The 57,671-nt window shown below is 45.2% G+C and carries 48 protein-coding genes (1 of these 48 running past the window's edge); 27 read left to right on the top strand and 21 right to left on the bottom strand.

Going from position 1 to position 57,671, the window contains the following annotated elements:
- Nucleotides 1-175 precede the first annotated feature (175 nt).
- A complete protein-coding gene (locus tag K5Q92_RS07890; RefSeq protein WP_220768460.1) occupies nt 176-1,720 on the bottom strand; it encodes a methyl-accepting chemotaxis protein in 1,545 nt (514 codons plus the stop codon).
- A gap of 413 nt (nt 1,721-2,133) precedes the next feature.
- On the opposite strand from K5Q92_RS07890, the gene K5Q92_RS07895 reads away from it, so the two are divergent.
- Nucleotides 2,134-2,769 (top strand): DUF998 domain-containing protein, encoded by a 636-nt coding sequence (locus K5Q92_RS07895; protein WP_259649521.1) that lies wholly within the window; start codon nt 2,134-2,136, stop codon nt 2,767-2,769.
- 72 nt (nt 2,770-2,841) lie between these two features.
- On the opposite strand, the gene K5Q92_RS07900 is transcribed toward K5Q92_RS07895, so the two are convergent.
- Nucleotides 2,842-3,972, bottom strand: a complete 1,131-nt coding sequence (locus K5Q92_RS07900; protein ID WP_220768462.1) for an S-(hydroxymethyl)glutathione dehydrogenase/class III alcohol dehydrogenase — start codon at nt 3,970-3,972, stop codon at nt 2,842-2,844.
- Between the two features lie 620 nt (nt 3,973-4,592).
- On the opposite strand from K5Q92_RS07900, the gene K5Q92_RS07905 reads away from it, so the two are divergent.
- Nucleotides 4,593-5,801 carry an NAD(P)/FAD-dependent oxidoreductase gene (locus K5Q92_RS07905; protein ID WP_220768463.1) on the top strand — a complete coding sequence of 403 codons (1,209 nt, stop codon included), beginning with the start codon at nt 4,593-4,595 and terminating at the stop codon, nt 5,799-5,801.
- Between the two features lie 120 nt (nt 5,802-5,921).
- Here K5Q92_RS07905 and K5Q92_RS07910 read toward each other — a convergent pair whose 3' ends face one another.
- Nucleotides 5,922-6,779 (bottom strand): U32 family peptidase, encoded by an 858-nt coding sequence (locus K5Q92_RS07910; RefSeq protein ID WP_220768464.1) that lies wholly within the window; start codon nt 6,777-6,779, stop codon nt 5,922-5,924.
- 9 nt (nt 6,780-6,788) lie between these two features.
- Nucleotides 6,789-7,790 (bottom strand): peptidase U32 family protein, encoded by a 1,002-nt coding sequence (locus K5Q92_RS07915; protein ID WP_220768465.1) that lies wholly within the window; start codon nt 7,788-7,790, stop codon nt 6,789-6,791.
- 132 nt (nt 7,791-7,922) lie between these two features.
- Here K5Q92_RS07915 and K5Q92_RS07920 point away from each other — a divergent pair, with 132 nt between their 5' ends.
- Nucleotides 7,923-8,435, top strand: a complete 513-nt coding sequence (locus tag K5Q92_RS07920) for an SCP2 domain-containing protein (RefSeq protein WP_220768466.1) — start codon at nt 7,923-7,925, stop codon at nt 8,433-8,435.
- A 73-nt stretch (nt 8,436-8,508) separates the two neighbouring features.
- Here K5Q92_RS07920 and K5Q92_RS07925 read toward each other — a convergent pair whose 3' ends face one another.
- Together K5Q92_RS07925 and K5Q92_RS07930 are read right to left on the bottom strand one after the other, a co-directional pair.
- A complete protein-coding gene (locus K5Q92_RS07925; protein ID WP_220768529.1) occupies nt 8,509-10,236 on the bottom strand; it encodes an RluA family pseudouridine synthase in 1,728 nt (575 codons plus the stop codon).
- Between the two features lie 227 nt (nt 10,237-10,463).
- The gene (locus tag K5Q92_RS07930; protein WP_220768467.1) at nt 10,464-10,718 is read right to left on the bottom strand and encodes a YfhL family 4Fe-4S dicluster ferredoxin; all 255 of its coding nucleotides are present in this window, start codon (nt 10,716-10,718) and stop codon (nt 10,464-10,466) included.
- Between the two features lie 226 nt (nt 10,719-10,944).
- Between K5Q92_RS07930 and K5Q92_RS07935 the strand changes: the two genes are divergently transcribed.
- From K5Q92_RS07935 to K5Q92_RS07950, 4 genes are all read left to right on the top strand, one after another.
- Entirely contained in the window at nt 10,945-11,982 is a 1,038-nt protein-coding gene (locus K5Q92_RS07935; protein WP_259649522.1) for an AraC family transcriptional regulator, read from the top strand.
- Nucleotides 11,983-12,220: 238 nt separating this feature from the next.
- Nucleotides 12,221-13,600 (top strand): amidohydrolase family protein, encoded by a 1,380-nt coding sequence (locus K5Q92_RS07940; RefSeq protein ID WP_220768468.1) that lies wholly within the window; start codon nt 12,221-12,223, stop codon nt 13,598-13,600.
- A 145-nt stretch (nt 13,601-13,745) separates the two neighbouring features.
- Nucleotides 13,746-14,474: a DUF3299 domain-containing protein gene (locus K5Q92_RS07945; protein ID WP_220768469.1), complete on the top strand. Its 729-nt coding sequence runs from the start codon at nt 13,746-13,748 to the stop codon at nt 14,472-14,474.
- A 47-nt stretch (nt 14,475-14,521) separates the two neighbouring features.
- A complete protein-coding gene (locus K5Q92_RS07950) occupies nt 14,522-15,766 on the top strand; it encodes a carbohydrate porin (RefSeq protein ID WP_220768470.1) in 1,245 nt (414 codons plus the stop codon).
- Between the two features lie 118 nt (nt 15,767-15,884).
- On the opposite strand, the gene yegQ is transcribed toward K5Q92_RS07950, so the two are convergent.
- On the bottom strand, nt 15,885-17,252 hold the full coding sequence (gene yegQ, locus K5Q92_RS07955) for a tRNA 5-hydroxyuridine modification protein YegQ (protein WP_220768471.1): 1,368 nt from the start codon (nt 17,250-17,252) through the stop codon (nt 15,885-15,887).
- Nucleotides 17,253-17,541: 289 nt separating this feature from the next.
- On the opposite strand from yegQ, the gene K5Q92_RS07960 reads away from it, so the two are divergent.
- Nucleotides 17,542-18,384, top strand: a complete 843-nt coding sequence (locus K5Q92_RS07960; RefSeq protein ID WP_220768472.1) for an HDOD domain-containing protein — start codon at nt 17,542-17,544, stop codon at nt 18,382-18,384.
- Nucleotides 18,385-18,510: 126 nt separating this feature from the next.
- Nucleotides 18,511-19,986: a bifunctional diguanylate cyclase/phosphodiesterase gene (locus tag K5Q92_RS07965; protein ID WP_220768473.1), complete on the top strand. Its 1,476-nt coding sequence runs from the start codon at nt 18,511-18,513 to the stop codon at nt 19,984-19,986.
- 67 nt (nt 19,987-20,053) lie between these two features.
- On the opposite strand, the gene K5Q92_RS07970 is transcribed toward K5Q92_RS07965, so the two are convergent.
- Complete coding sequence (locus K5Q92_RS07970) at nt 20,054-20,530, bottom strand: thioesterase family protein (RefSeq protein ID WP_220768474.1); 477 nt, start codon at nt 20,528-20,530, stop codon at nt 20,054-20,056.
- Nucleotides 20,531-20,704: 174 nt separating this feature from the next.
- Here K5Q92_RS07970 and K5Q92_RS07975 point away from each other — a divergent pair, with 174 nt between their 5' ends.
- The 7 genes from K5Q92_RS07975 to K5Q92_RS08005 all read left to right on the top strand — a co-directional run bounded on the left by K5Q92_RS07975 (nt 20,705) and on the right by K5Q92_RS08005 (nt 30,514).
- Nucleotides 20,705-21,145, top strand: a complete 441-nt coding sequence (locus K5Q92_RS07975) for an OsmC family protein (RefSeq protein WP_220768475.1) — start codon at nt 20,705-20,707, stop codon at nt 21,143-21,145.
- Nucleotides 21,146-21,494: 349 nt separating this feature from the next.
- Nucleotides 21,495-24,536 carry an EAL domain-containing protein gene (locus tag K5Q92_RS07980; RefSeq protein WP_220768476.1) on the top strand — a complete coding sequence of 1,014 codons (3,042 nt, stop codon included), beginning with the start codon at nt 21,495-21,497 and terminating at the stop codon, nt 24,534-24,536.
- A 105-nt stretch (nt 24,537-24,641) separates the two neighbouring features.
- Nucleotides 24,642-25,979, top strand: a complete 1,338-nt coding sequence (locus K5Q92_RS07985) for a DEAD/DEAH box helicase (RefSeq protein ID WP_220768531.1) — start codon at nt 24,642-24,644, stop codon at nt 25,977-25,979.
- Between the two features lie 206 nt (nt 25,980-26,185).
- Nucleotides 26,186-26,533 carry a hypothetical protein gene (locus tag K5Q92_RS07990; protein WP_220768477.1) on the top strand — a complete coding sequence of 116 codons (348 nt, stop codon included), beginning with the start codon at nt 26,186-26,188 and terminating at the stop codon, nt 26,531-26,533.
- A gap of 159 nt (nt 26,534-26,692) precedes the next feature.
- Nucleotides 26,693-27,805 (top strand): GTP-binding protein, encoded by a 1,113-nt coding sequence (locus K5Q92_RS07995; protein WP_220768478.1) that lies wholly within the window; start codon nt 26,693-26,695, stop codon nt 27,803-27,805.
- Nucleotides 27,806-27,945: 140 nt separating this feature from the next.
- A complete protein-coding gene (locus K5Q92_RS08000) occupies nt 27,946-29,304 on the top strand; it encodes an MATE family efflux transporter (RefSeq protein ID WP_374758443.1) in 1,359 nt (452 codons plus the stop codon).
- A gap of 55 nt (nt 29,305-29,359) precedes the next feature.
- Nucleotides 29,360-30,514 carry an energy transducer TonB gene (locus tag K5Q92_RS08005; RefSeq protein ID WP_220768480.1) on the top strand — a complete coding sequence of 385 codons (1,155 nt, stop codon included), beginning with the start codon at nt 29,360-29,362 and terminating at the stop codon, nt 30,512-30,514.
- 99 nt (nt 30,515-30,613) lie between these two features.
- Here K5Q92_RS08005 and K5Q92_RS08010 read toward each other — a convergent pair whose 3' ends face one another.
- The 6 genes from K5Q92_RS08010 to nadK all read right to left on the bottom strand — a co-directional run bounded on the left by K5Q92_RS08010 (nt 30,614) and on the right by nadK (nt 39,815).
- Complete coding sequence (locus K5Q92_RS08010) at nt 30,614-31,183, bottom strand: LUD domain-containing protein (RefSeq protein ID WP_220768481.1); 570 nt, start codon at nt 31,181-31,183, stop codon at nt 30,614-30,616.
- 4 nt (nt 31,184-31,187) lie between these two features.
- The gene (locus tag K5Q92_RS08015; protein ID WP_220768482.1) at nt 31,188-32,561 is read right to left on the bottom strand and encodes a lactate utilization protein B; all 1,374 of its coding nucleotides are present in this window, start codon (nt 32,559-32,561) and stop codon (nt 31,188-31,190) included.
- A gap of 8 nt (nt 32,562-32,569) precedes the next feature.
- Nucleotides 32,570-33,313 (bottom strand): (Fe-S)-binding protein, encoded by a 744-nt coding sequence (locus K5Q92_RS08020; protein ID WP_220768483.1) that lies wholly within the window; start codon nt 33,311-33,313, stop codon nt 32,570-32,572.
- A gap of 389 nt (nt 33,314-33,702) precedes the next feature.
- A complete protein-coding gene (locus tag K5Q92_RS08025) occupies nt 33,703-36,522 on the bottom strand; it encodes an FAD-binding and (Fe-S)-binding domain-containing protein (protein WP_220768484.1) in 2,820 nt (939 codons plus the stop codon).
- 103 nt (nt 36,523-36,625) lie between these two features.
- Nucleotides 36,626-38,269 (bottom strand): L-lactate permease, encoded by a 1,644-nt coding sequence (locus tag K5Q92_RS08030; RefSeq protein WP_220768485.1) that lies wholly within the window; start codon nt 38,267-38,269, stop codon nt 36,626-36,628.
- A gap of 667 nt (nt 38,270-38,936) precedes the next feature.
- Nucleotides 38,937-39,815, bottom strand: coding sequence for an NAD(+) kinase (gene nadK, locus K5Q92_RS08035; protein ID WP_220768486.1), 879 nt, complete (start codon nt 39,813-39,815; stop codon nt 38,937-38,939).
- Nucleotides 39,816-39,915: 100 nt separating this feature from the next.
- Here nadK and grpE point away from each other — a divergent pair, with 100 nt between their 5' ends.
- Nucleotides 39,916-40,518, top strand: coding sequence for a nucleotide exchange factor GrpE (gene grpE / locus K5Q92_RS08040; RefSeq protein WP_220768487.1), 603 nt, complete (start codon nt 39,916-39,918; stop codon nt 40,516-40,518).
- Nucleotides 40,519-40,627: 109 nt separating this feature from the next.
- Here grpE and dxs read toward each other — a convergent pair whose 3' ends face one another.
- The 3 genes from dxs to xseB are packed head-to-tail and all read right to left on the bottom strand — an operon-like array spanning nt 40,628 to nt 43,637.
- The gene (dxs, locus tag K5Q92_RS08045) at nt 40,628-42,493 is read right to left on the bottom strand and encodes a 1-deoxy-D-xylulose-5-phosphate synthase (protein ID WP_220768488.1); all 1,866 of its coding nucleotides are present in this window, start codon (nt 42,491-42,493) and stop codon (nt 40,628-40,630) included.
- A 22-nt stretch (nt 42,494-42,515) separates the two neighbouring features.
- Complete coding sequence (gene ispA / locus K5Q92_RS08050) at nt 42,516-43,397, bottom strand: (2E,6E)-farnesyl diphosphate synthase (protein WP_220768489.1); 882 nt, start codon at nt 43,395-43,397, stop codon at nt 42,516-42,518.
- Nucleotides 43,398-43,637, bottom strand: coding sequence for an exodeoxyribonuclease VII small subunit (gene xseB / locus K5Q92_RS08055; protein ID WP_220768490.1), 240 nt, complete (start codon nt 43,635-43,637; stop codon nt 43,398-43,400).
- A 442-nt stretch (nt 43,638-44,079) separates the two neighbouring features.
- Here xseB and pomA point away from each other — a divergent pair, with 442 nt between their 5' ends.
- The 3 genes from pomA (at nt 44,080) to thiI (ending at nt 47,472) form a co-directional block, all read left to right on the top strand.
- Nucleotides 44,080-44,847 carry a flagellar motor protein PomA gene (gene pomA / locus K5Q92_RS08060; RefSeq protein ID WP_220768491.1) on the top strand — a complete coding sequence of 256 codons (768 nt, stop codon included), beginning with the start codon at nt 44,080-44,082 and terminating at the stop codon, nt 44,845-44,847.
- Nucleotides 44,848-44,851: 4 nt separating this feature from the next.
- Nucleotides 44,852-45,820 (top strand): flagellar motor protein MotB, encoded by a 969-nt coding sequence (locus tag K5Q92_RS08065; protein WP_220768492.1) that lies wholly within the window; start codon nt 44,852-44,854, stop codon nt 45,818-45,820.
- Nucleotides 45,821-46,017: 197 nt separating this feature from the next.
- Nucleotides 46,018-47,472 carry a tRNA uracil 4-sulfurtransferase ThiI gene (gene thiI, locus K5Q92_RS08070; RefSeq protein WP_220768493.1) on the top strand — a complete coding sequence of 485 codons (1,455 nt, stop codon included), beginning with the start codon at nt 46,018-46,020 and terminating at the stop codon, nt 47,470-47,472.
- A gap of 151 nt (nt 47,473-47,623) precedes the next feature.
- On the opposite strand, the gene K5Q92_RS08075 is transcribed toward thiI, so the two are convergent.
- Nucleotides 47,624-47,857, bottom strand: a complete 234-nt coding sequence (locus K5Q92_RS08075) for a hypothetical protein (protein WP_220768494.1) — start codon at nt 47,855-47,857, stop codon at nt 47,624-47,626.
- Nucleotides 47,858-48,038: 181 nt separating this feature from the next.
- On the opposite strand from K5Q92_RS08075, the gene K5Q92_RS08080 reads away from it, so the two are divergent.
- The 4 genes from K5Q92_RS08080 to rlmM all read left to right on the top strand — a co-directional run bounded on the left by K5Q92_RS08080 (nt 48,039) and on the right by rlmM (nt 51,452).
- Nucleotides 48,039-48,950, top strand: a complete 912-nt coding sequence (locus K5Q92_RS08080; RefSeq protein ID WP_202721792.1) for a transcriptional regulator GcvA — start codon at nt 48,039-48,041, stop codon at nt 48,948-48,950.
- On the top strand, nt 48,931-49,668 hold the full coding sequence (locus K5Q92_RS08085) for an alpha/beta fold hydrolase (RefSeq protein ID WP_220768495.1): 738 nt from the start codon (nt 48,931-48,933) through the stop codon (nt 49,666-49,668). Before K5Q92_RS08080 ends, K5Q92_RS08085 begins: the two co-directional genes overlap by 20 nt.
- A 76-nt stretch (nt 49,669-49,744) precedes the next feature.
- A complete protein-coding gene (locus K5Q92_RS08090) occupies nt 49,745-50,131 on the top strand; it encodes a DUF423 domain-containing protein (protein WP_220768496.1) in 387 nt (128 codons plus the stop codon).
- A gap of 238 nt (nt 50,132-50,369) precedes the next feature.
- Complete coding sequence (gene rlmM, locus K5Q92_RS08095; protein ID WP_220768497.1) at nt 50,370-51,452, top strand: 23S rRNA (cytidine(2498)-2'-O)-methyltransferase RlmM; 1,083 nt, start codon at nt 50,370-50,372, stop codon at nt 51,450-51,452.
- A 100-nt stretch (nt 51,453-51,552) separates the two neighbouring features.
- Here the strand turns inward: rlmM and K5Q92_RS08100 are convergent, their stop codons facing one another.
- Nucleotides 51,553-52,563 (bottom strand): isocitrate dehydrogenase, encoded by a 1,011-nt coding sequence (locus K5Q92_RS08100; RefSeq protein WP_220768498.1) that lies wholly within the window; start codon nt 52,561-52,563, stop codon nt 51,553-51,555.
- A gap of 252 nt (nt 52,564-52,815) precedes the next feature.
- On the opposite strand from K5Q92_RS08100, the gene K5Q92_RS08105 reads away from it, so the two are divergent.
- From K5Q92_RS08105 to K5Q92_RS08115, 3 genes are all read left to right on the top strand, one after another.
- A complete protein-coding gene (locus K5Q92_RS08105; protein ID WP_220768499.1) occupies nt 52,816-55,611 on the top strand; it encodes a S9 family peptidase in 2,796 nt (931 codons plus the stop codon).
- 150 nt (nt 55,612-55,761) lie between these two features.
- A complete protein-coding gene (locus K5Q92_RS08110; protein ID WP_220768500.1) occupies nt 55,762-56,400 on the top strand; it encodes a MarC family protein in 639 nt (212 codons plus the stop codon).
- 210 nt (nt 56,401-56,610) lie between these two features.
- The gene (locus tag K5Q92_RS08115) at nt 56,611-56,835 is read left to right on the top strand and encodes a hypothetical protein (protein WP_220768501.1); all 225 of its coding nucleotides are present in this window, start codon (nt 56,611-56,613) and stop codon (nt 56,833-56,835) included.
- Between the two features lie 107 nt (nt 56,836-56,942).
- Here the strand turns inward: K5Q92_RS08115 and K5Q92_RS08120 are convergent, their stop codons facing one another.
- Both K5Q92_RS08120 and xni read right to left on the bottom strand, forming a co-directional pair.
- On the bottom strand, nt 56,943-57,329 hold the full coding sequence (locus K5Q92_RS08120; RefSeq protein ID WP_220768502.1) for a DUF3192 domain-containing protein: 387 nt from the start codon (nt 57,327-57,329) through the stop codon (nt 56,943-56,945).
- Nucleotides 57,330-57,434: 105 nt separating this feature from the next.
- Nucleotides 57,435-57,671, bottom strand: the 3' portion of a protein-coding gene (xni, locus tag K5Q92_RS08125; RefSeq protein ID WP_220768503.1) for a flap endonuclease Xni. The gene runs 534 nt beyond the window's last position; the window shows 237 of its 771 coding nt (coding positions 535-771); the start codon falls outside the window, past its right edge; its stop codon occupies nt 57,435-57,437.

Consider the following 57,671-nt stretch of genomic DNA (forward strand, 5'->3'; position numbering starts at 1 on the left):
GCTCAATATGATTATTTATATTGTATCGGAAGTTTGCGAAAAAGCACAAAACTTTTTTTGGTTAAATCTTTTTTAAAACAGATGTTTATTAATGTTGCGCGCGAGTTGTTCGGTTGTGTGGTTTTTTAGCCGTCAACTTTATATCGTGACGGCTAAATGGGGTTTTAAAGAGGAATTAACTAAATGTTTTTCTCCAAGATTTTGCTTTTTCAGCATTACGCTTTAACTCTTTCACCGAGTCCTCTACCAAGTTTACTGCGCATAGATTTTCACTTGAGGCTTGGCTAATTTTGTTGATATTTTGATTAATTTCGGTCACCACTAAGGTTTGTTGCTCTGCCGCAACCGCGTTTTGAATAGCTAATTCTTGAATGTTTTTCATCGATTGGTAGATGGTATCTACTTTTTTAACGGAGATTTCGGCATCTTCACTGCATAATAATGCTTGAGACTTACTCTGCTCCATCTGCTTTGACCATAGAGTCAGCATAGAGAACATTTTATCGACACTCTTAGATATGCTGGTGGTCGATTGTTGTGTGCGACTCGACAGGGCACGGACTTCATCGGCGACTACGGCAAACCCCCGCCCTTGTTCACCTGCTCGGGCGGCTTCGATGGCGGCATTAAGCGCAAGTAAGTTGGTTTGCTCAGCAATTGAGTCTATTTCTGACATCGCACTTGCGACCCGTTCAGCCTCTTGATTGAGCAGCTGCGCATTGGCTGCCGCCTGAGTAACAGAATCAGATAGTTGGTGGATGTCGATGGCATTTTGTTGCATCTTTTCACGGCTGTCGTGGCAAAACTGATAGCTGTCTTGAATGCTGTCAGAGGTGGATTGCGTGTTCTTTGCGACTTCGCAGATGGTGCTACCCATCTCTTCGGTAGCACTCGCTATCTGTTCTATCTGTTGTTTCTCTATCTCTAAGCCCACGTGAGTTTGCTCTGTCGCCGCAATTAACTGGCTGGCAATATCTTCGATATGTTGGGCATTATCTTGAGAGCGTCCGAGTACCCCTTGGAGTTTGGCATCCTTCATCATCAATTGAAAATCCAACAGTGATGAGGTGTCGCGACCACAATAGATAAAGCGGCTAATAGAGTCATATTCTAACTTCATCTTCATCAGTTTTGCTGGTACACGAAAGGCTTCATCGTAGAAGATGGCAAGGTTGGCTCCCATTAGAATGATACCCGCAATAATAACCCCCCAGCCCCAGATTGCCCCAGCGATCAACAATCCAGTGCTAGCACAGACTGCCGAGAGCAGTCGCTTATTGGTTAAACTGATGGGGTCGTTAATCGACTTTCCTTGGCTGAGTCGCTGATAGATCTGGGCTGCTTTGCTGGTCAGTCGCTCACTGGCTGCGACTCGAACCGATTGATAACCGATGAGTTCGCCTTTCTCAAATAGTGGCGACACAAAGGCATCGACCCAATAGTATTTGCCATCTTTGCGGCGGTTTTTCACCACGCCACGCCAAGAAAGCCCCTGCTGTAATTTGCCCCACATCTCTTCGAAGGCCGCCTTAGGCATGTCGGGATGGCGCACAAGGTTGTGGTTATGGCCGATCAGCTCTGCCTGTTCAAAGCCAGAGATCTCAATAAACCTTTGGTTAACGTAGGTGATTACCCCGCGTTTGTCTGTGGTGGATATGAGTTGGTCGTTAGGGTTTAGCTTAACTTCTTGGTTAATCACGTTTGTTATTTTGTTTGTCATAATTATTCCATGTGACCGCAAAAGCATTGCGCAAGTGTCTCAATGCATTAACACAGCGGCATAGGATATAACATTAATACGGGTGTTTAAATTGTGAAGAAGGATTTTTAATGTCTGTTTATCATGAGGAATTTTGTTGACTGAATTTAGTTAAGGTTTTGGGTTTATTCTCTTTTTCTTCTATGTTTTTTAGATTGTTTTTAGCAAAAAACTTGAATTTCTATGGCGCAGATTATAAAAATAACACTTAGATTACATACTCCTGTTGTAACTGTTTGTTAAAACTCTGAGCTATGCCTCTTTACCATTAGCCGATTCGATATACATTAATATACGTTAATAAAGTGATTTAATAGGGAACTATGCTCGTCAAGAAATACAGTAAAGTTTCAAGGTTAGCATTCAGATTTGGCATGCTTGGTATTTTTGGACAAGTACTGGGGCTGGTGTTATCGGTGCTAATGTTTGAGCAGTTTGATGGTAAAAACTTTAGTTTTTTGAGCAATACGCTGAGCGAGTTGGGAAGCTATGGTCACTCCTATTTTGCGGTGATCGTAAATGGTGGGCTGTTTTTCGGTGGGCTTTGTGTGGTGCTGTTTTGCTTACTTAGTCTCCAGCTTAATGCCTCTCCTTGGAGCTATGCTTTTTATGTGAGCCTAGGATTAACCTATCTTGCTTTTGCCGCAACGGGACTGTTTCCTATTAATGTGTATCACCTGCATATTATCGCGATTAAATACTTCTTTATCTTTGGTTGCGTCAGTTTACTACTTTATGGTTTGCAGCAGCTGACCGTCACTGAGGCGCAAGGGACAGTTTTGACCTATATTTGTGCCTTGTTTGCCTTCGTTTTTATGACCTCTTTTCTATTACTGCCTTTACTTGAATTGGGCTTTACTGTGGGGGACAGCGCTTTTTACGATGAGATGCTAGCAAAGCCATCTAGAGCGGAGATCTGGTGGCCAGCCATCATGCAATGGGCTAGCCTAGTCACGTTTCTATTTTGGACGGCTTTAGTGATAAAAACTAAAGCCGTTGACCTTAGCTAGTGAAAAGGTAAGGAATATAAGAACGCTCTTAAACACAATAAGCGCCAGAGCGCTTATTGTGTTATTGATTATCTACTTATCAAAGTGAAGCACGGTGCGGATACTCTTACCCGCGTGCAATAGATCGAATGCATCGTTAACTTGATCGAGTCCCATAGTGTGGGTGATAAAGTCATCTAGCTTGAACTCACCCGCCATGTAACGTTCAACGTATTGCGGTAATTCAGAGCGGCCCTTGACGCCACCGAATGCACTACCTTTCCATACTCGACCCGTTACCAGCTGGAATGGACGAGTTGAGATCTCTTGTCCTGCTCCTGCAACGCCTATGATGACCGACTCTCCCCAACCTTTATGGCAACACTCAAGTGCGCTACGCATGACGTGGACGTTACCGATACACTCGAACGAGTAATCCACACCACCCTCTGTGAGCTCAACAATGACTTCTTGAATGGGCTTATCGTAGTCTTTTGGGTTGATGCAATCAGTCGCACCTAACTTACGAGCTAGTTCAAACTTGCTCTCATTGATATCGATAGCAATGATACGTGAGGCTTTAGCCATCACTGCACCAATAATAGCGGATAAACCAATGCCGCCCATACCGAATATCGCAACAGTTGAGCCTTCCTCAACTTTAGCGGTATTCATTACCGCCCCCATACCTGTTGTTACACCGCAGCCTAATAAACAGACTTCTTCAAGTGGGGCTGCAGGGTTCACTTTCGCTAATGAGATCTCTGGTAGTACTGTGTACTCAGAGAAAGTCGAGGTGCCCATGTAATGGAAGATAGGCTGACCATCTTTAGAGAAGCGTGTGGTGCCGTCAGGCATTAAACCTTTACCTTGAGTTTCACGGATTTTCTGACAAAGGTTAGTCTTACCAGACTTACAGTACTTACATTCACCGCACTCTGGTGTATAAAGTGGGATCACATGATCGCCCACTTTAACGCTAGTTACCCCTTCACCGATAGACTCAACTATACCGCCACCTTCATGACCAAGAATACAAGGGAAAATACCCTCTGGATCATCACCTGAAAGGGTGAAGGCATCGGTGTGGCAGACACCCGTTGCTATCATTTTTATACGTACTTCGCCCTTTTGAGGCGGCATAACATCTACGATCTCCATAGAGAGTGGTTCGCCAACAGCCCAAGCAACTGCGGCTTTCGATTTGAGAGTTTTTGCTGTCATCTTATATTCCTAATTTAAATGAATTTAGCAGTACCGCTTACCACCGTATTTAGTGTGAAAGATTATAACTAATTCCTTGTTGTTGGTAATCGGTATGAAATGCAAATAGCTTTTACCATACGGTAACAATAATGCGTTTATTTGAACGTCGGGACAACCAGACGGCTAATGCCTCTACTATGCATAGTCCATAATAAGCTTAGTGGCTAATATTTGTTCTTTTTGAGCAGTGGTTCTTGGCTCTTATCTGTACGCATTTATCAAAGATAGTCTGCTCGCTAAGTGACTAAAGCCATATACCTAAAGCTGCCAATGACAGCGCTTAAACGGGCTTAATATAGTGCCCATTTTGGCGTATAGCTTAAGCGTCTGATCGACAGTCAATATGAAAGGATTCATTAAAATCTTTTAAATTCAGTGGAATAGCACTTTTTATTTGCACGATTATTACTGGTGGGTAAAGGTGATTTACTTTTTAACCTAATTGTTCCAGAGCTGGTGATAACTATAATGAGCGCCATCTAAAGCCTGGCACTGGATCATACCGTACGTATTTCCCTTGAGTCCTAAGGCGATTGTCAAATTATGTCTGCATCTATCGATGCGCAGAGGAAGTTATTATGTCTCGTATTGTTATTGTTGGTGGTGGCGCAGCTGGGCTTGAGATCGCAAGTCTTCTAGGTCGTAGTGTGAACAGCCAAGATGAAGTGATTTTGGTTGAGGGGGAAACCCACCACTATTGGAAGCCTCGTTTCCATGAGATCGCGGCGGGAACCTTTGACAGTGATCTCGATAGCCTGTGCTATTTCACTCACGGCGCAAAAAATGGCTATATGCATTATCAGGCATGGATGACGGATATCAACCGCGCAACCAAGCAGCTTTCGGTCCGTAAACCAAACGGTGACATGGATACACTGGAATACGACTACTTAATTATTGCCATCGGTGCCATTAGCAACGACTTTGCAACCCAAGGTGCAAAGGAGCACTGCTTGTTCCTAGACACCCCAGAGCAAGCTCGGGATAGCTGGCATAAAATCAGTAGCCTGTTACGCTCCGGTCAGAGCCGTACAATCAATATCGTCGGCGCAGGCGCAACGGGTCTAGAGCTTGCGGCAGAGCTTGCCAAAGTTAGCGAGGAGTTAAGCCGCAACCCTTATGCAGCAAAACTTAATATCAACCTGATTGAAGCGGCCGATAGAGTGTTACCAAACGGTCCGCTGAAGATGTCAGAACAAGCATTACTCAGGCTGGAGAAGTATCAGGTTAATGTAATGCTCAACACTCGCATCGCAAGTGTTGAAGCTGATCGCATGACAACCAGTGACGGCCAAGTGTTGAATGCCGACGTGCAGTTTTGGGCGGCAGGGATCAAAGCGCCGGATTGGCTGAGAGAGATTGGCGGGCTGCAGAGTAATTCACTTAACCAACTGGTGGTGGAACAAACGCTGGTTACAACGTTCGACTCATCGATTTTTGCACTGGGGGATTGCGCGGCAATTCCACAAGCTGACGGTAGTCAGGTGCCGCCTAAAGCTCAGGCTGCTAACCGCGCAGCGGTACATTTAGCTAAGAGCCTAGTGGCCCATCTAAATGGTAAAGAGTTGAAGCCTTTCGTCTACAACGATGGTGGCATGGTGGTCGCTATTGGACATAACTTTGCTATTAGTACCATGATGAATGACAGATTAATCTTGAAGGGGCGACTAGTACGCCGTCTCTACGATACGATTTTTCGTCTGCATCAAAAAACCGTGAGCGGTTATTTAGCCATGTCACGTTTGATTATTTTTAAGCGATTAAAATGCTTATTTAAACCAGCTTAATCAACGAGTAACACTCAACAAAAAAGCCCGCTTACCTATTAATAAGCGGGCTTTTCTTATAAACCGAGTTATTGGGTAAGCTGGCTAAGGGGTGCTACATAATTGACTGGCACGGGATGTTTAGCTACAAGCTACTTGGTTAAATCCGGCTGTCTGGTGCCAATAACCGTTACAAGATTGGGTTTTATCGCTGCTTGGTTGCTGAAGAATGTGTTCAGCAATCTCTATGCTCTGCAGGCTATTTGGTGACACTCTAAAATAGTCGACCCCCATCAGCTTCATCTGCTCAACCTCATTGGAGAGATCAATTAAGCTTGCCGATTGGGTTTGAATACCATTTAGTCTGAGCAAAGGTTGATCATCCATGGTTTGGGCGAGCAATCCTTTAGAATGAGATAAGCACACGATTTGGCAATCGTCTTTTTGCAGTCCCTGTTGCCTAGCGGTAAAGCAGCGTGCAGAGTGAGCCAGTGGCAAATAGCCATGACCAAAGACTTCCACTTCAAAAGGGATAGGCTGTTCAGTTTCAATAACGCTGGTTAACCACTCTTTAGAGAGTTCGACTGGCATAACGAAGCGTTGCATACCCCATTGGTGCAGCTTCTTTAGTGTGGCGAAGTTATAGTTATTCACCGTTGGGCCGCAGACAAAGGGGAGGTTACGCTCTTTTGCCGCTTGCACCGCGCCCATGTCATTGGCTTCAATCATAAACTCGCCATTGTCGACATGCTTTTTCAGCTCATTATATTCAGATGGCGCTTCTAGCAGCGCAAGAGTAGAAAGCACGACATGTTTTCCAGACTCTCTTAGCATCTGGGCGAGGGCAAAATAATCTGAAAACTTAAGCTGGCGTCGACGACTACATACGGTTTCGCCTAAGTAAATCAAAGGAATATTGCTCTGGGCTGCCTGTTCATAAAAAGCGTTAACTTTTTCTTTTTCCCAGCAATACTGCAGTGGTCCGAGTGACATTTTCATTATTATTCCTTATTGCCAGTTACGCTCATAAGCGCCAAGAGTCGTAGTTTGTCCCTCTGAGACCTTTGCTAGTGCCTGATCCCAAGCTTGCTGCGTTTGATACTTTTCCGGTGCAGACTTATAGCTGTCGATAGCAGCGCGCCACACTTTAGTGACCTGCTCAACATAAGCTGGGCTCCGTTGACGCCCCTCAATTTTAAGCGATACCACATTGGCCTTGGCAAGCTCGGGTAGCAAGCTCAAGGTATTGAGGCTGGTTGGTGATTCGAGAATATGACTTGGACTCGTGTTCTCATCTGTGGTGTAACGACCCTTACACACCACTGGGTAGCCCATCTGCTCATCTAAGCCAGATTTATCGATCAACACATCATTTAGCAGTGTTAGACGGTCACTGCCGAGCTCTTGCCAACGTACGTGTTTAGCCGGCGAGCATGAGCCGCCCGTGTTAGGCGATTGCCCGGTGACATAAGAGGAGAGATGGCAACGGCCTTCGGCCATAATACACAGGCTACCAAAGGCGAAAACTTCCAAATCGACAGGTGTGACCTTAGCAAGGTCGCGCACTTGTTTCATCGATAGCACGCGTGGCAGCACTGCCCGCTCAATATTAAACTCTTCCTTATACAGTGTCAGTGCACCTAAGTTGGTAGCGCTGGCCTGCACCGATAGGTGTAAGGGGAGGTGAGGATAACGGCTGTGAGCGTAATCGAGTAATGACAGGTCGGCCATGATTAATGCATCAACACCGGTATCGGCAGCAAGATCGATCGCCTGATACCAGCGGCTCTCTTCGCCAGGTTTGGGGAAGGTGTTGATGGTTAGAAATACTTTTTTGCCACATTTTTTCGTGTATTCAGCAGCTTGTTGTAACTTTTTAGGGGTAAAGTTTAATCCTGCAAATGAGCGAGCATTGGTATCGTCTTTTAGACCCAAGTAGACCGCGTCGGCTCCTGCATTGAGAGCGGTTTTCAAAGAAGCGAGATTTCCCGCGGGGCACAGCAGTTCCATATGGATGCTCCAAAAAGAATGAAACAGGAGTTTAAAAGGGAATGAAGATCAAATTTTTGATGTAAAACAGGTTTGTGATCATAAAATCTAGGTAATATTCCTTTCTTTGCCACATTTTGGATTCATTTCTACATGCAAGGTTTTCCTCCTCATAAGTTAGCGCAACAAATACTCGAAATAGGGCCTAAAGTTATTGCTCGCCCATTAGCCATCGTGCCTTTCGCTATGAAGGCGGAACTGCTAAAGCGAATTCTAGGCTTGTTACTTGCGGAGCAAGCTGAAGACGATGAGTTGAGCTTTTTAGAAGGTCGCTGGGTTGCGATTAACATTGAAGACTTAGGATTAACCTTCGAAGTCACCTTTGATGAGTGTTGGCATGTACGACCGCTGCAAGGTGCTGAGGTAACCTTTACCGCTCAGTCTAAAGAGTTGTTATTAATCGCAGCTGCGAAAGAAGATCCGGATACACTGTTTTTCCAGCGTAAGCTTTGCATCGAAGGCGATACGGAGCTTGGGCTTGAGGTTAAAAACTTACTGTTAAGTGTTGAGTTTGATGCCATGCCTGCAGCCATTAGAGTGACAATTGAAAAGTTGGCAGAGGCGCTACAAACCTTGCAAGTGAAAGCCCAGCCGAGTTTTGCTTAATTCACCGTTTAGGCTTAGCATTTAGGAGTATGGTTTATCCATTTAGGTTAAACCATATCTCCCAAGTTAAAGGTTAAGCCTCTAGTTTAAAGTCGGCATCGACTTCAAAGGTTAAACGTTCATTAGTCACTGGATGATTGAGTACTAACCTTTGAGCATGAAGGTGTAATCGATTGGCCTTACTTCCATAGAGATCATCGCCAATAATCGGTAGATGTAAGCCATCATGATGAGCACAATGCACTCGCAGTTGATGAGTTCTTCCTGTGTGGGGATAGAGATATAGCATGGTGTGTTTCTCGTTGCGAGATTTTACCTGCCACACAGTATGAGCATGCTTACCATGCTCATAACACACTAACTGCCGCGGCCTGTCGTCTAGGTCGACTCTAAGCGGTAAGTTAATTTCCCCTTGCTCCCCAAGTACCACACCTGCAACTTGCGCCACGTAGCGCTTTTCCACTGTTCGCGCAATAAACTGCTGTGCCAGTGACTTATTGGCATCTCGAGTTAGTGCAATCACCATTAAGCCCGAGGTCGACATATCCAATCTATGGACGATGAGTGGGCCGGTCGCTTGGGGAAACATCGCCTTCATTCGAGTATAAACAGAATCTGTCACACTCTTACCCGGTACAGAGAGAAATTCGGCAGGTTTATTGATCACCGCCATCGCCTCATCTTGATATAAAATCTCGATAGATTTTCCTTCGGCGGGATTGTTCAGCAATGGGTTCGGATCCATCTCAACACCTGCGAGCATGTGGCTCAAAATAGGTTGGCACTTACCCTGACATGAACCATAGAAGTTCTTATGCTGTTTGACTTCTGACTTAGGCGATGCGCCCCACCAAAATTCAGCCATAGCGAGTGGAGTGAAGCCTTTGCTAAATGCAAATTGCAGCAGTTTAGGCGCAGCGCACTCTCCAGCCCCCGCAGGTGGCTGTTGGTTTGGGGCAGAGTTAAAGATCTCGTTGAGATCTTTAAACTCACCAGCAGGGTTTAAGAATCGATACTGGGCAAACAATTGTTTTTGTAATTGATTAGAGAGTTGAGCTCGCTTAGCTTTAAGTTCTGCGATTTCACCGAGTAGTTGTTCTAGCTGTAATGACACCTCGGCACACCGATTATCCCACTCTTGCTTTGCCGCTTTTAGCTGAAATTTCTCAGCCACACTCTCTTTGCCTAGTACAATATTAAGCTCGTTAAGCAATGTAGGGTTTTGCTCTGCTTTTGCGAGGGCACGACGCGATTTGCGTGCCTTACGGTTTTCAATAATTTTCGCTCGAATAGCCTCTAATTCGTTATCGGCTTGGCTGCTTAACTCGGTGAGCTTTACTGTTAAGGTCTCTATTTCAGGCCTTTGTTCCAAGGTTTGGAGTTGCTCTGTCAATTGATTGAGCGTTAGTGTCCCTGTTTGAAAGAAGCTTCCCTGAGTGAGCATATCGAATACCGGCGGCACAAAACCATTGATTAGGTTTTGCTCGGCGAGTTTGCCGGAAAACGCGGCTAAATAGCCAAGTTCACCGTTTGAGTTTCGAACCAGTAATACCCCAAACATCTTGCCAATGGCAGTGCTTTTATTGTCGGCAGCATCATCTAAGCCATTCTCTAACGTATTGTTTAAGCCAAAGTTATGCTGCCAGTCATTCTGTGTGCTTAAATAGCTTTGCAGCTCTTTGGCAGCTAACAAGCATAGCGGGTGTGGCTCGTAATAAAAGGGAAAGGTAAAGCGCTTTGGCAGCTCATAGCTATCGATAGCAGACTTGAAACGGGTAAAGCAGTGCTGAGCAGAGTACATGGGCATCTAACATCTATTTTGGAAGGATAAACGAGCGCTAAACAAAACTGGATTAACAGAAATCAACCTAATTAAATTAAGTTCGCACGGCGATAATGCGCGCAATTTTACGTTGTCACGTCGACGAAGTCATTAGTCAAAGAGCGTAAAATAGCGCTATCGTTTTATGGCTTGGCACAAAACAAAAATGGAGCCATCAGGCTCCATTTTTATCATCTAGGCACCGATTAAACAGGCTTACCTGTGATGATATGATATTTAACTAACAGCTCATCTTCAGACTCTTTGTGGTCAGGATCAACTGCGATGCAATCGATAGGGCATACTGAGATACAAGTAGGCTTGTCATAATGACCAACGCATTCTGTGCATAGTACTGGATCGATCTCATAGATCTCTTCACCCATGGTGATTGCCTGGTTTGGACATTCTGGCTCACACATGTCGCAGTTGATACAGCTGTCGTCGATTAATAATGCCATTGAATTAGCGTGCCTATAAAATTTACTTAAACCCCGCCTATGCGGAGCAGTCTAAAATGGATATCTAGCAATTATACCATACAAAGGTGTGTAGACTAGGCTCCAAGCGCGGTGAAGCTGGACTATTATCACGCTAATGGCGCGCTATAAAGCGATGGTGGTGATTTATCGGCTCTAATTTACGCGCAGTTTGTTTTATAGACAGGTTTTCTATATTGATTTATAAATGGAAAATATCATTAAGGGAGAAGCCATGCCATTGGATACGAGCAATCAAGCTATACCGCTGATCCAGCGTCAAGATGTGGTATTTTTTGCAAGTTTGCTGAGGGGATTAGAGGGAAATATCTATCCATTGTTGCAAGAGGCAAAAGTGCCTGTTGACCTGTATTCGAACGAGAATAACTATGATTACCTTCCTGAAAATACGGTTAAAAACCTGATTCAGGCCTTGGGAGAGAAGTTAGATCACCAAGAGTTTATTCAGCTCGTTAGCAGCGCTTGTAAGAATATCTATATTCCGGGCTTCATTAGACGCCTGACCCAAAGCGGCTCTTTAAAAGAGGCACTCGATGAGTTTGCTGAGCAATTAAAATCTAATCTGACTCATACTCAGGTGTATACCCAATTTACCGGGGGAAGCTGGTGGCTGGTTAGAGAAAAAGAGGGAGTGGATGAAGCATGGTTTACCCATGCAGAGCTGTTTTCAGTTATTTTTATCAGTGAACTGCTATCAGCACTCACGGCTAATAAATGGCGTCCGAAACAAGTGGGGGTTCAGTCTTCTGATGATGCAGTGTTTTCCACTATACCACAATTGACTCGCAGCCAGTTTTTTACCAATAGACCAGTAACGGCCTTCTCTATCGAAGCAAGCTTAATGACTGCACCCGTTAGCCATGCTTATATTTCGACTAAAGACCATGTTGTTGCCACTCCTTCACTAGATTGCTTTCTAGAAACCTTCAAGTTGGCGATTCAACCCTATCTGTCTATGGGGAAACTGCCTATCAAGACTGCGGCGCAAATTCTTCATTTAAATGTAAGAACGCTGCAGCGGCGTTTAGCAAAAGAACAGGTTCAATATGGGGATATTGTCGAGGAGATGGTGCTTGATCAAACCTTAGATCTGTTAAAGTGCCCTTCATTAAAGATCACCTCAATTGCGATCAGGATGGGATACTCTGACGCTGCACATTTTACCCGCGCATTTAAACGCCAAATGAATATGACCCCGAGTCAGTATCGTCGTCAATTCAGTTAATCGCCTGCCAACTAGAATCAAGTCATCAGCTTTTGCGTCTCGAGTTTGTTATTTGCTGTCGTCAAATGGCTATTATTCAACCTTGTGTTCGTCCAAAATTTGACCTAGCTTACAAAGTGTTAATTATTTGTAAACGCAAATAGTGTGTTTATATCGGCTAATTTTGTAACGCTTTTTTTAGTATGGAATGTTACGCGAGGTGATTTTTCACCAAGCATGGATAACTTGAGGTGCATGAATGAAAAACCGAACGTTGAAGATGTCTGTTGTTGCTGTTTCTTGCTCATTAGCTTTTTCTGTTAGCGCTGAGTCAACCTTGTTTACCAACGTTAATGTGTTTGACGGCAAAAAAGATGAGCTACTAACAAACTATCAAGTATTAGTGGTAGATAACAAGATCAGTAAAGTGTCTAGCGAAGCTATTGCTGCTCAAGGCGCAACAGTGATTGACGGCAAAGGTATGACATTAATGCCGGGACTTATCGAAGGTCACGGTCACCTGCAGATGAATGGCACTTCTTTACCGGATATTGAAAATAACCGTAACTGGGAAGAGTTGGCTGCACGTTCTGCGGCGCGGGCAAAATCGGCATTGATGTCTGGCTTTACCACTTGGCGTGATGCTGGTGGTATGGGGGCAGGCCTTAAAAAGACCATCGATAGCGGCGAGTTAGTGGGTCCTCGAATTTATCCGTCTGGCGCATTTATTGGCCCTACTGGATCACATGCGGATTTTCGTAACTTCACCACCCCAAATGAAACTTTTTATGGTCATAACTCTTCGGGCGGCCGCCTTGGTATGAGCTGCACCGCAGACAGTATTGGTGACATTAAAGCCTGTGCTCGTCAAAACTACATGCAAGGTGCAACGCAAATTAAGTTAATGTCCAGTGGCGGGGTAGCTTCATCATTTGACCCTTGGCAGCTCAATGCCTATTCGCTTGAGGAGCTTCAAGCTGCGGTCGAAGTAGCCAACGCCTACGGCTCCTACGCCATGTCTCATGCTTACAGTAAGGTATCACTGCTGCGTAATTTGGAGGCGGGTGTCAAAACCCTAGAGCATGCCTTTATGTTTGACAAAGATGTCTATAGAGCAATGAAGAAAAATGATGCCTATATGACCACCAACATGACGGCATTCTCACCCTATTTAGGCGAGATCGAAGCGATTAACTCCAACCCTGCTTCTGCGCGTAAAGCAAAAACAGCGCAAGCCGCTTTTGGTGACTACATCGACAATGTGAACAAGTATCAGCCTAAACTGGGTTTCCATGTGGATTGTGTCGGTGGCGTTGCCGCCTGTGAGCAGCAAGCTGACCACTCTATTTACTTGAGCGGTAAGTTCTTTGGTAACCATTACACCTTGCTGTCGATGACATCGGTAAACGGTGAAATAGTCAAACTGGCGGGTGAAGTGTTAGACCCTTACTTTGAAGGTAAGCTTGGGGTCGTCGAAGAGGGCGCATATGCGGATCTTCTGTTAGTTGATGGTAACCCACTAGAAGATCTCACTGTGATTGGTGCTAATGAGAAGTGGTTTGATGCACCTAAGCGTGATGGTATCGAGACGATGAAAATCATTATGAAAGACGGTGTGATTTATAAAAACACCCTGTAAGTTGATGTGTTGGTCTTATGGATAAAGGCAAGCCATCTCGCTTGCCTTTATATCAATGGGCTGTATCGATGAGCTTTTCGTAAAAGCGGATTGTAACTGCCTGTTTGTGTGACAAAGTTGACAAGAGCCGAATGTTGAGGGCGCGATGAAGAAAGTATTATTAGTGTTGTTGAGCTTATCTTTTGCAGTTCATGCAAACTCTGAAATGTCAGATATACAAGCACTAGACATGCAAACATTAGATTGGCAAGTGCTGGCACCAATCATCAAGGAGCAAGATGTACATTTGCCCGATGTAACAGAAAGCCAAAAACGACTACTGGCAACGGTTATTCAATTGCAAGATAGCGCAAAGCCAGTTGATAGAGAAAATGTCATGAAAGCACGGCAACGCTTAGCCGATGACGGTGTCGATGTTGATGCAGCGCTCGATGCTAGAGTGCGCTATATGTCGCTTGCGCAGCGAAAAGCCGAGAGCTTAAATACAGAGGTTAACGGTAAGCGGGTTAGCATGTCTGGCTTTGTGGTACCGACCAAGTTTAACGGCGTCAAAGCGACAGAGTTTCTGCTACTGCCTTATGCAGGTGCCTGTATCCATATGCCGCCACCAGCGGCAAATCAAATAGTAAAACTGAGCTATCCAGCCGGATTTGAAGTTGAGAATGTACAATTTCCAGTGACGGTAAGTGGCACTATTAACGCAGAGAAGAAAACGGAGCTGGTGCAACTGGTCGATGGCAAGATGAACGTCACTATGGGTTATGCCATGGATGCGCTAACGATTGAGAAATACTATGGTGATGCGGTGCCAGCTCCAGTCGCTAAAGAGCAGCTAGATCGCAAAGGACATGATCATAAGGGCCATGCTCACTAACTGATTGATACACATGGAATGAAAGACGCGTAAACAAGGAAACCTGTATGAATACAATGCGTATAGCAGTTTTAATCGGAGCCTGCTTTGCTTGTGGTGGCAGCCTATTTAGCGCTGTGAGTTATGCCAGTACCAGCTTTGGTAGCCCAAATACCGTTGATAACACCATCAAAGAGAATACCCGCAAGAAAGAATCTTGGCGTGAAAACCTAGCCAGTGAACATAACCTGACTATAGGGCTTGATTATCAAGTGCTTGGGTTGTCGGCAAGTTCGCCTACCGAAGGCGGGGACGATAACTCTGCGGCGGGTGTTGCTCGATTTTACGGTTCTTGGAATCTTACTGGGTTAGAGGGGGGGAATGTGGGTGGCTTAGTGTGGAAAGTTGAGCATCGACATGGTTATACCGATACCGCGCCTAAAGCCTATTCATTTATTGAGCCAGGACTTGGCTACATTGGCATGATAGGTCCGGCATATAGCGACCAAGGCGGCCGACTGACCAACCTGTATTGGAAGCAGCAATTTAATCAGGGTAAAACTGCGTTAATGGCGGGCTACTTAGATACATCCGATTATGTCGATACCTATGCATTAGCAAGTCCGTGGACGGGGTTTACCAATCTCGCATTTAGTACAGGGGCTGGCGCAATTGGCCTGCCTGACGATGGGATTTTAGGGATTGCAGTTGGTCATATGCTCGATGATAATTTTTATATTATTGCTGGTGCTGCAGATGCGAAGGGGCGCTCTGATAAGCCTTTAGATGGCTTTGAGACTCTGTTTAATGACCATAAGCTGTTCACCTCATTGGAGTTTGGCTGGACGGCATCACAGGAGCATATTTATACCGACAATGTACACCTGACTCTTTGGCATATTGATGGCGGTACCCAACATAATCTTACTCAGCCAAGCGAAAGCGGCCAAGGGGTCAACTTCTCCGCCAGTTTCTTTGTTACGCCGCAAATCATGCCTTTTGTCCGTGGCGGATTATCTGAAGGGGATGTGGCGCTATACGATAAATCCTTAACTCTGGGAGTGGGTTACTTTGGTTTAGCTGGTGAGAAAAATAACTTAGGCTTTGCGATAAATTTTAGTGAGGTGAATGAAAGCTTAGGTAAGGCTTATGGCGTTACTGACGACAGGCAATTTACCTCAGAGCTTTATTACAACATGAGTATTGGTGAGTTTGTGCAGCTAACCCCTAATATTCAATATATTGATAACCCTGCTATCTCAACAGAGGATGATACTTGGGTGCTTGGTTTGAGAGCGAGAGTGGCGTTCTAATAAGCTTACGCATAATAAATCCATACGAAAAAGGCCTCTATTTAGAGGCCTTTTATACTTGCAGCGTTCTTTTTAAAACGGTTTTAAGAGCTCTGCAATACCGCTCAGGTAAGGAGTATTAAGCAGTTGGCTGATGCGGGTTACGGGTATCTTGCCCTTGTGGCAAGTTACGTAGTAACACGGCTTTGTCTAGCTCAACACCTGCAGGGACGTCTAGGAATACAAAGTGTCCAGAACCCAGACCTGCCTCAACACTTTCACCTTTGCGGTTAATTAGGCTATCAACCTTTATTGTTAGGTTACCTTGTGGTGTCATCACCTCAACACTGTCGCCAACAAGGAACTTGTTCTTCACATCAACTTCAGCAAAACCTGCTTCATTACGAACGCCTGTGAACTCGCCCACAAACTGCTGCGTATCGCTGATTGAGTAACCGTAATCGTAATTTTGGTATTCATCATGTACGTGACGACGTAGGAAGCCTTCGGTGTAGCCTCGGTGTGCAAGACCTTCTAGGTTATGCATCAAGGTGCGGTCAAAGTCTTTACCCGCGACTGCGTCTTCAATCGCTTGGCGATAAAGCTGTGCGGTACGCGCAACATAATAGAAAGACTTAGTACGACCTTCAATTTTAAGTGAGTCGACGCCCATCTTGGTTAAGCGCTCTACGTGTTGAATTGCACGTAGGTCTTTTGAGTTCATGATGTAAGTACCATGCTCATCTTCAAACGCTGGCATATATTCGCCTGGACGTCCTGCTTCTTGAAGCAGTACGATTTGGTCTGAAGGCTGACCCGCGCCTAATGTTGGTGTTTCAATCTGTACTTCAGGATTAACGGCAACCACATCGCCGCTCTCTGTTTGCTGGGCTTCATGGACATCGTACTTCCAGCGGCAAGCATTGGTACAAGTACCTTGGTTAGGATCACGCTTGTTGATATAACCAGATAATAGGCAGCGACCAGAATAGGCCATACAAAGTGCCCCGTGAACAAATACTTCTAATTCGATATCTGGGCAGCGCTGACGTATCTCTTCGATCTCATCAAGAGATAGCTCGCGAGAAAGAATGACTCGTTTGATACCTTGAGATTCCCAAAACTTAACCGACGCCCAGTTGATGGCGTTTGCCTGAACCGACAAGTGCACGACTTGATCTGGAAACGCTTCACGTACCATCATGATAAGACCAGGATCAGACATGATTAATGCGTCAGGTTGCATAGCAACCACAGGCTCCATATCTTTGATGTAGGTTTTCAGTTTCGCGTTGTGCGGTGCAATATTGCTGACCACATAGAGCTTTTTGTTCAGGCTGTGGGCTTCTTTAATACCAGCAGCCAGATTCTCCATTTTAAAGTCGTTATTACGTACGCGAAGACTATATCTTGGCTGGCCAGCATAAACTGCATCGGCGCCATAGGCAAAGGCGTAACGCATATTTTTTAACGTACCGGCGGGGGATAATAGCTCAGGTTTAAACATAATAGCTTCTCTGTTAACGGATAAGGGCTCGACAATCGGCCGCGCATTTTACTGAATGCGGGTGTGCTAATGCAAGAAAGTCAGCCGTATATAATAAGTGGATTCAGGTCGATCTGGGTCGTTTATTATAAAGTCTTGTGATCTGGTTATCAATTTTTAAGCGATTTGACGCTAATCGTGGCACCTGGTTAAGTATTAGCCTTTTAATAACATTTTGAACACACGCTTAAAGCGTTCTGCTGATATACTCAATTCGCTGCAAATTAATACGAATAGTAAGGGAGTCGGGATGTCTACAGAGCATCAAGTATTAGTTGGTTTGTTGAAAAAGTTAAAATCAGACGCCTTAGTCTTACCTACCTTGCCAGAGGTAGCGATGCGGGTGCAGGAGGTTGCTGGCCGAGACGATGCCAGCCTCAAAGATGTGGCGATGATCATTGGTCAAGACGCAGCAATTTCAGCTCGGGTGATCCGCATCGCTAATAGTGCCCTATACAGCCGCGGGATCCCTGCAGATAACCTTAACGCTGCGATTAATCGTATCGGTCTGATGCAGATAAAGTCGATTGCAACCTCGATAGCGATGGAGCAACTCTTCATCTCGACTAATCAGATGGTATGGCAGGTGATGGATGAGGTGTGGAACTCTTCAATTGATGTTACCTCTGCTGCATGTGCCATGTTACAGCGATATAATGAGACCCATCCGGGAAGTAACCTAAATTATGACACTATGACACTTGCTGGACTTGTGCATAATATCGGGGCATTACCTGTATTGACCGAGGCTGAGGCACAGCCGGAGTTATTCGATAGCATTGAGTTATTGCGTAGCTTGGTTAAAAAGTTACAGGGGCCGCTAGGCCGTGCAGTATTGAGCAGCTGGGAGTTTTCGCCAGATGTGATGGAAGTGGTCGAACGCTGGGCCGATCTTACTTATAGTGCGGAGCGAGTTACATATTTGGATTTCATTCGAGCTGCTGCTTTTTATACGGGGGAGCTGAAAGCGGGTGCAGATTTAGAGCAAAGAATGGCTGTATTTATTGAGCGCGGCTTACCTGTATCGACCGAAGAATTGACCAGCGAAAAATTTTTAGAGACCTATCAATCTATTAAGGCTAGTTACGAATAAGTGAGCCCACTAATATAGTGCTAGTGAGCAAAGGGAAACTATAGTGTTTAGTGGCGTAGGTGCGGCTAGGCGCTATAGTTTATAGCAGAATAAGTTGAGATTTTAGAACGGATAAAGTACTCATATATGGACAGTTTTAGGATGATTTCCGCTGTGTGTTTATTACTGCTCATTTTGTTAGTATGGGTATTGTGGCAACACCATAGACTGCGTAATCAAGTTAATAAGCTGTTTAACAATCTCTCCCTTAAAGATATCAAACTCTCCTCTAGTCCGCCCTCTATAGCCGCTAAATTGGCTAACTTACATGAGCTAATTACAGGGCTCTATGCCCAGACTCGACAAACTGAACGAGATAAACTCACCGAGCTTGATAATCGTTTAACTATGAAGCGTAAGATGGCGGCCATGATGCCGTTAGATAAAGGTAGTTTGGTGCTACTCGATATCTATCGTTTTCGCTACGTGAATGACCTATTTGGTTTTAACTTTGGCGATGAGCTGCTTAAGCAGATAGCCGCCAGAGTGAGAAGCCTTGCCCCCGAAAGTTCGCTGATTGCCAGGATGAATGAAGATGAGTTTCTTATCTATTTCACCAGTGCAATGACCGAGCCGCAACTAAAGTTGCTTATCGATAGATTACAGCTTCCCTATGACATTTTTGGGAGCATCATTACCACAAGAGTACAGATGGGACATCTGGCGTTAGAGCCGTTTCATAGTGATATTAGTACCATGCTACGTAGGCTCGACTTAGCGCTAAAAAAAGCCAAGACCCACGATGTGGCACTGTCAGAGTACTTGTTGGGTGATGATGTCGTGCAGTTAAGAGAAGTGTCGATTATTAATAGTCTTGCTAAGGCGCTGCGTGACGGTGAGCTTTATATGGTGTATCAACCCAAACAAAGCATTCCCAAAGGAGGTTGCCATCAAGTAGAGGCGTTAATGCGCTGGGATCACCCGTTACTGGGTAATATCTCTCCCGCGGAGTTTATTCCATTAGCCGAATATTCCGGCATGATAGATATCGTTAGCCAATGGGTCTTGGACGAGGTTTTTGCTCAGCAGGCCCTATGGCTGCAAAGGGGGATAAAGCTGCAAGTAGCGGTTAACCTATCGACTCAAGATCTGCGTAACGTCTCTTTGATCAGTGGCATAGAAGCAAGGCTAGAGCAGTACCAGTTCAAAGCGGATGTGATTTCGATAGAGATCACCGAAAGCAAGCTGATGCAAGATCTCAACGGAGCGGTTGCCACCATTAAACGTTTACGTCAAATTGGCATCGATGTGGCTATCGATGACTTTGGTACAGGTCACTCCTCGTTAGCTTACCTTAAGTACTTACCTGTTGATGAAGTGAAGATAGATAAGGCATTTTTGGATGATTTAGAAGTTGACGAAAGAGCTCGCCATATTATGGATACCAGTATCCGTTTAGCTAAAGGCCTTGGCTTTAGGGTGACTGTCGAAGGGGTGGAAACCGAAGATGTATTACAGTTACTGCTCGGTATGGGCGTCGATAAAGTTCAAGGTGATATTTTTTCTAAGCCTTTAACGGCTAAAGAGTTGGAGTCCCGCTGGCCAAAAATAAGTAAGGCGTAACACGCTAAAAATAAACAGGTAAGTCGCTGGCTAGATTGCAGACTTACCTTTGTTGTTTGGGCTGCGTTTAAAAAATAACAGTTTCAGAGAAGGCTTCACCTAGGCGACCAATTAATTGTGGTGGCATTGGACTTAGCTGACGTTTCTTATTCATGCAGATCATCTCAATCTGGGCTGTGACGGCAGGCTTTTTGCCACTGGGGCGCCAGATCTCCTGTAACCAAACCGTACGGTATTTACTCTCAAAGTAGAACTTGGTTCTAATATCGATAATATCGGCAAACTCCACACCATCGTGGCAAAGCATATCACTACGATATACGGCGAACCCTAAATCATGTTCATCCCATAACTTAGCTAACTCGTTTGCTCCTATGACATGCTCGCGGGCACGTTCAAAATACTTTAGAAAATTAGGGTGGTACACCACACCCGAAAAATCGGTATCTTCATAGTAGATTTGAACGGGGAAGTGGTAAGTCTTGCTGTACTGAACGGGTTTAGATTCAGAGGTATTTGACTGCAGAGATTGAGTTTGCGACATAGATAATTAGCTTTAGTTTCGTCTGTGTAGGATGTTTAGGGGCAGTTTATCACAGTAAGCGACCTGTAAATCGACTTACTGAAAAATTGGAGAAAGCGTGAGCTGTGCTTGAGTTTTTGTCGGAATAACCATTAGAATAATCTCATTGAAATAAATCTAATGGAGTGGTTTGAGATGGCAGAAAAATGCGTTGAAGTTAAAACACATATGGGAGAAGGCTGGAAGGTTACCGCGCAGGTAAGAGAGCACCAGTTAGTCATCGACCAACCAACAGCGGGTAATGAGGGGGCGAACCCATTAGAGACTTTTATATTCTCTCTTGCTGGTTGCATCTCTACCATAGCTCGAATGGTCGCCAGAGAGCAAAAAGTCGCACTTAACCATTTTGATGTCTCCATCAAGGCCCAGTTAAATACGTTAGGTCTGCTGGGTAAGGCTACCGACGATCCGGTTGGATTTAAACATATCGATATCACAGTCGAGATGGATGCTGCAGTTAATAATGAGCCGTTAACCGAAGAGCAAAAACAGACGTTTATCGATACTGTCTGTCATCGTTGTCCTGTTCATGACAACTTACTTAAGCCGACTTTAGTGACCCATCAAGCGGGTTAACAGTCAGTGTTAGGCAATATTTCATCATAACTCACCTGTGATGAAATATTGCTCGATTGCTTAAGCGGCTTATACCTTAAGATTGATTCACTCCTCTATGATTCATTCCCAGATTCGCGATGTGGTTAGTCGCTATAAAAGGGACCTTCTATCGCGCTTAATGGTTTTCTGCTCTACCATAACTTTTACCTCAGCTGATGATTAATTAGTAGAATATTTCGTCTAAGTTCTTTGAAATTTAGCTATTTAGTGTTTATCTTTGTAGGAGGCTTAATGGTCGTCTTCTAGAATAGGTTATGAACTATAAAAATAATTTTTAAAAGAATTTATCAAGGATGAATAGCTTCTTATGGAACAAGGCTTAATTCTCTCACTCATACAAAATGCCGCCTTATTACTTGCCATAGTACTCGTCTATGACGCCTTCCCGCGGACTAAAAAACGTTCATTAGCTATCTTATGGCGTATCGGTAGCGGGCTTCTCGTTGCCATTATCACCATCTCTATTATGTTAATGCCCTGGCAGTACAGTGATGGGGTTTTCTTAGATTCAAGAACCATAATTCTCAGTATTTGTGGCCTATTTTTTGGCGGTATTCCCACTTTAGTCGCGGTGGTTCTAAGTTGCGTATATCGGTTGAGTGAAGGTGGGATTGCCGCATGGTCAGGCGTAGGTACTATAGTGACATCAGGCCTCATTGGTTACCTTTGGGGAAAGTATCGTAAAGGTGATATAGAGGATATTCGCATCAGTGAGTTATGGGCCTTTGGCTTTATGACTAATAGTGTGGCATTACTCTGGGGCCTGACCATGCCTATCGAAATGGCCATCGCTCTACTAAAACAGGTCACTATTCCTTTGTTGCTTATCTTTCCTATCACGACAGTTTTATTGGGGTTGCTATTATCTCGGCGCATCGAAATTGAGCGAGAGCAAAAGCTCAAGTTACAGGATCACCTATTGTTTAAGTCGCATTTTCATAGCGGAAATATGGCCATCGCCATAACCGATGTCGATCATAGCTGGATTAAAGTTAATCCTAACTTGTGTCAGATGTTGAAGTATACCGAGGAGGAACTGTTGCGGGTCTCATGGGAGGAGTTGGTGTCTCCCGGCGACTTCCATCTGTATAAGCATCACTTTGCTCAGATGATCGAGGGAGAGGTTGACGAATTTGAGCTCGATGTCGCTTTTATCGCAAAAGATGAGTCGATGGTGTACACCCACATGACGGTGGCCTGTCAAAGAGTGCACTCAAAAGTCGAGTTAATCATTACAGGACTGTTGAATCGTACCTCTCAAAAGCAAGCTGAGAAAGACAAAGCCGCGAGTCAAGAGCAATTGGGGTTAGTGCTTGGCAGTAGTGGACTGGGTTTTTGGGATTGGGATATTCGTAGTGATGTTATTGAACGTAATGAGCACAGCGCTGCCATATTGGGCTGTGATGTCGAAACCCTCAATCGGTCGCCTGAATTATGGATTAATGCGATTCACCCCGAGGATAGAGTTGCAGTACTTAAGTCGATAGAGGCTCATCTAAACGGGGAAAGCGAGCAGCATAAAATTGAGTACCGTATCCGTAATCAAGCCGCAGAAACATTGTGGATTTTAGATTCAGGCAAAGTGATGAGCCGCGATCGAAGCGGTTGCCCCATAAGGATGTGCGGTATTCATACGGATATCACCGAAAGAAAGCGGGTTGAGGAGTCATTAAAGCTGGCCGCCTCTGTGTATAACAATAGCTGTGAAGCCATGAGCGTGCAGGACGAGCAAGGGCATATTATTAATATCAATGCGGCGTTTTCAGATATTACTGGCTACAGTGAAGCGGAAGTTAAGCATCAGAATATTAGGATATTGCAGTGTAGCCGTAACAATCGCAGCGCCTATGAGCAGATGAACCTGGCTCTCGAGGAAGAAGGGCGTTGGCGGGGGGAAGTATGGCTAAGGCGCAAAAATGGTGAGGAGTTCGTGGTTTGGCTCACGCTAAATACGTTATTCGATGCCGAAGCCCAGAGCCAGTTACGCGTAGCGCTGTTTTCCGATATCACCGAAAAGAAGCAAGCCGAGCAGATTATATGGAAGCAGGCGAACTACGACCCGTTAACAGGTTTACCTAATAGACGCATGTTGCTTGACTACCTTAATGCGGAGATTTTGAAGTCAGATACTCGAGAGCTGCATTTTGCTCTGATGTTTTTAGACTTAGATTACTTTAAAGAGGTGAACGACACACTAGGTCATGACATGGGCGATATGCTGCTAACAGAAACCGCCAAGCGTCTTAAAGGCTGTATTCGGGAAACGGATGTAGTCGCAAGGCTGGGAGGCGATGAGTTTACCATAGTTTTATCGGGGATCACCGATATCAAAGGTGTAGATAAGGTGGCTAAGCATATCTTAACTCGTATTGCGGAACCCTATAACTTGGGCGAGGAAACGGCCTATATTAGTGGGAGTATAGGCATTACGCTTTATCCCGATGATGCCTCGACTATTGAGGGGCTATTAAAGCATGCTGATCAGGCGATGTATGCCGCCAAAGATGAAGGCCGAAATCGTTTTCATTATTTCACCCCCTCGATGCAGCGGTACGCGAAGTATAGGATGCGATTAATTCAAGATTTACGTCAGGCTATTGCTAATCAAGAATTTGAACTCTATTACCAGCCTATCGTCTGTATGCAGGGGGAGCAGAGACTTAAGGCTGAGGCATTGATCCGCTGGCGCCACCCTAAACGAGGTCTGGTTTCGCCAATAGAGTTTATTGCGGTTGCAGAGGAAACAGGGCTGATTATTGAAATCGGTAACTGGGTTTTTCAACAAGCGGCGCGGCAGAGTGCGCTATGGCGTGATCGTTTCGGAGTCGAAGTACAGATAAGCATTAACAAGTCTCCCGTTCAGTTTAGAGATGATGGTGAGAGCTTTGAATCTTGGGTATCTTTGTTAAAGACACTGAATTTAACCAATAACAACATCTGTATCGAGATCACTGAGGGCTTATTGCTCGATGGCAATAGCGCTATCTCTTCTAGGTTGAAGCAATATCGTGACTCCGGCATACAGATCTCGCTGGATGATTTCGGTACGGGTTACTCCTCATTGGCCTACCTTAAGAAGTTTGAGATTGATTTTCTAAAGATTGATCAGTCTTTTACTCGAAACCTAGACAGTAATAGTGATGATTTTACCCTGTGTGAGGCGATTATCGTCATGGCCCATAAATTGGGCATGAAGGTGATAGCTGAAGGGGTCGAGACCGATTACCAACGTAAGGTATTAGCTGGTGCGGGCTGTGATTATGGCCAAGGTTATCTATTTTCAAGACCTGTGCCGGTTGAAAAGTTTGAGCAGGCCTACCTTGAGACCCCTCATATAGAAAGAGCTTAGTTAAAAAGAGTCGGTTTTATCTTGGCTATTATCTGGCGCGGTATTTTGCTAGACTCCGCGCTCACTTTTATTCCTTATACTCTTATTAACTCTATTGAGCCGACCATGAACTTTGATGCATTCGATTTACATTCCAAAATATTAGATGCAGTTTCTGCGCGCGGATACCAGCAATTGACCCAAGTTCAATCGCAGGTTTTACCCGTTGCCATGGAAGGTAAAGACATAATGGCGTGTGCGCAAACCGGTACTGGTAAAACAGCCGCATTTGCCCTGCCACTGCTAAACAGGTTAGTTAAGGAATATAACTTCTCAGCACCATGTGAGGCTGAACTTGAGTATCAACCTAAGCTGAGGGTATTGGTGTTGACGCCAACCCGCGAGCTTGCCATTCAAGTTGCCGATAATATTACCGCCTACGCGCAGTTCTTACCCTTTAAGACCACGGCGGTATATGGTGGCTCAAACATGAATCCACAGCGTAAAGCATTGCAAGCAGGAGTTGATATTCTGGTCGCTACACCGGGCCGCTTGTTCGATCATATTGGTCAATTCGGTCTGGATCTTTCGAATGTGACTCATTTAGTCGTAGATGAAGCCGACCGCATGCTGGATATGGGGTTTGTTCGCGATATCGAAAAGGTTAAAAAGTTGGTCGCTGCTAGCCATCAAACGCTTTTCTTCTCTGCGACCTATAGTGAAGAGGTGAAAAAGCTAGCCGAGAAGATGTTGATTGCGCCTGAATGGATCAATGTTGCGACATCGACCACGGCAAGCCTTATCACTCAGGAAGTTTATTTAGTCGATACTCGCCGTAAGGCCGAGCTACTGTCAGAACTGATTGGTCGTAATAATTGGCAGCAAGTCTTAGTATTTGTTAGCACTCGGGAGAGTGCCGAGCATCTACATACCGAGTTAAAACTTGATGGTGTGAAAAACGCCGTCTTTCATGGTGAAAAGACTCAAGGGGCAAGAAATCGCGCACTCGAAGAGTTTAAGTCTGGCAAATTAAGGGTCATGGTGGCGACCGATGTGGCTGCTCGTGGTCTAGATATTGAAGCCCTGCCTTTGGTGATTAACCTTGAACTGCCATTTGCCGCCGAGGACTATGTACATCGTGTTGGCCGCACAGGACGCGCAGGCCTTGCTGGTCACGCTATCTCGTTTGTATCACCGCAAGATAAGAGCATGTTGCAGGAGATTGAACTGTTAATCGGCCAGAGCTTGCCGTGCATCACTATGCCAGGCTATGAAGAGGGGGCGCCTCTACCCGCACGTTATCGTGATGTGGTAGCTAAGCCTGTTAAAGAGAAGAGTCATAATAAACGAAAGTATCAGGATAAAAATCGCACGGCTAAAAACGCCGTTGGAAAGAGTAGCTTCCGTGGCGCAACATCGGGTAAGAGTACCTATGGTCGCTCGAAAGACAAAGCTAAGAAATAGCTCCCATATTCGTTAATTCAGCTTCAGAAAGTGGACACATCGATTAATCGTGTGTTCACTTTTTTTATGGGGTAAGGTAACTCCTTTAAACTAAAAATATAAAGGATAATCCTCGCGCTATTAATGAAGAAGCTTGGACTGAGTTTAGTGTAGTTTTCAAACCTAGATAGAAGCAGAGTATTTAACGATGACAAGAGGAGACAGTGATGAGTAAGTTAGTGAACTTAGGCGTGGTTGTAACTGTGACAAGTTTGCTACTGGGCTGCGCCGTTAATGATGAACAAGCGAGTTCAGAACAATCGATAGTGCAGCAAACCGAAGTTAAGCCTGCGTCGGCAACAGAGTCTAACCCAAATGGCTGTAATTTAGACTGGTTTAAGAAAGTCGAAAAAAAAGTCTTCACAGGTGATGGCCAAGGGCATGGACCCGATCTTGGCTCAATGGAGTGGCGCAGTGTGGTCGAGTTTAAGCTAGGGATCCGAGGTAACGAGGCAAATCCAAAGTTAGACTCAGAACAATGGTGTGATTATATCGATAAGCATTATATTGATTAGGCGCCATCATTAGCGGGCCTTAGTTCTAAGCCCTTATCATTATATGTAGGCTATAGATTATGAAGGCCATTATCACGCCCCTTAGTTAAGGCTATGGGGTGACATTAAAGCCTCTTAGGGATTAGAATCACTGGCTATTCGATAGAATGAGCTAGCACTATGATCCAGAGCATTATCCCAACCAATGTGATTACCGGCTTTTTAGGCGTCGGTAAGACCTCTTTGATTAAAGCCCTATTGCAGCATAAGCCAGAGGCAGAGGTGTGGGCTGTATTGGTCAATGAGTTTGGTGAGATAGGCATAGATGCTGGATTACTCAATAGCAACAAACAACAGGTACAGATCAAGGAAGTCGCGGGTGGTTGTATGTGTTGCGCTGCAGGCTTACCTATGCAAGTGGCAATTAATCAACTTATCGCCAAAGCTAAGCCTGACAGATTACTGATTGAGCCAACGGGCTTAGGTCATCCTGAAGAGGTGCTTAAGGTATTGACTCAACCTCACTATCGACAAGTATTAGCGATGAAAGCTTGTGTCACCTTAGTGGATGCGAGAAAGCTCGATGATAGTCGCTATACTGAGCATGAGATCTTTAACCAGCAGTTACGTGTTGCCGATCTGGTACTAGCGAGTAAGGCAGATAGCTATAAAGGCTCACTCATGACGCGATTAACCGATCACCTTGAATTAGTCAAAGGCGCTGATAGACAAGCCATTACTGTCAAGCCATGGAGCCTTAAACAAGCGGACGAGCTCAGTCTATCAATTTTAGCCTTGTTAGACCTTCCTCATAAAGGCGTGACCTCTACTAGTTCAAATAGTGCAGCAAACTCTGTTTCTGGCGTTGAGCCTAAAGTAATAGGAGCCATTCAAGAGCCGCGTCTGATTGATCTAAATTATAGCCCGCTCTTTTCAGAGCAAGATACCGATTCCGCAGGGAGTCAATACAATCAATTTGATGAACGCGGGCTGCAGCGAAAGACCAATCAAGGTGATGGTTTTTATAGTTGTGGCTGGGTGTTTGAGCCAAGCTATGAGTTCGACTTTGAACAGTTAGTAGCCTTAATCAAAGAGTTAGATGTTGTGAGGCTTAAAGCCGTAATGATTACCGAAGAGGGGATTGCTGGTTTTAACCGTGTTGACTCGGAGCTATCTATCGTAGAGATCGATGATGCCATGGACTCACGTATTGAGCTGCTTTCTATGTCAAAAATTGATATCCAAGCTGTGGAGGCAGCTTTGCTCGCGCTATCTTTGCGACTTGGCGCCTAGCTATCCATTTTAAAGACCAATTTTGCATACTTGCATGTTAACTCATGACTATTTTAAGTATCTTAGTCGCTCTGTAAGCAACAGAGCTGTATATCGGCGAAAATAATAACAATAATTAGAGAATGACCATGACCCACCCTATGCCGCCAGCTGAAACGAATCGAGTCACAGTCGATTCGCCGATGATCACAGAGCCAATAGCCAAGCTATTTTGGCGTTATAGCATACCGACAATTCTATCTATGCTGGTGACGGGGATTTACGTGACCATCGACGGTATGTTTATCGGCCATTATTTGGGTGAAGTTGGCCTTGCGGGCATGATCTTGGCATATCCCATCGCTGCAATCCTCTATGCAATAGGGGCTACCTTGGGCATGGGGGGCGCGGCGCTAGTGTCAATTCATCAGGGACAAGGTGAGACTCATATTGCGCGGCGCATATTGGGTAATACCTTTAGTCTGTGTTTGATCTCAGGTTTTATCACCACGCTACTTGGCTGTTATTTCTCAAGAGATATCTTGGTGTTGCTTGGTGCCGAGGGAGAGATCTTAAATAGCGCTGATGATTATTTGTTTTGGTATTTTGCTCTAGGCACTTTCCCTATCGTGTCGATGGCATTTACCGCGCTACTTAGGAACGATGGTCGTCCTGGATTTGTGACCTTTGTTTTAATCTTAGGTGGCGTACTCAATACTGTCCTCGACTGGCTGTTAATTGTGGTTTTTCCCTATGGGTTAATGGGGGCGGCAATTGCGACTATGATCTCCCAGGCCGTTACTGGTGCACTGTGTTTACAGCATTTCTTTGGCAGTAAAACCGAAATTGGTATCAACCTTGAGCAGATGAAGCTTAAGTGGGATCACTGTGTCAATATTATCCGTGTCGGTATCCCTAGCTTCCTAATGAATATGTATCTAACCGTGGTGCTAACGCTGCACAATGTGGCGTTTCTTGCCGTGGGCACGCCGCTGCATGTTGCTGCATATGGCGTCGTGAGTTACACAGAGGCCTTCTTCTATCTCTTGTTTGAAGGTATCGCCTTCGGCGTACAGCCGATCTTAAGTTTTAACGCTGGAGCTAAACGATTCGACAGGGTTAAGCAGGCGTTGAAAATGGCCTTCTCTGTAACCTTAGTTTGTGCGGGGCTTGGCTTAGTCTTTATCTATGCAGTACCTGAGGTGTTTGTGTATATATTTGCTGGGGACAATGCCTTGCTTACACCTATTGCCACAGAAGGCATGCGTTGGTATTTCTGGGGCTTGCCGATGGAAGGACTGCTGTTAGTTGGGGCCTCCTTCTTCCAAGCCATTAACTACTCTAAAGAAGCTTCTATTTTGACCGGGGCTAAATTGATCCTCTTTAGCGCTATCTTATGGGTGTTTGCTTGGGCGTTTGGTGTACCGGGTGTATGGATTTCGCTAGCAACCTGCAGCACAATTTTAGTGATTTGGATGGGCTGGATTATGAAGCGAACTCATAATAAATTGTTAGCTTAACGCTTTTCCTTTTTATAGGATGCATATTAAGAATAAAATGAAATAAGGATTTTTCATGTTTACAAAGCGAAGTGTTAGTCATCGCAATATTATATTGGCGGCAGTTTTTACAACTGCAGTTAGCCTTTCTTCATCCACTTTTGCCTCCGAATTTAGTGAGGCCTATTCAGCCTATAAAGCCGCAGTAACCGCAGAAAATCAATCAGATGTAGCGCTTTATGCGTTACAAGCTTATGAGCTAGGTAAGGTGAAGTTTGGTGGCGATAATATTAATACCGCGATGCTGGCATTAAATGCAGGTAACGCATTAATCACTAATATGCCTAAAGAGACGTTTGATACAGAGGTGAAAGCGAAAGCGAAAACGAAAAAGAAAAAGAAAAAGCGACAGCCTCAGGCATATGATTTGTTTGAAGAGACATTAGCGATCTACAGTAAGCATTATGGTGAAGAAGCTGTCGAGCTTATTGACCCGCTTTTAGGTCTAAGCGATGCCAGCAGTAAAAAATATGCGCGCGAGTTTTTGGATGATGCCCTAGATATTGCTGAAGACTCTGATAATGCAATGTTAATAGCAGATACCAAAATGGCCTATTTCGAACGTTTGGTTAATTCCCGTTATTACACCCGTAAAGTGCGTAATTATGCTTTTGATGCACAAGAAGCCTACAGTGAATTGTTGCCAGAAGATGCTATGAAGCGAGTGCTAACGAGCTTTAGAGTGGGCAATGTACGCTTTGCAGAAAAAGATTATGATGAGGCAGAAGAGCTGTTTTTAGGTGTCATCACTCAATTTCAAAAGCTTGATTACAATCATCCCTATGAGCTGGCAGCTCATGCTAAATTAGTGCAGATTTATGAGCTAGAAGGTGAGAGTGAAAAGTCCACCCAGCACTGTATTGCCATTGGCAATATGAAGCCATGGAAGGAAGATATAGAGCCTACCCCATTGTTTCGTAAGCACCCTGATTACCCGATTTCTTATTTGAAAGCTGGAAAAAGTGGTAGTACGCATATGAGTTTTACCATAGATAAAATGGGCTTTGTGAAAGATGTTGTGGTGATAGAGTCTAACGGTGGCAGTAAGTTCGAAACAGAATCACTGATAGCATTAAAGCAATGGCGTTATGCCCCTAAATTTATTGATGGCGAAGCGGTTGAGGCAAAAGGGCTTAAGGTTAATTTAGAATACTATGTCGAGAAAAGATAAATCTAATTTTATTCAGTGCGTATATTACGTTCTGAAATAGGTGAAAAGCCCTAATATAAATTAGGGCTTTTTTGATCCTGTATAGCGGTATTGCTAGGGTTAAACCAAATACACGTTTAAGCTACACGCGCCGTGGGCACCAACAACTAATGCTTGCTCGATATCGGCGGTTTTTGATGGCCCTGCGATAAAGGTGCCGAACTCACCGGAGTCTAAGGTTAGCTTACCTGCGGCTTGATGCATGTTAGCCACTATCGTGCTCGAATCTAATACTAAGAATAGGTTTTCGCAGATAAACGGCGTCACGCGGTGACCAAGGTTTTTGTTGTTGACCCAGATAGCGCCATTTTCGGCGACACCTAAGTCTCCAGGGATCACAGCGTAATCGATATCTCTTAGCTGGTGGGCGGTGTCGGTCACCTCGCGGTTGCCTTTAATTCCTTCAACCATAGAGATTATCTGCATGCCCTGAGCGATATGCTCATCAACTTGTGCTTGTAATTTGGCTAAGCCACCTTCACGGTGCAAGGTGCCAGCAACGGTATTTAGGCTGGTTTCAAACTGACCAACTAAGTCATCAATGCGCGGTTCAACCTTGATAACAGGCATGGCTTGAGGCGCAATTGCGGCGCTCTTTAGCGCGTTAAGAATGTCGTGTTTACTAGACATGTTTCTACCCTCTATTTTTCTTAAACCAAGCTTCGAAGCTTGAATTTGGTGCCACAGGTAACTCGCGATATTTACCCCAAGCGCCTGAGAATGGTTTCAATAGGCTGCCTGGTAGGATCTTCAGTGCCGTACGGGCAATACTCATCGAGCAATTTAGCGCCGTTTCACTGGCCATTAACTTGCCGACTAGCGGCATATAGCCTGACTTGCCGTAAGGCAGTTTCCCGGCTTCGGCTTTTAGGCGACGATGGTGATGGATGATCTTATCCAGTGGTACTTTCGTTGGACATACATAAGAGCAGCTGCCACATAAGGTACAGGCCCAAGGAATAGAGTTAGTGTCATCGGTTTTAGCCCCAACAGCGATGCCGATTGGACCAGGAATGGTGTAGTTATAGCTGTAGCCACCACTGCGGCGATAAACAGGGCAGGTATTGAGACAGCCACCACAGCGAATACACTTCAGTGATTCGGCTAAGATCTTGTCTTTTAGCATATCGGTACGGCCGTTATCGACAATAATGACATGCATCTCGCCACCCTCTTGTGGGCCACGATAGAAAGAGCTGTATGTGGTGATCGGCTGGCCAGTCGCATTTCTGGCGAGTGTACGTAGCAGTACGGCTGCACTGTCTATGTTAGGCACGACTTTGTCGATACCCATTGAGTGCAGTTGCAACTTAGGTAAGTTGGCACCCATATCGGCGTTGCCTTCGTTGGTACACACCACCACCGCGCCTGTGTCAGCAACCGCCATGTTAACCCCTGTCATAGCTGCATCGGCAGACAGGAACTGTTCACGCAGGTGTGCACGGGCGGCGCGGGTTAAGTAAAGTGGATCTGAGGCACCGGCATCTGTGCCGAGTTTGTCATGGAACAGATCGCCCACTTCCTCTTTTTTTAGATGAATCGCTGGCACTACAATGTGTGATGGTGGCTGCCCTGCAAGCTGGATAATACGCTCACCTAAGTCGGTATCTATCACTTCGATGCCACGCTGCTCCAAAAATGGATTCATATGACACTCTTCTGTGAGCATAGATTTAGACTTAACCAGCTTTTTGACCTGATGTTTGGCTAAGATTTCATGCACGATACGGTTATGCTCTGCACCATCTTTAGCCCAGTGCACCTTAATATTGTTTTTGAGGCAGTTTTGCTCAAACTCTTCGAGATACTGCGCTAAATGGGTTAGCGTGTGTAGCTTCATCTCAGAGCCGATTTGGCGTAGCTGTTCCCATTCTGGCAAGCTTCCTGCCGCGCGGTCACGCTTTTCGCGAAGTACCCAAAGGGCTTTAGAGTGCCAATCGACACGAGACTCATCTTTACAGAAGATCTCCGCTTTATGGGCATGTACCGCTGATTTAGAGCTAGACATATCTTCTCCTAAAGCGCTGCGTTGATGATTTGAGCGATATGGCGAGTCTCAATTGGCAGTTTCTGCCGTCTGACCATACCATCGATATGCAGTAAGCAAGAGGGATCGAAGCCAACGGCATAGGCTGCGCCAGTTTCGGCGTGAGCCTGGGCTTTATCTTTGCCCATCTTGGCTGATACCGCGCCTTCATCAAGGGCGAAGGTGCCACCGAAGCCGCAGCACTCATCGCGGCGATCTGGATAGACAATTTCAATCTCAGGGATCGCAGCAAGTACAGCTTCGAACTTGTTCATTCTTGGCCCCATTTGCTCACTTGGGGTGGCTAAGTCGAGCATGCGAATGCCATGGCAGCTCATCTGTAGGCTGATCTTGTGTGGGAAAGGCTTACTAAAGGCTGGAATAGGAGAGATGTCGTGAAGAAACTCGGTTAACTCATACAGTTTATTAATGACAGCCTGAGCTTCAGGGCTGCTATCGAACTCATGAAAGTTCTCTTTAGCGGCAACGAGGCAGGAAGCGGCAGGGCAGACGATAGCATCACATTCAACGCCCTTGAAAGCATTGAGTAGTTTCATGGTGGTCTTCTTGGCTTCGTTATAACAACCTGAGTTTGTCATGGGCTGGCCGCAGCATGTTTGGCCTTTTGGCAGTATGACTTGGTGTCCGAGTTTTTCTAATAATTCTAAGGTGGCTATTCCCACTTCAGGGACCATCTGATTCACTAGACACGGAATGAAAAGTGCGATCTTCATTATGTTTTCTCTTCTATTTTGCAGACATTGTTAGCGACTTTCTAACTGTAAAAGTAGCCGCAAAAAGCCTGCTCAAAAAGCCGACTTTTTAGTAAGCGGACATTCACGTATATTTATTCAGACTATAAATATAGGCCGATAACCTTGTAAAAAGTAGTGCTAATTTAGCAAATAAAAAGAGGCATTTTTGCAAAAATGAAAATAAGCTATATGCTTGTTTAATATATTAATTGTTGAGTTTATACTCTAGGTTGATAATCTGAATGACTAAAAATGGTTTGTTTGGTTGAGGCTGGAGTTATCTTGATGATAAATGAAAAGAATTAGGGGCAGTCGCTGCCCCTAAAGAGAAGGTTATTGCTGAAATTTAGGCTTAACTTTAAAAGGCTTTAGCGAGTGCACTCCTCTAGTAGATAAGCCAAATGACGATAAGATATGCCGCTATGCTGAGTTAAACCCACTTCACACATGCGGTTAGCGTAGTAGCCTTCACTCACATCGACGGGAATGAGCTTTTTAATATTACGCAGTGCACTGGCGTTGATTTCTGGTTTATACAAGCCTTTTTCACCGGCATAACCACAGCAGTCGATTCCAGCTGGGCGAACAACCTGTTTGCTGCAGGCTTCGACAATCGCTTCCATCTTTGGCTCAACTTTCATCTTGCGCGCGCTACAACCCAAGTGTAGTGCTACTGCGGGTTTCTGACGCGTAATAGTAAGTTTGTCGAGCAGTTTGTCATGGATGAAGTCAACCATGTCGACAATCTCGACTTTGTCGGTCAGTGACTTATCATCTGCAAGAGTACGGTAAGTACATGAGAGTGCATCGATGATAACCGGTAGTTTGCCGCCTTGGGTCATGGCCGCAACAGCCTCAATTAGCTCCTTGCGTTTAGCATCGGCGTTTTTAAAATCTCCCTTAGACTCCCACATCTGACCGCAACACAGTTCACGGGTCTTCTCCGGTGTGATGACGTTATAACCAGAACGCTCAAGCAAAGTCACGATGACCTCAGGCAAGGTTCGGTTATCGGGATCTTTTGGTGTAGGGCCAAAGGTACGGCCGCCACAAGCAGGGAAGTAAACCACGGTTTCCTGACCCGGAATAGGGGCGGTCAGTTTTGGTAACTTGCCCCCTTTTGGAAAATCAGGGTTCCAATAGGGCACTTCTTTGCTGACTACGCGTCCGGCTTTCATTATTGCGCCAGTTATCGCGCTCCCGGTTATCTTGTGGATAGTACCGAGCACATCGAAACCTGTGCTGATCACCTGATTTACCGCGCCAAAGTGCTTAGCTTGGAAGTCGAGCACTTTCTGCTCAGTGCTAGTGATATAAGGGGTTCTGAGTTTACGTACTAGCTGGCCCATGCTGTTATCTACCGGACAGGCAATAGTACAAAGCTGACAGGCGGCGCAGGTATCGACCACATCATACTTGGCGGCGGCGCGCATCTCTTCTGCGGCTTGCTTGTCACCAGATTGCTCTAGACGCTCGATCTCTCTTAAGGTCGCAATGCGTTGACGTGGCGACATATTTAGCGCTGACGTTGGGCAGGTTTTCTCGCAGAAGCCGCATTCGATACACTTATCGACTAAGTCATCAACTACAGGACATGGCTTGATATTTTTAACGTGAATTTGGTTATCATCGTTAAGAATAACCCCTGGGTTTAATAGGCCTTCAGGATCAAAAATTTGCTTAATGCGTTTCATCAAGGTGTAAGCGTCACTACCCCATTCCATTTCAACGAAAGGGGCAACCGCACGACCTGTGCCGTGTTCGGCCTTCATCGAACCATCGTATTTATTGATCACCATCTCGGCGACATCTTGCATAAAGGCGTGGAAGCGTTCGATATCGGCTTGAGAGTTAAAGGTTGGTGTTATGATGAAGTGGAAGTTACCCGCAAGCGCATGTCCATAGATAACACCTTCAGGGTAGTTATGCTTATGGAATAGCTCGGTCAAATCATTTGCCGCTGCGGCTAAATGTTCAAGTTCAAAGGCAACATCTTCGATGATTACAGAGGTGCCTTTAGGGCGCTCGCCACCAATAATGGGGAACAGACCCGAACGCATTGCCCAATATTGACCAAATACCGCTGGGTCATCACTGAATGTGATCGGACGCTCTGTCTCGATATGGGAAAGCTTGGCGATGACATCTTGGGTATAGCGATCTAAGGTTTGCTTATCATTCGCGCGTGATTCAATCAATAGAATCGAGGCACCCTCAGGCAGTTCTGATAGCCATAGTGGCATACCTTCTTTGCCTGTTACAGCTTTGATAGAGGCCCAGTCCAATAGTTCTGCAGCAGCTACACTGTCGCCAACCAGTGGCGGAATCGCGCGAGCAGCATCTTCCATGTTGAAAAATACCGCCATGGCAGAGGCTTTAAAGCGTGCTTCATCGACCGTGTGATAGGTGACCTCTTCAACGAACGCCAGTGTACCTTCGGCACCCACAATCAGGTGATTAATGAGCTCAAATGGATCGGCAAAGTCTACCAGTGCATTTAGGCTATAGCCCGTGGTGTTTTTAATAGAGAACTTCTTGCGAATGCGATCGGCAAGTGTGGTGTTGTTAATGGTTAACTCAGCGAGTTCGGTAAGCTCTTTGAGTAACTGTGGATGAGACTGAGTGAAGGCATCTTTTGACGCTTGACAACCTGTGTCGAGCTCAGCGCCATCGGCAAATAGTAACTTGGCCGAAGCTATCGTTTGGTAGCTATTTTGCGCTGTACCACAGCACATACCCGAGGCGTTGTTGGAGACGATGCCACCAATCTTAGCTGAAGCAAGGGTGGCGGGATCGGGGCCAATTTTCTTATTTAGAGGCTTGAGTACTGCGTTCGCATCGCCACCGATAACAGCTGTGCCTAAGGTGATCTTCGACGCATCTTCACTTACGGTGAGGGTTCTAAAGCCGTCATGACCGAGGATAAGCAAAATGCCTTCGCCAATGGCTTGGCCTGAAAGGCTTGTACCCGCTGCTCTAAAAGTGACTGGCGCGCCATAAGTGCGAGCAATTGCGAGTGTGCGTTTGGCTTGCTCTAAGGTATCGGCGTGAACTACGATCTCAGGTACGATGCGGAAATAACTAGCATCGGTAGACCAAGCAAAACGGCGGACCGGATCGTTGGTGGCGGCGTGCTCACCCACTTGTCTACGTAAATCTCTTAATACTGCTTCATAATTAATCGACATGAACTTTATCTCACACACATATTTTGAGTGAATAAAGCCGCAGTTAGTGCGGCTTTCTCGATATTATTATTTCTGTTTATCGTCTTGCCAGAGATAAGAAGGGCTAGAAGCCACCCCAAACCGCTGCGATAGTACCTGCGACTAAAGCATAGCCTAGTGCTACAGGCATTGTTTTACGAATGATCTCGGACTCGCGTCCTGCCATGCCAACAACCGTTGCCGCTGCAACCACATTCATCACACACATCATGTTACCGGCATTAGCACCAATGCCTTGCATCGCCAAAATCAGTGCGTGGTTAGCGCCAATATTATCGGCAACACTGTATTGCAGGCCGGAGAACATCATGTTTGAGAAGGTGGCTGAGCCTGATAGGAAGGCACCGAAAATACCAACAATGGGTGACACCCAAGCCCAAACTGCGCCCATGGTGTTAGCTAAGGTATCGGCTAGCGCAACAGGCATAGAGGCAAGGCCCGATGCATTCTCACCGGAGTTAAGGAAGATCTTCACCATAGGTACAGATGCACCAAGGGAGATAATGGTGGGTACCATAGACTTACAAGAGACTGAGATAGACTCTTTAATGGCTGGCGACTTCATTTTAAAAAGGAAGAAACCAAGGATACAGACTAAGACAAAGAAGGCACCAGGGGCATACAGTGTTGCAAAGCCAGCTTTTAATTCAGTACCTAATAATCCAGTCCAGCTGATGTTAAAGCTAGATAACCAAGCTTTTAGTGGGGCTACAGTACGTGATAGTACTAGCAACGCAGCCATAATAAGATAAGGGGACCAAGCCGCAATTTGCGAGAATTTAACCTCAGTGTCTAACTCTTTGCGCTCTTGGCCGTCATTTTCAGCAAAGTCGTTCCATTGCTCTTTTGGCAGTAGATAGCCTTTCTTAGCGACAGGAATGACAAGCGCCATACCGACAAGTGCACCGATAACCGATGGGAACTCTGGGCCTGCAAAATAGTTGATTAACCATGCTGGAACTGTGAAGGCAAGGCCTGCAAACAGGGCAAACTTCCAAATGGCTAAGCCTTCTTTGAACGACTTATTACGGCCAAAGAATCCAGTCAGAATCGCAACCATAGTTAATGGGATCAGAGTGCCCGTCACTAGGTCGATAGTGATCATGTGCATCGCAATAAACTGTGCGTAATCGGCGAAGCTGCCCCCATGCTGTGCAATTTGCTGTGCAGCCATATTGCTACCGCCCTGAGTCAGTCCTTGCTCCATACCAAACAGAACGGGAAGACCGATAGCACCGAACGAAACTGAAGTTGAGTCGGCAATCAGCGCTACTACCGCAGCGGCGATAGGGGGAATACCAAGTAACACCAGCAGTGGCGCACCAATTGCGGCAGGGGTACCGAATCCTGCAGAGCCTTCAATAAACGAGCCAAACAGCCAACAGATGATAATCACCTGTACGCGTGCATCACCACTAATATTGGTGAAACCCGCGCGAATGGTATCCATAGCACCGGAATACTTAAGCGTATTAAGCAGAAACACAGCGCCAAAAATAATGGTCAATGGCGTTAATGCTGAAAGTAAGCCCTCAACCACTGAAGCGGCAAGGAAGGTGGTGTCCATTTGCCAGATAAATACGGCTGCAAGCCCCGTAAATACCATCGAAATCGGCATGGCTCTCGATGCTGGCATCCGGAGTAGGACTAAGAACAGCATTACGCTGATAATCGGCGTTAAGCTTGCGAGTAGTTGAATAAAGGTCATGCTTGCCTCGTTTGATTTATATTGCTGTAACTAGCTTCAATTTCTAATTCAAATGACTAAATTTGAGCGACTCACTTCAATTGTTGCTACCCGAGCCTCTGTTTATCTTTAGTTGTGACGGGTAGGGTGTGTACTAAACGTGAATTAGTAATTAACAAAGATGATCTAGATCATGCTCTGCCCTAATTGTGGTTGATTATACTGTTAGTGAGATCGCTCACAGTTTTCGAGTTTGATGTAAGGTGATCTTGATCACATCAAAAGTGGTTGTCGATGATAGATTGTCATGCGAAGTGTAATTTTTGCAACATTTTTAGCGGCAAAGGTATCGATATGTAACCTATAGCGATGAATTTATGCTGAATTTGATCGTTAAATTTCTTATTTGGTGTTTATTAATAGCTTTGATTTTCATCGTGCTTGTGATCTGCATCATGTTTCGTGTGTTGTTCTTTTGCGTTTAATTATCATTATTAATCTAAGTTAATGTTTTTGGCTGGCTTAGTTATTTAACTAACATAGCGTTAATTTTTACTGCCTAAAATATGATGCAATAAATACTGTAGCTTACTAACGATGGAAGTTATGAAATTTACGAGTTTACAGGAAGGGCGAGGGGAGACGTGATGCCGATAACCTAAGTAGGCATATCGGCAGTATTGAATCATTAGAAAAGTTTGCTGCCCCAACCGAGTTTGCTACGCAGCACGTGGAAGTAGTTATGCCCTTTCGGGTGAATAAGCCTTAAGGTTTCCTCACTGCGCTTGATAATTATCTCATCACCAGGCAGAACGGACAGATGAACATGGCCATCACAGCTAACCTCTAAATTATCACCGTTGTGAGGAGATACGACTAGCTTAATGATACTGGCTGCATCGACGACGATTGGCCTGCAGGAAAGTGTATGTGGAAACATGGGAACCAAGATCATCGCTGCGAGGTTTGGCGTTAAAATAGCGCCCCCTGCGGACAGAGAGTAGGCCGTTGAGCCAGTAGGGGTCGATACAATCATCCCGTCGGCTCGTTGGCTATACATGAATTTGTCGTCAATATAGACTTCAAATTCGATCATATGAGCAATCTTACCCGGATGAAGTACCGCTTCGTTGACTGCGGTATTACTCGACTTTAGCTCGCCGTGACGATGTACCTCGGCTTCGAGTAGAAATCGCTGCTCAATTTCAAACTCGCCTTCGAGTACATTAGATAAGGCTTCTTCGAAGGAGTCGGGGGGCAGATCGGTTAAGAAGCCCAAGTTACCTCGGTTAACGCCTATGACGCCGATATTAAATCTTGCAAGCACACGAGCCGCACCTAGCATATTGCCATCACCACCGACAACGATGGCTAAATCACATTGCTTGCCAATTTCTAACAGGTCGACAGATTGGATTTGAGGCCCAAGTTCACCAGCGACTCGCTCTTCGACCAACACTTTGTAGCCTTGCATGCTAAGCCAATGATGCAACCTTTTTAAGGTCTGTGTGGTTCCTTTATGGTTAGGTTTACCGATTAGACCAATTGTGTGAAACGTATTGCTCATAATTTATGTTAGATCCAGCTTTAGGCCTTGAAACCTTAAATTTGATCCCCATAATATGCCCAGAGCATGCAGAAACAAAGCATTTTTAGCTGGAGCAAAAATGAGCAACCAAACAAATAAAGCACAAGACAACCAAGTTGAAGAGATCGTAGAGGGTGAATTGCTAAATGAAAATGGCGCAGAAACCACAGACGAAGCCTCTTTGATGGATGAGCTTACTCAGGCTAACTTCCGTGTTGAAGAGTTAGAAAAAGCTTTGCAAGAAGCAGAAGCAAAAGTTGAAGCGCAAAAAGACTCAGTGATCCGCGCCGCAGCAGAAGTGGACAATATTCGTCGCCGCGCGGCCATCGATGTCGAGAAGGCACATAAGTTCGCTTTAGAAAAGTTTATTAATGAGTTGCTTCCTGTATTGGATAATATGGAACGTGCTCTTCAGGGCACAGACGCTGAAGCTGAAGCGACTAAGGCTATTTACGAAGGTGTAGAGTTAACAGCTAAGAGCTTCGTGAGCACCGTTGAGAAATTTGGTTTAGTCCAGGTTGATCCACAAGGTGATGCGTTTAACCCAGAACTTCACCAAGCTATTGGCATGCAGCCAAGTGCAGATTTCCCTGCAAACACCGTTATGATGGTGATGCAGAAGGGTTACACCTTGAACGAGCGTCTACTTCGCCCTGCGATGGTGATGGTTTCTCAAGGTTAATGAGCTATTGATGCTAAGCCATGGCTTAGCATCAAGAAATAAAAAAGGACTGCCATGGCAGTCCTTTTTTATTTAGCTGATTTTAATTAAAGCTTCTATCTAGATAAGATTACGCAAGAAACTCTTCGATCTGTCTCTGAATTCCCGCAGCATCTAATCCTAGCTCGCTGATGATCTCTTCAGGTGCGCCGTGCTTAATAAACTCATCAGGTAAGCCTATGAGTAATACTGGCTTTGGCATCTTCAGTGTCTGTAATAGCTCGAGTACACCAGAACCTGCGCCGCCCATAATGGCGTTTTCCTCAACCGTCACGAGCACATCGTGGTTGGTTGCAAGCTCTTTAACTAGCTCAACATCAAGTGGCTTCACGAAGCGCATATCGGCAACGGTAGCATCAAGAGCCTCTGCAGCGACTAAGCTGCTGGCTAATGTCGTCCCAAAGTTAAGAATGGCGACCTTTTTACCTTGGCGTTTAATCAAGCCTTTACCAATTGGCAGAGCCGTCATGGTTTCTACTTGTTTAGCCCCTGTAGCACTGCCACGAGGGTAACGCACGGCTGTCGGGCCATCGTTATAGCAATAACCGGTATACAGCATCTGACGACATTCGTTTTCATCAGATGGCGCCATGATCACCATATTTGGGACTGTGCGCATAAAGCTTAAATCGAATGCTCCTTGGTGAGTTGGGCCATCAGCACCAACGATACCGCCGCGGTCGATCGCAAACAGCACTGGTAATCTCTGTAGTGCTACGTCGTGGATCAATTGATCATAGCCACGTTGTAGGAAGGTTGAATAAATCGCCACCACAGGCTTGTAGCCTTCGCAGGCGAAACCCGCACCTAAGGTTACGGCATGTTGCTCGGCGATTGCTGCGTCGAAGTACTGCTTAGGGAAACGTTGAGAAAACTCAACCATACCTGAGCCTTCACGCATCGCTGGGGTGATCCCCAAGACCTTTTCATCCTTTTCAGCAATGTCACATAACCACTTACCAAACACTTCTGAGAAGGTTGGGTCTGATGGCATAGTGGCAGGTTTCTCAAAGGTTGACGGATCAAACTTAGGCACGGCGTGCCAGCCGATCGGATCTTTCTCTGCAGGTTCATAGCCACGACCTTTCTTGGTCATGATATGTAGAATCTGTGGGCCGCTTAGATTGCGCATATTACGCATGGTTTCGACGAGGGCGTCCACATCGTGGCCATCGATTGGTCCGATGTAGTTGAAGCCTAATTCCTCGAACATGGTGCCAGGAACGACCATACCTTTTAGGTGTTCTTCGGTACGCTTAGCCATCTCTTTGATAACTGGCATACCTTGAAGCACTTTCTTGCTGCTTTCACGAATCGTGGTGTAGAAACGACCTGACATCAGCTGAGCAAGGTGATTGTTTAGTGCGCCAACGTTTTCAGAGATAGACATCTCGTTATCGTTTAGTACCACTAGCATGTCGTTGTGCAAGTCACCTGCGTGGTTCATCGCCTCAAATACCATGCCGCCAGTCATCGCGCCATCGCCGATAACCGCAACAACCTTACGGCCAGCTTGCTCTTTTTCGGCGGCAACAGCCATAGCTAATGCTGCACTGATTGAGGTGCCAGAGTGACCAACGCTAAAGGTGTCGTATTCACTTTCTTCACGCCACGGGAATGGGTGCACGCCACCTTTCTGACGAATGGTGTGCATTTTTTCGCGGCGACCAGTCAAGATTTTATGTGGGTAAGCTTGGTGGCCTACGTCCCAGACAAGTCTATCGAATGGCGTGTTGTACACGTAATGAAGTGCTACGGTGAGTTCCACCGTACCAAGACCCGATGCGAAGTGACCGCTTGATTTACCAACAGACTTCAATAGGAAACCTCTAAGCTCATCTGCCAATTGTGGCAGTACGGCTTGAGGGAGCTGTCTTAGCTCATCTGGGGTATTAGCCTGTGCAAGCACAGGAAATTGAGAAATATCAAAACTCATATCGAGATTCTTTGTCTCTTTATTAAACTCTTCGCTCAATGATGTAACGGGCGAATTCTGCAATTAGCTGGCTATTGTATGGTAATTTGGCCAGCGCTGATAGTGCGTCCTCAATCAAACTGCTGGCAGTTTTTTGGGCGCCCTCTAATCCAAGCAACTTTGGATAGGTGCTTTTGTTTGAATCTGTATCTGAACCTTGCGGTTTTCCAAGCTCTTCGGTGCTAGCGATAATATCGAGGACATCGTCTTGTACTTGGAAGGCGAGGCCGATAGCGTCGGCAAAGTCGAGTAGGGCTTGACGCTCTTGTCCCTCTACTTTAGCGGCAATAATAGCAAACTCTACAGCACAGCGAATAAGCGCACCGGTTTTTAATTTGTGTAGCTGTATTAAGGTGGCTAGTTCGATCTGCTTATTGGTGGCACTTAAGTCCATCGCCTGACCACCACACATACCACTATACCCAGAGGCGTTGGCTAAGGCTTTAACCATAGCTAAATTCTGTGATGGAGTAATGTTTTCAATCGGATCGCTGAGAATTTCGAAGGCAAGTGCCTGCAGTGCGTCACCGGCTAATATCGCGGTTGCTTCGTCAAAAGCGATATGCACAGTTGGCTGGCCTCGGCGCAGCGCATCATCATCCATGGCGGGGAGATCATCATGAATAAGCGAGTAAGCATGAACACATTCAACGGCCGCTGCACAAGCGTCTAAAGTCGCAAGCTTAACACCTAACATGTCGCCGATAGCATAAACTAGAAAAGGTCTAATTCGTTTTCCGCCAATTAAAGCACCATGCTTCATGGCCGCTTTAAGCTGCGGATCGATATCGGCTAGTGAGTCGATGCGAAATTCAAGTTGTTGATTGATACGCTCTTGGTACTGTTTCAGTGACGCTACTAACAATTACTCACCCTCGACATCATAAGGTTTTAGGGTGTCAACACCCTCTTCTTGCATTAGCACCGCGACTTTTTGTTGGGCATTTTCTAACTTGCTTTGGCTGTTGCGCACAAGTTTAATTCCACGCTCGAACTGTTTTAGTGCGTCATCAAGCGCGATATCGCCATGCTCTAAATCGGTTACGATTTTTTCTAGCTCGGAAAGTGAATCTTCAAATGAGAGGTTTTCTGGTTTTTTTGCCACGATGAACATTCCTAGAAAATAAGCGGTACACAAAGTATATCAGCAGGACACAGGGGTCAAATTAAGCCGTTGACTATTTGCGCAAAAGCACGCTTTATGCATCAAAGGTACTCTGATAAGTCATTAAGCATACGTGAGCGAGCCGATTATAGATCAGTTTTTGGCGGCCTGTATCTGACCCCAGCCTGCAATTTAACCGCTATTTTAACGGAAACCACAGAAAATTTGCTGGAAATATCGCTCAAGAGATCTTTTATTTGGTCGTTATATAAGATGAAATACTGAAAATGTATGCCTGAATGAGGAATTTGGTGACTTGTCACTTGCTGTCAGATTGAAGGCGTAATATTGTCGCTACCGAATTTATTCCCAGCATTATGCGTAGCACTTAGTATTTGAGACAGTCGATAACAGTGTATTGATTGGTATTTGAGGAGCAGCTTTGGATTTAGCAACCCTAATTGGACTTATTGGCGCATTTGCCTTCGTTATCATGGCCATGGTCAGTGGTGGTGGCATCGGCATTTTTATCAACGTGCCCTCGATTCTTATCGTTATGATTGGCTCGCTATTTGTTGTCATGATGAAATATAACCTCAAACAGTTTTTAGGATCAGCAAAAATCGCAGGCAAAGCCTTTATCTTCAAATTGGATAAACCTGAAGATCTTATCGAGCAATCTATTTCCATGGCTGATGCAGCACGTAAGGGGGGATTTCTAGCTTTAGAAGAGGCTGAAATCAGTAACAGCTTTATGCAAAAGGCTGTAGACATGTTGGTTGATGGGCACGACGGTGATGTGGTTCGTGACGCATTAGAAAAAGATATCGCTTTGACTGAAGAACGTCATCGAACCGGTATTGGTATTTTTAAATCAATTGGTGATGTTGCGCCAGCGATGGGCATGATAGGTACTCTAATTGGTCTTGTCGGCATGTTATCGAACATGGATGATCCTAAGTCAATTGGCCCTGCAATGGCTGTTGCACTATTAACCACTTTATATGGTGCTGTGATTGCGAACATGGTTGCATTACCCATTGCTGACAAGCTGGCGCTGAGAATGAATGAAGAGATGCTTAATCGTAACCTTATCATGGATGCGGTTTTAGCGATACAAGATGGCCAGAACCCAAGAGTCATTGAGGGTTTCCTGAAGAATTACCTATCCGAAAAATCAAGAAAAATAGACACGTTGGACGGGGCGTAAACAGATGGCTAAAAAAGCCAAATGTGATTGTCCCCCACCCGGTGCGCCGCTCTGGTTGGCAACTTTCGCTGACTTGATGTCGTTGCTGATGTGTTTCTTCGTACTGCTGCTCGCTTTTTCAGAAATGGATGTGATGAAGTTTAAGCAGATAGCAGGCTCGATGAAGTACGCCTTTGGTGTGCAGAATAAAGTCGAAGTCAAAGATATTCCTAAAGGCACCTCGGTGATTGCCCTTGAATTTAGGCCCGGACGTCCCGAGCCTACGCCGATTGAGATCATCAACCAGCAAACTAACGAGATGACGGAGCCTATGCTTGAGTTTCAAGAGGGCGAAGATGATAGTGCTGGCGGCATTCAGCAGCAGCGCGGCGAACAGCGCGGTGGTCAAGCTTCGGCAACGGCACAGGAGCAGAGTGAGGCCGAAGCCAAGGCTGAAAATGCCGCGCAATCGGATACGCAATCGACGAAAACACAAGCATCGGCTCAAGATAAGATTAATGAGCAGGTGAAGAAGATGGCACAAGAGCTCAATAAAGAGATCGTCGATGGTGCCATCGAGATCGAATCTCTTGGACAACAGATCATTATTCGCATTCGAGAAAAAGGAGCCTTCGCCTCTGGATCGGGCTTCTTGCAACCTAGGTTTAAGCCTGTGATCCGCCGTGTGGGTGAGTTGCTTAAAGATGTGCCTGGCATCGTTACCGTATCGGGGCATACCGATGACTGGAATATCTCTAACGAGCTCTATAGCTCTAATTGGGATCTGTCGAGTAAGCGAGCCGTAGCCGTGGGTCATGAACTGATTAAGGTGAAGGGGTTTGATCCGAAGCGTATGAAGGTGGTGGGCATGGCGTCATCGGATCCGCTAGTAGAGAACAACTCTAGCGCTAATCGTGCGCGAAATCGCCGAGTTGAGATTGCGATAGAGCAGGGCAAAGCCAAAGAGTCTCAAGAGATCCAAGTGAGTCAGTAGCTTTCATTAATCATGGTTAGAGGCGCGCAACCTAGGAGACTGGCTTGCGCGCCTTTTGCATTTTAGGGATTCCAGATTATTGACAGGGGAATAATTGATTTTTGTGGTGACAAACTGACATTGGATATACGCAATTGCCGCGCGTTCTTGTTATAATCGGGAAATTGCTGTTTAAACTACCCCCTCGCGGAAGACCAATGAAATTTATCGTAAAACTGTTTCCTGAAATCATGATGAAGAGCAAGCCGGTAAGAATGCGTTTTACCAAGATGCTCGAGACCAATATTCGTAATGTACTTAGAAAAGTGGATGAGTCCGCTAAAGTACAGCGTCAGTGGGACAAGATCATGGTGATGGTACCAGATGATAGGCCAGATCTGGTTGAAGCCTTTGGTGAGCGTTTAGCCTGTATTCCTGGTATTGCTCATGTACTGCAAGTAAACGTGAGTACCTTCACTTCAGTCGACGATATCTACCAGCAGACGTTAGCTGTTTATAAAGAGCAGCTTGTTGGCAAGACTTTCTGTGTACGCGTTAAGCGTGCGGGTAAGCATGACTTCAACTCTATTGAAGTTGAGCGCTATGTGGGTGGTGGATTGAATCAATTTACCGAAGCGGCAGGTGTTCGCTTAAAAGATCCTGATATGACAGTGCATCTAGAGATTGATAATGAACACCTTTATCTCATCGATAAGCGTATTGAAGGTCTTGGCGGCTTCCCGATGGCGACTCAGGAAGATGTGTTGTCACTGATTTCTGGTGGTTTCGACTCAGGCGTGTCGAGTTACCAGTTCATTAAGCGTGGTTCTCGTACTCATTATTGTTTCTTTAACTTAGGTGGCGACCAGCACGAAATAGGCGTTAAGCAGGTGGCTTACCACTTGTGGCAGAAATATGGCGAATCACATAAGGTTAAGTTTATCTCTGTGCCGTTTGACCCTGTGGTGCAAGAAATTCTAGAGCGCGTTGATAACGGCCAGATGGGCGTAGTGTTAAAGCGTATGATGATGCGCGCTGCAGCAAAAGTGGCACAAAAGATGGGCATTCAAGCCTTGGTTACGGGTGAGGCGATGGGGCAGGTTTCTAGCCAAACCTTGACTAACTTAAATGTCATCGACCGTTGTACAGATCAATTGATTTTGCGCCCTCTTATTGCAATGGATAAGCAAGACATCATCAATATTAGCCGTGAAATCGGTACCGAAGACTTTGCTAAATCAATTCCTGAGTATTGTGGCGTTATTTCTCAAAAGCCAACGGTAAAAGCGGTGTTGTCAAAAGTTGAAGCCGAAGAAGCGAAGTTTTCTGAAGATCTGCTCGACCGCGTGATTGCAGATGCAGAAGTTATCGATATTAGGGAGATTGCTACTCAGATGGATACCAAAATTACCGCAACAGAAACTGTCGATGCGATTAGTGCTGGTGAGATCATTATCGACGTCCGTGCGCCAGAAGAGGAGGAGAAGGCTCCGCTTGAAGTCGATGGCGTCGAAGTTAAGGCGATTCCTTTCTATAAGCTAGCAACGCTGTTTGGTGATCTCGATAAAGAGAAGAACTACCTGTTATATTGTGACCGTGGCGTGATGAGCAAGCTACAGGCGCTTTATCTGCAAGAGCAAGGTTACACCAATGTTAAGGTTTACCGTCCTTAAACGGCGTCTGTGAGCGCCAGAGTGGACTTAAACGAGAAGGCGACCAATATTGGTCGCCTTTTTTGTATCTATTAACCGCGAGCTAGCGGTTAATAGATACAAAAAAACCACCTCTATTAGGTGGCTTTAAAGTTGAAGATGTAGTGCTTTATTAGTCGGCTAATAATACTTGAGCCGTAGCTTCTTCGTTCTTCTTTAATTCATCAGTCGCTAACATATTATCTAGCTCAGCAGTCAGTTGAGCCTGCATTAACTCCATGCTTTCTGTTAAGTTAGCTGTTAACGTTGCTTCGATATCTTTAGTGTTGATAGATATTTCGTCGGCACTAACACTGGCTGAGGCGCCGAGGATAGCGATAACAAATACTGATTTTAGGTTTAACATACGCGGTAGCCTCCGGGCTAGTATTTGGGTTGTTAGACACTCCCCAATTACGTCGTAGAGGCTGTCCAACTAGTATCATTTCGTTGGGGCAAATTCTGAACGAAAGTACTGGCCTTAACAAACGATAAAATGTAACAATAGGCATTAGAAAAACTAATTAAAAACCGGGATCTGGATCACTATGGCAAGACGATTACCTCCCCTGAATGCAGTGAAGGCATTTGAGGCAGCAGCTAGGCATTTGAGCTTCACTCGAGCGGCAGAAGAGTTATTTGTTACCCAGGCTGCCGTGAGTCATCAAATCAAGGCATTAGAAGAGTATCTTGGATTAAAATTATTTAGACGTAAGAACCGTTCATTACTGCTAACTGAGGAGGGGCAAAGCTACTTTCTCGACATCAAAGATATTTTCACCCAACTTGCCGATGCCACAGATAGATTATTAGCCCGAAGTGCTATCGGTTCCCTTACTGTAGCGACTTCTCCGAGCTTTGCGATTCAATGGTTAGTGCCACGCTTGGCCAAGTTTAGTGAGAAAAATCCAGAGATCGATGTGCGAATTAAGGCTGTGGATGATGAAGATGGTTCGCTGACTGATGACGTTGATGTGGCCATCTATTATGGTATGGGGAACTGGTCTGGAATGCGAGCCGATAAGCTCAGAAATGAGGTGTTAATTCCGGTCTGTTCACCGCTATTATTAAGCGGTCCTAAGCCATTAGAAAAACCTAGCGATTTGAAAAATCATACCCTATTGCACGACTCTAGTCGCCAAGATTGGCAGGCTTGGTTTAGACAATGTGGAATTACTGATATTAATGTGAACCAAGGTCCAATATTTAGTCATTCTTCGTTGGTGCTGCAAGCTGCCGCTCACGGCCAGGGTGTGGCGCTAGGCTACAGTGTACTTGCAAGGCCCGATATTAAAGCGGGTCGTCTTATCTGCCCTTTCCCTGAAGTTTTAGTCAGTAAAAATGCATATTACTTAGTGTGCCAACAAAGCCATGCCGATATTGGTAAGGTCGCAGCTTTTAGAGAGTGGATGCTCGATATGTTTGAAGAGGAGACGCGTAGTGAGCTGCTTACAGGATAAGTTAAAACAAGCCTACCTTGATGGTGAGTTAGCCGCGGCCGTTGCTGAATTATCTCCAGAGGAGCTAGCTTTCGATGCGCAGCACTATCTTGTAGACTGTATCGGTACAAATAGCGCCGAAAAAGACTGCGACACCCTGATTATCTTAGCCCATGGTGCAGGCGCGAATATGCACCATGAATTTATGACTCAGATGGCCAAGGGGCTGAGCGTAGGCGCAACAGTCGTGCGTTTTAACTTTCCCTATATGCGTGCCAATGCCATCGATGGTAAGCGTCGTCCGCCAGACAGGGCGCCGAAGTTGATTGCCGACTATGCGCTGCAGTTTAGTATTCTTAAACAACAGTTTAAGCCTAAGAAAGTCTACTTAGTGGGCAAATCGATGGGGGGGCGGATGTCGACAATTTTAGCCGAGAGCATAAAGGTTAATGGTGTTGTTGCTCTTGGTTATCCCTTTATTCCACTCAGTGGTGGTGAGCCGCGTTTAGAGCCGATCGAGAAGTGTTTAGCGCCACTGATGGTGATCCAAGGTGAGCGAGATAAGTTTGGTCATAAGGGGTTAGTTAACACTTGGCCGGAAATGGAAAAAGTACAACTGCATTGGTTAACCGATGGTGATCATAGTTTTAAGCCTAGAAAGTCGTCAGGAACTACGTTAGAGGCTAATCTAGAGCAGGCGGTCTCCCATATCAAAGACTTTATTAAACAGTCATCATAATGAGAGACGATACAGACAGTTGGAATGAAAATTTTCTATCTGTTGGCAGGTGAGTCGATAGTTTGTAGGAGGTTAAATGCGTAATGGATTTTTGCTGCTAGCAGCATTGAGTGGTTTTATTGCTGTAGCACTGGGCGCATTTGGCGCCCATGGATTGAAGAATGTGGCACCGCCTGATCTCATTGCTATCTTTAACTTAGGTGTTGAGTATCAGTTCTATCATACGTTTGCGCTGATTGCAGTGGCGTTCTCTGGTCATTGGTTAAAATCTCGATTATTGGACTGGGCTGGCTACCTCTTTATCGCTGGTATGGTGCTATTTTCGGGGTCCTTGTACCTCTACGCGCTAATTGGCGCTAAATGGACTGGTCCTGTGACCCCAATGGGTGGTGTTTGCTTCCTGTTAGGTTGGCTATTTATCGCCGTTGCAGTTTGGCGTAATCGCGTTAAAGAGCTGGATTAAGTTTTTAGTGGTGACTTAGTCTATCTATAGGTTTAGGCTGCGCGGTGAATATTAAATTTTAGACAGTACACAGCAAAGCTTGAACAGTGTAAAATAGCGGGCAACAACTTTGTTGGCCGCTTTTTTATATCAATCCTTCAATAACGTAGAGCGTTTTTAACGCTATGCTTTGAGGTCTCGGTAACGCTTTTACTAAGTGCTACCTTGATTGATATTATTTTTATCTTCAGGAAATTCAATGATAAACCTATTTTTATTTTGCCGTGCTGGCTATGAGAAAGATTGTGCAGCAGAGATCCAAGTGCGCGCAGCTGAGCTCGATATTGGTGGATTTGTAAAAACCAACACCAACGATGCTTATGTGATTTTTCAGTGCTTCCAAGCCGGTGATGCTGAAGTTTTAGCTAAAAATATCAGTCTAGATTCGCTTATTTTTACCAGACAGATGTTTGCGGCCAAGGAGTTGCTTAAAGGCTTACCTGAGCAAGATAGAATTAGCCCGATCGTTGAAGCTTTGACTCAAGTGCATAAAGCGGGTGAATTGCGTGTTGAAACACCAGATACTAACGAAGCCAAAGAACTCTCTAACTTCTGTCGCAAGTTTACGGTGCCCCTAAGACAGGCACTGAAGAAGTCAGGTACCTTGCTTGAGAAAGAAAACAGCAAGCGCCCGATTATTCACGTTTGTTTTGTCGCTTCGGGTCAAGCTTATGTGGGTTACTCGCTAAGTAACAATAGCTCGCCATATTTCATGGGGATCCCAAGACTTAAGATTGCAGCGGACGCACCGAGTCGCTCGACATTAAAACTTGATGAAGCCTTTATTCACTTTATCCCTAAAGAAGAGCAAGAGACGCGCCTTAGCAGTGGTATGAAGGCGGTGGATCTTGGTGCATGTCCTGGTGGCTGGACCTATCAGCTTGTGAGACGTGGTATGTTTGTTGCCGCTGTCGATAATGGGCCTATGGATCAAGGTCTAATGGATACCGGACAGGTTAAACATTACCAAGCCGACGGTTTTAGATTCGAACCTCCTAGGAAGAATATCACTTGGCTTGTGTGCGACATGATTGAAAAGCCATCTCGCGTGGCCGAGCTGATTGAAGCGTGGGCGATTAACGGTTGGTTTAAAGAAGCGATTTTTAACTTAAAGTTACCGATGAAGGCACGCTATAAAGAGGTGTCGACTATTTTGGCGACCATGGAAGAGATCTTGAAAGAGAATGGCGTAGATGATTTTACTATCGCCGCTAAGCATCTTTACCATGACCGTGATGAAGTGACCGTTCACCTTTGCTTGAGACCTACTCAGCCTTGGTAAATATTGACGAAAGTGCCGACTGAACTCAGGTCGGGACAAAGCATTAAAAAAGGCCCCATGTGAAAACATGGGGCCTTTTTATTGGATCATAAATTGATTATTAAGATAAACGCTCAATCACGGCCTGAGTGAAGTCGGTTGTACCATGAGTACCACCTAGGTCACGCGTTGTGCGGTCGCCTTCTTCAATCACCGCGGTAATCGCATTGCGAATAAGCTCGGCTTTATCTGACATGCCTAAATACTCAAGCATCTGAATTGATGCCAGTACAACAGAAGTTGGGTTTGCTAGGTTTTTGCCAGCGATATCTGGCGCACTACCGTGCACCGCTTCAAAAATTGCCGCATCGCTACCAATGTTAGCACCAGGTGCCATACCTAGGCCGCCAACAAGGCCTGCACAAAGATCAGATAAGATGTCACCGAATAGGTTTGTGGTGACAATCACATCGAAGTTTTCAGGATTCATCACCAGCTTCATACAGGTTGCGTCAACAATCATCTCTTCGGTCGTGATATCTGGGTAACGCTGGCTCACTTCACGAGCGACTTTCAAGAATAGTCCAGACGTAGACTTCATGATGTTAGCTTTATGGACGATAGTGACTTTTTTACGACCTTCCTTACGGGCAAGCTCATAAGCAAATGTGGTGATCTGCTCTGCACCTTGGCGAGTAATAATACTGGTTGCTTCAGCGGTTGCACCGTCATCAGAGACGGTTTGTCCTAGACCCGAATACATGCCTTCGGTATTTTCACGTACTGTGATGATATCGATATTGTCATAACGAGCCTGTGTGCCTTTAAAAGACAGTACTGGACGTACGTTTGCGTAAAGGCTGAATTGCTTACGTAGGCTCACGTTAATAGAGGTAAAGCCTTCGCCAACAGGTGTTGTTAGTGGGCCTTTTAGAGTAATGCGATTTTTTTCAATAAGCTCTAATGTACGCTGAGGTAATAGTTCACCGTGCTTTTCTAGCGCAGCGAGACCGGCATCTGCAAACTCATATTCAAAGTCACAACCAGCTTTATCAAGAATTTTAAGTGCTGAGTCAATAATGCTTGGGCCAATCCCATCACCTGGGATAACGGTTATCGTTCTTTTTGTCATGGATAGTCCTACCACGGTTAGGCGTTACTGCAATTGTCTGACCATGTCTTGGGACACGGCAAGTGAGTTGGAATTATTTTCTTTTTGCTCGATGTATTTTAAACACTTTTACACAACTTTCACAGGAAATAGTGAGCAATCTCACGTTTTTTTCTGTAGGGTAACTTGCATAAATAACTGCTTATGACGATGATTGATCGTTAGAAGGTTAAAAAGTCTACTTTAGTCTAATAATAAATAATGAGGAAGACCTTGAAGTCATTACCTATTACATCTCTATTGCTATTCTCGACGAGTTTGTTGTCAGCAAACTTGATAGCGGCCAACAATAGCATCACTCCCGACGATATTATGCGATTCGAATCGCTTAAAAAGCCTGTTATTTCAGATACTGGCAATATGCTGGCCGTTGAGGTGACTCCGGATCGTGGCGATAGCCACGGCCTTGTAAGGAACCTCGTAGCTAATAAGCAGTTTAGTGTAAAAGGCGCTAGTAAGCCAAAAGTTAGCCATGATGGCCGTTTTGTGGCGTTTGTCGATGAAGTACCGCTTTTTGAATCAGAGACAGCCAGCAAGAAAGCCAAGAAGAAACTCAAGCCTGGCTTGGTTTTGTTAGATACCTCAACGGGTGAAGAGATCCGCTATGAGCGTGTTAAATCCTTTGAGTTCAATGATAAGGGAACTCATCTAGCTATCTGGTTTGAAGCCGAAGAGTCAAAAAAAGATGAAAAATCGGCTGATAATGGGCAAAGCGCTAAAAGTGATATAAAAGTCGCTAAAGAGGATAAGGGCACGACTGTCGAGCTGCTTTCTCTTAAGGATTTGAAATCAATAACCTTTAAAGATGTTACGGCGCTTAGTTTTGATCAGTCTGGGTTAAATTTTGCATTGGCGATAAATAATATTGAAACCAATAAGCACGAGTTAAACCTAGTTAAGCTGGCCGATAATAGCATTTCAACAGTCCATAGTTTAAAACAACAGCAAGTCGGTGCTATCGCATTATCGAATGATGGTAACTACTTAGCTTTTACCTATGGTGATGCCAAGGTTGCACCTTTTGGTCGCGAATATGAATTGGCACTTTTGAGTCTTGAAAATAATAAGCTTGTTGAAACACCTAAGTCAGCAGATTGGACGCTTAATCGTTACGCAGAGCTACGCTTTTCCGATGACAGTCAACGCTTGTTCTTTGGCCGTGTGCCTCAGGTTGCTCAGCAGTTAGAGCTGGCTAAATATGAACAGCAGTCCGATCTATTTGATAAAGATATTATTACCTCAAATCGTGCCCTTAGAGTATGGCATGGTGAGGATCCTCGTATTAAGCCCCATGAAGTTCAGCAATATAAGAAAGAGTTTAAGCGAACCTATTTAGCAGTACTGCATGTCAAGGGCAATAACTTAGTACAGCTTGCTGATCTCGATGTGCCAGATATTGAGGTGCAGCAACAGCAGCGATATGCACTGGCAAGTTCTGATCTGCCATACCGTAAGATGATCACTTGGGCAGGGTTTTATCGTGATTTTTATCTGGTAGATCTTAATACTGGACGGAAGATCCCGCTGCTTACCCAACAGAGCAGTTCTGAAGAGCCTAATCTGTCTCCGGGTGAAAAGTTTGTGTCTTATTACTTGCACGGGAACGTGTTCCTGTATGAGATTGCTCAAGATAGACGCATCAACATTACCAAAGATTTAGGTGTTTCTTTTGCCGATGAAGATCATGACTACCCATCAAACGCGCCAAGTTATGGTTTTGGTCCTTGGATTAGTGATGATGCAGGTTTGTTGATTTACGACAAGTTTGATATTTGGCAGGTCAATACGCTATCGAATGATACATTTAAACTGACAGCAGGTCAGGGACGTGAGCAGCAGATCCAATATCGAGTAACTGGCTTGGTTCAAGATAAAGAGTATCCAAGTGTGCTAGCTAATGGTGATAAAGTTTTGCTTCATGGCTATAACGATATCACCAAGGGCGATGGTTTTTATCGTGCGCAGATAGGAGTCGCCGGTGTGACCCCTTTAATGGATGGGGACTATAAGCTTAAGTTGCTGGCGCGCAGTAAAGATGCACAGACAATCGTGTACTCTAAGGAGCAGTACGATCAGTTCCCGGATCTCTACACGGCACCTGTAAGTGCACCGCAAAATGCGGTACGTCAAACTAACTTAGATAAACAGCGTGACGCCTTTAACTGGGGACAGTCAGAGTTAGTTCAGTGGACCAATGGCGATGGCAAACCCCTTGATGGCGTTTTGATCAAGCCAACCAATTATGTTGAAGGTCAGCGTTATCCTGTGCTTGTCTACTTTTATCGCTTTATGAGCGACAGGTTGCACGCCTTTCCACAGATGAAGATTAATCATAGGCCGAACTTTGCATGGTATGCCGATAATGGTTACGCCATTTTCTTGCCCGATATTCGTTTCGAAGTAGGTTACCCAGGAGAGACCTCAGTACAGGCATTGACCTCTGGCGTACAGCACCTGATCGATATCGGGGTTGCCGATCCAAAAGCCGTAGGTATTCAGGGCCATTCATGGGGCGGGTACCAAACGGCTTTTGCGGTAACAAAAACCAATATCTTTAAAGCTGCAGTGACGGGGGCCCCTGTGTCTAATATGACCAGCGCCTATAGTGGTATTCGTCATGGAAGTGGTCTTGCGAGACAGTTCCAATATGAAACAGGTCAGAGCCGCATTGGTGAAAGCCTGTTTAAATCACCACAGAAATATATTGAAAACTCACCGGTATTTTACGCTGAGCGTATTAAGACACCTATGATGATCATGTTTGGTGATAAAGATGATGCGGTGCCTTGGGAGCAAGGGGTTGAACTATACCTTGCTATGCGCCGTGCGGGTAAGGATGTGGTGTTCTTGCAATATCAGGATGAGCCACATCATCTTAAGAAGTATCCTAATAAGCTCGATTACAGTATTCGTATGATGGAATACTTCGATCACTACCTCAAGGGCATGCCTGCGCCTAAATGGTTGAGTGAAGGCGAAGCTTATACTGAGTATAAAAAAGCCGATTAAATAAGATTGTTCACTTTTAAAATGCCGAGGTTCATCACCTCGGCATTTTTTTATCTAAGAAAACAGTGGGCAGCAAATAAACAGGGTCGTAATTGCATCAAATTGTTGCATAATGAGCAGCATGAATTGAGTGTGTAAGGTGTAGAGTAAATGGATGGGATTTGGATGCACGTAGGGGCTGTGTTTATGGGCTTTTTTGCCATAATGAATCCGATAGCTAATGTCCCCATCTTCCTTGGGCTTACAGCTGATGACGATGAGAAGACGACCCGGTTAATCGCTTTTAGAGCTTTAATTATCGCATTTGTCATTGTGAGCTTATTCGCCGTATCGGGTCAGTTTATCTTTCACTTATTTGGGATCTCACTGCCCGCCTTCCGCATCACGGGGGGCTTGCTAGTGTTTTTGATAGGTTTTCATATGCTTCAGGGGAATCAGTCTGCGGTGCACCATGATAAAGACAAGCCCGTTGAGGAGTCGCTAGAATCTAAACTCAGTATTGCGATATCCCCTTTAGCGCTGCCTATCTTGGCAGGCCCCGGCACGATTACTACTGCAATGAACTTTACCGCTGGTGGAGGAATCGCAGAGCTTATTAGCACTATTGCTTCGTTTGGTGTTTTATGTGTTATCACTTACGTGTTCTTTATTTTTGGTGGTCGCTTAGTCAGTTACTTAGGCAGTGCTGCATTGGGGGCCATTACCCGAATGATGGGGCTTATTTTGGCCGTTATCGGTACTCAGATGGCGGTAGAGGGATTACAGGGCGCCTTTAAGGTGCTTGCCTAAGCAAGAGGTTGCCTTGATAGCACATTCTATGTGACGGGGGCAATGTTAGGCATAAGGTATAAAAGTGTTCTAATATTAAGCGGCTATGGAAATTGGTGTGTCTCTAGATAGACCGTCAGGTGCCGCTTTATGTCGTCTGACGGCCCTATTACAGAGAGCCCAATTGATGATATAACGTATTCGTTTTTGATTCATACACAAGGAAGGTAAATGAATAAATTCAATGTGATAACTTTAGTTAGTGTGATACTGCTAGGCTTACCCGCAATTGCTATTGCAAAAGCTCCGCTTGAAGGTGAACCTGATTGGGAAGCGAGAAAAAGAGTGGCTGATAAAGGCGAGGTGCAACAAACTGAGGAGCAACGTTTGTTAGCCGAGCTTGCTAAGCGAGAGCAGGCTGAAAAAGAGCTTCAAAAGGAGCTACAGGATAACTAATTGAGCGAAAATCAAAAGCTCAAATTGTAAAAGCAGCACATAGGTGCTGCTTTTTGCTTTCTACTACACAAGGCTTGCTTGAGTTGTTGCTAAATCTTGATGATGGCTTAGCTATCGATCTTGCTGGCTAGGTACTGATTATACGTATCTTCCCCCCAAGCGATGAGTACTCCCTGCTTAAACAGTAGTGGAGTGCACTCCTCCTTAGAGGTTTCACCATCTGAAGTGACATGATGGGTTCGGTAGAAGAGTACTTGTAAGTGTTGTTCGTTTGAGATTTTAGCTTCTGTAAAATCGGCTTTGCCAAAAAGGGATTTTATCTCGGCTATGCTTTGCCCTATGCTGATTTCGGCCATCATAGCTTTGTTATAGGCCTGCCTATCTTCCCATCTCATCTCATCGGGGCTGGGATCATAAGTGAGCATAATCACGGCGACAAAAGCAACGTAAGTGACGAAAATACTGATGATAATGACGGGAAGTTTAGATTTCATCCTAGCAACGAATCCTTCATGGGGCTCTTTCAATAAGCCTAAGATACTATGTGATCGCATTATGGTAAATGCTAGAGTGATAACTTTGTGTTAACAAATGTAAGTTTAAGCGGGATCCGGCTTTTCAATTCTAAATTGTTTCAGGTTTACGCATAAAGGCATATCGGTTCTGAGTTGCACCAATTTATAACTGAGGCGCGCCATCTGTTTGCCCTCTTGAAGTTTTTTGGCTTGTTTAGAGCCTACCTTGTCGATGGAGTTATAGATGTTTGCTAGTGAGCGATAAATTCTGAGTAACTCTACCGCAGATTTAGGGCCGATACCGGGGACTCCTGGGATTTT

Origin of the sequence: Shewanella sp. MBTL60-007 (assembly GCF_019654915.1) — a bacterium.
GTDB lineage: Bacteria > Pseudomonadota > Gammaproteobacteria > Enterobacterales > Shewanellaceae > Shewanella.

Coding starts and splice junctions, on each gene's coding strand:
- K5Q92_RS07890 (WP_220768460.1), bottom strand. CDS start 1,720: ATGACAAACAAAATAACAAACGTGATTAACCAAGAAGTTAAGCTAAAC.
- K5Q92_RS07895 (WP_259649521.1), top strand. CDS start 2,134: ATGCTTGGTATTTTTGGACAAGTACTGGGGCTGGTGTTATCGGTGCTA.
- K5Q92_RS07900 (WP_220768462.1), bottom strand. CDS start 3,972: ATGACAGCAAAAACTCTCAAATCGAAAGCCGCAGTTGCTTGGGCTGTT.
- K5Q92_RS07905 (WP_220768463.1), top strand. CDS start 4,593: ATGTCTCGTATTGTTATTGTTGGTGGTGGCGCAGCTGGGCTTGAGATC.
- K5Q92_RS07910 (WP_220768464.1), bottom strand. CDS start 6,779: ATGAAAATGTCACTCGGACCACTGCAGTATTGCTGGGAAAAAGAAAAA.
- K5Q92_RS07915 (WP_220768465.1), bottom strand. CDS start 7,790: ATGGAACTGCTGTGCCCCGCGGGAAATCTCGCTTCTTTGAAAACCGCT.
- K5Q92_RS07920 (WP_220768466.1), top strand. CDS start 7,923: ATGCAAGGTTTTCCTCCTCATAAGTTAGCGCAACAAATACTCGAAATA.
- K5Q92_RS07925 (WP_220768529.1), bottom strand. CDS start 10,236: ATGTACTCTGCTCAGCACTGCTTTACCCGTTTCAAGTCTGCTATCGAT.
- K5Q92_RS07930 (WP_220768467.1), bottom strand. CDS start 10,718: ATGGCATTATTAATCGACGACAGCTGTATCAACTGCGACATGTGTGAG.
- K5Q92_RS07935 (WP_259649522.1), top strand. CDS start 10,945: ATGGAAAATATCATTAAGGGAGAAGCCATGCCATTGGATACGAGCAAT.
- K5Q92_RS07940 (WP_220768468.1), top strand. CDS start 12,221: ATGAAAAACCGAACGTTGAAGATGTCTGTTGTTGCTGTTTCTTGCTCA.
- K5Q92_RS07945 (WP_220768469.1), top strand. CDS start 13,746: ATGAAGAAAGTATTATTAGTGTTGTTGAGCTTATCTTTTGCAGTTCAT.
- K5Q92_RS07950 (WP_220768470.1), top strand. CDS start 14,522: ATGAATACAATGCGTATAGCAGTTTTAATCGGAGCCTGCTTTGCTTGT.
- yegQ (WP_220768471.1), bottom strand. CDS start 17,252: ATGTTTAAACCTGAGCTATTATCCCCCGCCGGTACGTTAAAAAATATG.
- K5Q92_RS07960 (WP_220768472.1), top strand. CDS start 17,542: ATGTCTACAGAGCATCAAGTATTAGTTGGTTTGTTGAAAAAGTTAAAA.
- K5Q92_RS07965 (WP_220768473.1), top strand. CDS start 18,511: ATGGACAGTTTTAGGATGATTTCCGCTGTGTGTTTATTACTGCTCATT.
- K5Q92_RS07970 (WP_220768474.1), bottom strand. CDS start 20,530: ATGTCGCAAACTCAATCTCTGCAGTCAAATACCTCTGAATCTAAACCC.
- K5Q92_RS07975 (WP_220768475.1), top strand. CDS start 20,705: ATGGCAGAAAAATGCGTTGAAGTTAAAACACATATGGGAGAAGGCTGG.
- K5Q92_RS07980 (WP_220768476.1), top strand. CDS start 21,495: ATGGAACAAGGCTTAATTCTCTCACTCATACAAAATGCCGCCTTATTA.
- K5Q92_RS07985 (WP_220768531.1), top strand. CDS start 24,642: ATGAACTTTGATGCATTCGATTTACATTCCAAAATATTAGATGCAGTT.
- K5Q92_RS07990 (WP_220768477.1), top strand. CDS start 26,186: ATGAGTAAGTTAGTGAACTTAGGCGTGGTTGTAACTGTGACAAGTTTG.
- K5Q92_RS07995 (WP_220768478.1), top strand. CDS start 26,693: ATGATCCAGAGCATTATCCCAACCAATGTGATTACCGGCTTTTTAGGC.
- K5Q92_RS08000 (WP_374758443.1), top strand. CDS start 27,946: ATGCCGCCAGCTGAAACGAATCGAGTCACAGTCGATTCGCCGATGATC.
- K5Q92_RS08005 (WP_220768480.1), top strand. CDS start 29,360: ATGTTTACAAAGCGAAGTGTTAGTCATCGCAATATTATATTGGCGGCA.
- K5Q92_RS08010 (WP_220768481.1), bottom strand. CDS start 31,183: ATGTCTAGTAAACACGACATTCTTAACGCGCTAAAGAGCGCCGCAATT.
- K5Q92_RS08015 (WP_220768482.1), bottom strand. CDS start 32,561: ATGTCTAGCTCTAAATCAGCGGTACATGCCCATAAAGCGGAGATCTTC.
- K5Q92_RS08020 (WP_220768483.1), bottom strand. CDS start 33,313: ATGAAGATCGCACTTTTCATTCCGTGTCTAGTGAATCAGATGGTCCCT.
- K5Q92_RS08025 (WP_220768484.1), bottom strand. CDS start 36,522: ATGTCGATTAATTATGAAGCAGTATTAAGAGATTTACGTAGACAAGTG.
- K5Q92_RS08030 (WP_220768485.1), bottom strand. CDS start 38,269: ATGACCTTTATTCAACTACTCGCAAGCTTAACGCCGATTATCAGCGTA.
- nadK (WP_220768486.1), bottom strand. CDS start 39,815: ATGAGCAATACGTTTCACACAATTGGTCTAATCGGTAAACCTAACCAT.
- grpE (WP_220768487.1), top strand. CDS start 39,916: ATGAGCAACCAAACAAATAAAGCACAAGACAACCAAGTTGAAGAGATC.
- dxs (WP_220768488.1), bottom strand. CDS start 42,493: ATGAGTTTTGATATTTCTCAATTTCCTGTGCTTGCACAGGCTAATACC.
- K5Q92_RS08065 (WP_220768492.1), top strand. CDS start 44,852: ATGGCTAAAAAAGCCAAATGTGATTGTCCCCCACCCGGTGCGCCGCTC.
- thiI (WP_220768493.1), top strand. CDS start 46,018: ATGAAATTTATCGTAAAACTGTTTCCTGAAATCATGATGAAGAGCAAG.
- K5Q92_RS08075 (WP_220768494.1), bottom strand. CDS start 47,857: ATGTTAAACCTAAAATCAGTATTTGTTATCGCTATCCTCGGCGCCTCA.
- K5Q92_RS08080 (WP_202721792.1), top strand. CDS start 48,039: ATGGCAAGACGATTACCTCCCCTGAATGCAGTGAAGGCATTTGAGGCA.
- K5Q92_RS08090 (WP_220768496.1), top strand. CDS start 49,745: ATGCGTAATGGATTTTTGCTGCTAGCAGCATTGAGTGGTTTTATTGCT.
- rlmM (WP_220768497.1), top strand. CDS start 50,370: ATGATAAACCTATTTTTATTTTGCCGTGCTGGCTATGAGAAAGATTGT.
- K5Q92_RS08100 (WP_220768498.1), bottom strand. CDS start 52,563: ATGACAAAAAGAACGATAACCGTTATCCCAGGTGATGGGATTGGCCCA.
- K5Q92_RS08110 (WP_220768500.1), top strand. CDS start 55,762: ATGGATGGGATTTGGATGCACGTAGGGGCTGTGTTTATGGGCTTTTTT.
- K5Q92_RS08115 (WP_220768501.1), top strand. CDS start 56,611: ATGAATAAATTCAATGTGATAACTTTAGTTAGTGTGATACTGCTAGGC.
- K5Q92_RS08120 (WP_220768502.1), bottom strand. CDS start 57,329: ATGAAATCTAAACTTCCCGTCATTATCATCAGTATTTTCGTCACTTAC.